A 57671-nucleotide genomic window follows, 5' to 3' on the forward strand; every position below is an offset into this window, starting at 1 on the left:
GCGTTGAAGGCCGGGAGGTCGTGCGGGTTGCGGCTCGTCACGAGACCCTGGTCCACCACGACTTCCTGGTCGCTCCAGTTCGCTCCGGCGTTCTTCAGGTCCGTCTGCAGCGTGTGGTACGAGGTCACGTTCCGGCCGCTGACCACGCCGGCATCGATCAGCAGCCACGGGCCGTGGCAGATGGAGGCCACCGGCTTGTGCTGTTCGAAGAACGCCCGGGTGAACGCCTGGGCGTCCTTGTCGACGCGGAGGTGATCCGCGTTGACCACGCCGCCGGGGATCACGAGGGCGTCGAAGTCGGCGGCATCGGCCTGCCCGGCGGCGAGGTCCACGGCAAACGTCTGGCCCTTCTCGGTGCCGTCATAGCCCTGCAGCTTTCCGGTCTTGGGCGAGACCAGGGTGGGCACTCCGCCGGCTTCCTTCACGGCATTCCACGGGCTGGTCAGCTCCACCTGCTCCACCCCGTCCGTCAGCAGGAACGCGACCTTCTTGCCCGCAATGTTGTGCTCTGACATGTGTCCTCCTCATACCGGGGCGCGGGTCCGGGCGGCCTTGGGCCGCGACCGGCACCCGCGCAGGAATCATTGGGCTTGCGGTTTCAACTCTAGGAACCGGCAAAGTAATAAGCAAGCTGATCATGCAATGCGGGGGAACCCTCCGACGGGCGGCGGCAAGCTGACAGAATGGGCCAATGGAAGTCGCTTACGGGCTGCTGGCCCTGGTCGCCATTGTCTGCGCCGGCAGCGCGCTGGGACGCAAGATCAACGTCTCCGTTCCGCTGCTGCTGGTGCTGGCCGGCGTCGTGTGCTCCTTCCTCCCGTTCGTCCCCACGATCGAGCTGAATCCGGAGCTCGTGCTGGTCGGGCTGCTGCCGCCGCTGCTCTATGCGGCAGCCCTGCAGACCTCGCTGTTCGACTTCGGGTCCAACCGCCGCGCCATCGGCCTGCTCTCGGTGGGCTACGTCATCTTCGGCACCGTCTGCATCGGTTTTGTGGTCTTCTGGCTGTTTCCCGAGATCCCGCTGGCGGCGGCGATGGCTCTGGGCGCCGTCGTCGCACCGCCGGACGCCGTGGCAGCGACGGCCATTGCCCGCAAGGTGGGCATGCCCCGCAGGATTGTGACCATCCTGGAGGGCGAATCCCTGGTCAACGACGCCACGGCGCTGGTCTGCCTGCGCGCCGCCATCGCCGCCATCGCCGGAACGGTCTCGGCCGCGGCCATCGCCGGGGGCTTCCTCCTTGCAGCCGGCGGGGGCCTGGTGGTGGGCATTGCCGCGGCCTTCGTGCTCACCGCGCTCCGCAAACGGATCCGCAACGTGGCCATCAACACCTCCACGTCCCTGGTCGCGCCGCTTGTGGCCTATCTTCCGGCCGAAGCGATCCACGCCTCCGGCGTCCTGGCCGTCGTCGTCACGGGGCTGATCATGGGGACGAAGGCCCCGTCCATGCCGAACGGGGCGGCCCGGCTGAGCCAACGCAGCAACTGGCACACGGTCCAGTTCCTGCTGGAGAATTCCGTGTTCCTCCTGATCGGGCTGCAGGTCCGGACCATTATCGAAGGCGTCCAGGATGACTCGCTGGGGCCGAACCGGATCTGGCTCGGCTGCGCCGTGGTGCTGCTGGCCGTACTGGTCCTGCGCCCGATCTGGGTTTTTCCCGCAACGTACCTGCCCCGGCTCATTCCTGCCGTCCGGCGCAATGATCCCGCGCCGCCCTGGCAATTTGCCGCGATCGTCTCCTGGGCCGGCATGCGCGGCGTGGTGACGCTTGCCGCCGTCCTGGTCCTGCCGGCACAGCTGGACCACCGGTCCGTCCTGATCCTGATGGCCCTCGTAGTGGTGGGGGGCACCCTCACCCTGCAGGGCTTCACACTCCCGGCCCTGGTCCGGGTCCTGCGCGTGAAGGGACCGGATCCGCGCGAAGACGCGCTCAACCAGGCCTCGCTCATGCAGCTGGCCACGGCGGCGGGCGTGCAGCGGCTGCAGGAACTGCGCTCGGACTCCGATCCCCCGGAAGTCGTCGCGATGCTGAAACGGCGCACGCAGGAGCGCGGACTGGCCGCGTGGGAGCGGCTGGGCCGTCCCTCCGCGGAATCCGCCACCCCCAGCCAGCGCTACGCCCAGCTGCGGCTTGCGATGCTCGATGCCGAGCGCGCCAAGGTCCTGGAACTGCGGCGCGGCGGCGCCTACGCCCACGAGGTCCTGGCCGACGTCCTTGACCGCCTGGATGTCGAGGAGTCCATGCTGGACGCCTCACTGGAGGAACCGGACAGCACCGGAGGAGGCGGCGGCGAAGGGATTGCCCGGCCCGGCGGGGTCTGTTCCCACCTGGAATCCGCCCCCGACCCGGTGGTCCCGCCGGATCCCGCCTGCGCCGCATGCGAGCGGGACGGCACCACGCCGGTGCACCTGCGGATGTGCGTGCACTGCGGCAACGTGGCCTGCTGCGATTCCTCCCCTGGAACCCATGCGTACAAGCACTTCCAGGCCACTGGCCACCCCGTGATGCGCAGCATTGAGCCGGACGAGGACTGGCGTTGGTGCTACCCCGACGAACTCCTCGGCTAAGCCACCGGCTTGGCGCGCGCACCGGACGCAGGTGCGCGGTGCCGGCGCCGGCGCCGGCGGGAGCCTCTGTTCACGGCCGCTCCGCCTCCGTAGGCTGGAAAGGGATCTGGCCAGGGACCGCGGAGGTCCCGGGCCCTGCCGCCGCCGGACGAGAAGAGGACACTGTGGACAACCAAGACATCCTGGAACGGATCAAGGCACTGGTGGAGGAAGAACACAGCCTCCGCGAAGACGCAGCACCGCCCGGGGCTCCGGACGTCCTCCGGCTGCAGCAGCTGGAGGAACAGCTTGACCAGTGCTGGGACCTGCTGCGCCAGCGGCGGGCAAAAAAGGACTACGGCGAGAACCCGGACGAGGCGGAGGTGCGGCCGGCCAGCGAGGTCGAGGGCTACCAAAGCTAGCCCTCGGGGCATGAGCTGACGGGCCGGATAGCCATGCAGATCGCGCTGCTGGGAGACGTCATGCTGGGCCGGCTGGTCAACCGCCACCTGGCCACGGCCAATCCTGCCTATCCCTGGGGTGACACGCTGGAGCTCCTCCGGGAGGCCGACGTCCGCGTCGCCAACCTCGAATGCGTCCTGGCGTCCGGCGGCGAGCCGGAGCCCGGGAAAATCTTCCACTTCCGCTCCGACCTGAAAAACGTGGACAGCCTGCTCGCCGCCGGGATCGACGTCGTCTCCCTCGCCAACAACCACGTCTTGGATTTCGGCGCGGACGCGTTCCGGGAAATGCTCCCGGCGCTTGACGGCGCCGGAATCCTGCACGCCGGGGCCGGCCCGGACCTGGACGCAGCCCGGCGCCCGGCCGTGCGGCGGGTGGGCGGCACCGCCGTCGGCTTCATCGCCTTCACGGACAACCAGCCCGATTGGGAGGCGGGTCCCTCGGTTCCCGGGGTCTACTACGTTCCCGTGGACGACGGCGGCGAGCGCGGAGCCGCGCTCCTGGACCTGGTCCAGCGGACCAAGGCCCGCGTCCAGCTCCTCATTGTGTCGGCCCACTGGGGGGGCAATTGGGGATCGGACGCCCCGGCGCGGCATCAGGAGCTCGCGCGCGACCTCATAGATGCCGGCGCCGACGTCGTGTTCGGCCACTCTCCGCATGTCTTCCGCGGCGTGGGGATCCACCGGAACCGTCCGATCATCTACAGCGCCGGGGATTTCGTTGACGATTACGCCGTGGACCCCGTCGAGCGCAATGACCAGTCCTTCCTCTTCGTACTCGTCACAGGGGACAACCAACCCCGTACGCTGCGGCTGTACCCCACCGTCATCGCCGGATTTCAGGCCCGCCTGGCCCGGGGGTCGGCGGCCGATATTGCCGCCCGGATGCAGCGGCTGAACCAGCATCTGGGCACGCGAAGCACCTGGAACGCGTCCGCCCGCTGCCTTGAAATCCCGCTCAGTCAGCAACTCCGGCCCTAACCGTCCAGGTCCCGGGGTGCAAACCCAAGAATTTTCTAACCCCCTCTTGCTACTGTCCGCTTGTTAAGGCCGTGTCACCCGGCCGGCCACGGATGCGAAAGTGAGAAAGCATCATGGGGAATCACGCCATGACGCCCCAGCAAGCCCGGACGGGACCGTTGTTCTGGCCGCGGTGGATTTTGCTGTTGATGGTGCTGGGGCTGGTTGCGGCCTTGGCCCCGATCTTCATCCTCTCGGGGTCGGCCACCGCCACGGCGCCGGCCAAGGGGCACTATGTTCCGCAAACGCGCACATACTTCATCGGCGCGGATGAGGTCGACTGGAACTACGCGCCGACCGGCAGCAACCAGATCACGGGTGAGCCGTTTGACGCGGCTGCCGCCGTCTTCACTCAGCAGGGACCGCAACGGATCGGCAGCACCTACATCAAGTCCCTGTACCGGGAGTACACCGACTCCTCCTTCAGGACGCTCAAGCCCCGGATCGCGGCCGACCAGCATTTGGGCATGCTGGGGCCTGTCATCCGCGCGGTCGTCGGGGACACGATCAAGGTGATATTCAAGAACAATCTGGACCGCCCCGCGGCTGTCCATGCCCATGGCGTCTTCTATGACAAGGGCAGCGAGGGCGCCCCGTACAACGACGGAACGAGCGCGGCAGATCACGGTGACGACGCAGTCACCCCGGGCACTGTCTACACATATAGCTACAAGGTCCCGGACCGTGCTGGCCCCGGCCCGATGGACGGCAGTTCTGTGATGTGGATGTACCACTCGCACACGGATGAAGTGGGCGATGACTACGCAGGCCTGGTCGGCCCCATGGTTATAACGAAGGCCAGCACCGCGCGCGCGGACGGCACGCCGAACGATGTGGACCGCGAGTTCTTTGTCCAATTCAAGGTCAGCGACGAGAACGCCAGCCCGTACCTGCAACGCAACATCGCCCGCTTCGCCGGTGACCCTGCGTCAGTGGACCCGGACAATGAAGAGTTCGGCGAGAGCAACCTGATGCACTCAGTCAACGGCTACGTCTTCGGCAACCTGCCCTTGGATGCCATGACCATGGCTAAGGGGGATCGGGTCCGCTGGTACCTGATGGGTATGGGCACGGAGGTGGACCTGCACACCCCGCACTGGCACGGCAACACCGCGACGGCACTGGGAATGCGCACTGATGTCGTGAGCCTGTTGCCGGCCACCATGGTGACGGCCGACATGGTCCCCGACAACCCGGGCACATGGCTGTTCCACTGCCACGTCAACGATCACATCAGCGCCGGGATGCTGGTCCGCTACCGCGTGAGAGACGCAGCAAACCCTGACAGCGGAAACGGCAACGGCACCGGCGGCCATTCCGGCCACACGCTGTAGATCAGCAGAGCCGGCAGCGGACGAAGCCGGGGTTCGGCCGTCGTCTGCCGGCCGTCAGGCCAGCGTTTCGCCGGGTCGGCTGGCCGCCAGGCTGGCGGAGACCTCCCGGTTGACGGCGGGCATGATCTCCGTCGCGAGCAGCTCAATGGACCGGGCCGTCTCGGCAAACGGCAGTCCGCCCAGCCCAATCTGGGCCAAGTACCGGGTGTTTCCCAGCGTCTGGTGGATCTCCAGGAGCTTCTCGGTGACCTGCTGAGGACTCCCGACCAGCAGTCCGCCGCCCGGCTCGGTCCACGCATCAAAAGTGGAGCGGGGGAAGTGGTCCACGGGGCGTGGCATGTTTTGTTCGAAGTAGGCCCGGTAATAGGGGTAAAACGTGTCGCGCGCCTGCTGTGACGTCGGAGCCGTATAGAAGTGGCCGCCGGCCCCCACCGGCAGGGCGCCGGCGTCGTGCCCGGCGGCGGCAGCACTCTCGCGGTACAGCTCAACAAGGTGGCGGAAGCGGGCGGGCCCGGACAGGAGGGCAATGAACAAGGGCAGCCCCAGCCGGCCAGCGCGGGAAAAGCTCGACGGGGTGCCGCCGACGCCAACCCAGACAGGCAGCTTCTGCTGCACCGGGCGCGGAGCGATGTCCATACCCGGGATGCTCTGCGTCAGTGTTCCGGACCACTGCACTGTGGTGTTGTCCCGGGCGTTGTCCCGCAGTTCCAGCAGCAGGCGCAGCTTCTCGTCGAACAGGGCGTCGTAGTCCTCGAGCTTGTGGCCGAAGAGCGGATAGGACTCCACGAACGCGCCACGGCCTGCAATGATCTCGGCCCGGCCGTCCGAGATCAGGTCCAGGGTGGCGAACTGTTCAAAGAGCCGCACCGGGTCTTGGGTCGAGAGCACGGTGACGGCCGTGCCCAGCCGGAGATTGGATGTTTCCCGGGCAATCGCGGCCAGCACGATTTCCGGGGCCGAAAGGGCGAAGTCGCGCCGGTGGTGCTCCCCCAGCCCCAGGAAGGCGAGGCCCGCCTGATCGGCCAGCTTGGCGAGTTCGATGATCTCCTTCAGCCGCTGCTGCGGGGACAGCGCGGTGCCGGTGCGGGTGTTTCGGGAAAGCTCGCCAAAAGTGAAGATACCAAAGTCCATATTCATTGAACGTTCAATCAATTCATTTCATTCCGGCTCCCCGGCTGCCTGCGGCGTTGCCGGCGCCGCCCGGCAACCATGCGGGCGCAGGCGCCGTCGAACTCTTCAGGTACGCCCCCTTATGCTCTGGCTGAAGGTCCCCATCCGGCGTATTCTGGGCAAAAATCTTGAGCCTGATAGCTGGACCAGAATGGCGCCGAAGAACCGATTACTCGTCCGTTTGGCCTCAACCATGGGCTGGCTCGCCGGCTTCCTGGCGGTGAGCGCACTCTGCGGAGTCCTGGCTGCCGGCCTGGTGATTCCCGGCGTTGCCGCAGCAGGAGCCTCCGTCAGCGGTTCGATCTCGTTCTTCAACAGCCTCCCTTCCGACTTCGCGGTTGAAACGCCGTCGCTCTCCACCAAGGTGCTGACCTCGGACGGGCGCCCCATCGCCACGTTCTACACGGAGAACCGGGTGAAGGTCCCACTCGATCAAATGTCCCCGTTCATCAGGGACGCCATCGTCTCCATCGAGGACAACCGCTTCTACGAGCACTCCGGGGTGGACCTCCGCGGGATCATGCGGGCGCTGGCACACAACCTGACCAGCAACGACGGCCGGCAGGGTGCGTCCACCCTGACCCAGCAGTACGTCTCCAACGTGCTCAATGAAGCGAAGTTGTCCCAGGACAACGGCGATGCGATGTTCCTGAGCGCACAGAAGGACCTGGGCGACAAGCTGCGGGAAATGAAGCTCGCCGTGGAGCTCGAGAAGAGATACACCAAGGACCAGATCCTGGAGGGCTATCTCAACATCGTCTTCTTCAACCGGGACGCCTACGGCATTGAAGCGGCGGCACGGCACTTTTACAGCACCTCGGCCAAGGACCTGACGCTGCCACAGGCCGCGCTGCTCGCGGGGCTGGTCAACAGCCCCAGCTACTACGATCCCGTTGCGCATCCCGAGGCCTCCCTCGGGCGGCGCAACCAGGTGCTCGACAGCATGCTGCGCCTGGGAAAGATCACCCCCGCGGAGCACGACGCCGCTGCCGCCACCGGCGTGGGACTGTCCGTCACCCCCGGGAAGCAGGGCTGTGCGGCCGCGGACATGGCCCCATACTTCTGCGACTATATTTCGCATCTGATCCTCAACAATCCGGCCTACGGCGTGGACGCCGCCAGCCGGCAGGCCAAGCTCTACCGGGGCGGCCTGACCATCACGACCACACTGGACAGCCGGCTGCAGGCGGCCGCACAGACGCAAGTGGACGCGACCGCCGGGGCCAATCCGGACAAATGGGGCGCTTCGCTGGTCTCCATCCAGCCCGGCACCGGCAAGATCCTGGCCATGGCCCAAAATACGGTGTTCCTTCCCGAGGACGGGAAGTTCGATACCCAGTTGAACTTCAACGTCGATGCAAGGGACGCCAACGGCAACGACCTCAACGGCGCCGGCGGTTTCCAGCCGGGTTCCACGATGAAGCCGTTCACCTTCGCCGAGTGGCTCAATGAGGGCAAGTCCCCCACCGCGGTCGTGGACGCGTCCCGGAGGTCATACCCGGTGGGTTTCCGGTGGAGGGACAGCTGCGGCAGGGTTCTCGGCGGCTACAGCACGCCGCAGAGGATCGCCGGGCTCGGCGCGGACGACGACCTCCAGAACAACGATCCCGGCTACTACCGCCCTATGCCCATCAACTACGGGCTATACAACTCCATCAACACAGCGACCTTCGCCGCCGCCGCCCAGTTGGACTTCTGCGGAATCCAGAAGATGGTCAACGCGGCGGGACTTCACAGCGGGCTGGACAACGCCCCGATCAACATGCACCAACTGGGCAACCTGCTCGGCGCCATCGGCGTTTCACCCCTCAACCTGATCACCGGATTCGCCACGTTCGCCAACGACGGCAGATACTGCGCGCCGATCGCCATCCTGGAGGTGAGAGATGCCGCCGGAAAGAAGCTCCCGGCCCAGACCAGCGACTGCCGGAACACCATCAAGCCCGAGGTCGCCCGGGGTGTCAACGCCGTGCTGCAGGACGTGCTGAAACGCGGCTCCGGCGTATACATCAATCCCAAGGTCCAGAGCCGGTTCCCCGTGGCGGCCAAAACCGGCACGTCCAACACCAACGGCTCAACCTGGGTTGTCGGCTACACCACCGGACTCGCCACCGCGTCCTACTTCGGCGACACGCTGGAAGGCCAGAAGCGGCCGGGCCGGAACATCACCATCAACGGCAAGTTCTACAAGGCAATCGACGGCTACATGCTGGCCGGTCCGCAGTGGGCGAACTACATGATGGACGCGGCCGGGCTCTACCCGGCTGCCGTTTTCCCTGCCCCGCCTGACTCCAAGCCCAAGCCGCCCAGCGCGTCTCCCAGGCCCTCCCGCTGAGGCCCGGCGCCGCCAAAAATCCGCCGCGGACGGCATCTCACAGCCCGCAGCCACAGGATGTCCCCACAGCCCCGCTGTTCCGCCCCGCCGGCGCCGGCGGAACAGACAGCAGCGGCCGGGGCAAGAGGCCGCGTTTACATTCCTGAAACATGGCGGTCACGCGATCTTCACGCCACCGCCATTCCTGTAACCTGCCTGCAACTTTTCGCCCCATTGCCGGAAACATGCCTCCGCGAGGATTAAATCCGGATCGGGGGGCCGGCGGCAACGTGTCCCGGTACGACAGACTTACGAGGAGGGACCCGCCGGTGGAACTCACTGCTGGAAGCGTCTGGATGATTGTGTCGGCAGCGCTCGTTCTGCTGATGACCCCGGCATTGGGCCTCTTCTACGGCGGCATGACCCGGGCCAAGGCCTCGCTCAACATGATGATGATGAGCTTCATCTCCATCGGGATCGTCGGCGTCGTCTGGGTCCTCTGGGGTTACTCGATGAGCACCGGCAAAGGCGTCCTCGGTGTGTTCGGCAACCCGTTCGCCAACTTCGGCCTGAGCAACATCATCGGTTCGCCGGACTTGATCAAGGCCGGATACAGCGCCACGTTCGCCATCATCACCGTGGCCCTCATCAGCGGCGCCATCGCGGACCGCACCAAGTTCACCTCCTGGGCGCTCTTCGTTCCCATCTGGATCACCCTCGTCTACTGCCCGCTGGCCTTCATGGTCTGGGGAGGCGGCCTCATGAGTGCCGGCGGTGCCGTCAGCGCCGTCTTCGGCCAGGTCATCGACTTCGCGGGCGGAACCGTGGTGGAAATCGCGTCCGGAACCGCGGCACTGGTGCTGGTCCTGATCCTGGGCAACCGGCACGGCTTCGGCAAGGACCCCGGCCACCGCCCCCACAACATCCCCTTCATCATGCTGGGCGCCGGCATCCTCTGGTTCGGCTGGTTCGGCTTCAACGCCGGCGCCGCCACCACCGTGCAGCAGGCCGGGCTGATCTGGGTGAACACCCTCGCGGCCCCCGCCGCGGCCATGATCAGCTGGCTGGTCACGGAAAAGATCCGGCACGGCCACCCCACCTCCCTGGGCTCCGCATCCGGCGCCGTCGCCGGCCTGGTGGCCATCACGCCGTCGTGCGCCAACATCAGCCCGCTCGCCGCGCTCGGCCTGGGCTTTGTCGCCGGTGCAGCCTGCGCGGTGTTCGTGGACCTGAAGGTCAAGTTCGGCTTCGATGACTCGCTCGACGTCGTCGGCGTGCACCTCGGCGGCGGCCTCATCGGCACCCTCGCGCTGGGCTTCATCGCCCTCCCGGTGAACGGCGCGGGCGGCGGCCTGTTCTACGGCGGCGGCCTGCACCAGGTGATCGCGCAGATCGTGGCGGTCCTCATCACAGTGGCGGTGTCCGGACTCGGGACCGCGGTAATCGGCCTCGCCATCCACAAAACGATTGGATTCCGGGTCAGCCACGAGGACGAACTCGCCGGAGTCGACCGGTCCGAGCACGCCGAGACCGCCTACGCCTTTGCCGAACTCGGTTTCAGCCGGTTCAACCCGTTCGGCCACCATGTCCGTGCCGCCCACGCTGTGCACGCGGCGACGGCCGCCCACGCCACCGCCCGCACGACGGAAGACCGGCCTGCCCCTGTAAAGGAAGACAGCCTCGTCTGAAGCGGCCGCCGCCAGTGCGCCTACGGCGGCACAAGTTTTTCCAAAGGTCCCTGTGTCTCGCAGGGTCTGAGGCCTAAGATGTTGGGCGGGGGGCACTCGAATTAGCGAACTCGCTTAATGGGAGGCCACGATGTTCAGCCAAGCCGGCCGCAAGGCATCAAAATCGAAGCTAACATCGGTGGCGCGAGTCCCGCGCAAACACCGCCGGGGCCCCCTTCCCAGACCGGACACACTCAGGTTCCGGCGCGCCCTCGCCGCTATTGCCGCCTTTGCGCTGGTCACCGCCGGCGGCCTGGTGGCGGCGGTTCCCACGGCCGCAGCCGAGACCGGGCAAAACTATATTGTGGTGCTCAAGGACGGCGTCGTGGACGCCGGAGCCGCGGCGGCCGCCCAGCAAAGCACCTACGGATTTACGGCGTCAAAGGTCTACCGTAGCGCCGTGAACGGCTACTCGGCCACCATGACGGCGGCCCAGGCGCAACGGGTCCAGGCTGATCCAAGCGTCGACTTCGTCACGATGGGCCGAACGTTCCACAAGCCGAGCGATCCGGCGTCCGCGGGCACCCAGCAGACCCCGTTTTGGCGGCAGCGGATCGCCGGGACGGACTCGGATGTCCGGAAGGCCCTCGACAAAGGGCCGGACCGGATCAATGTCAACGTCGCCGTGATCGACAGCGGCATCGACGCCACTCACCCGGACCTGAACGTCAAGGGCGGCGTTGACTGCCAGTCCGGCTCGCCCGTGGACGTGACCCCCGTTGACGTTTTGGGGCACGGGACGTTTGTCGCAGGTGTGATCGGCGCCCGGAACAACCGCTTCGGCGTCGTGGGAACCGCTCCGGGCACGCCGCTGTGGTCCGTCCGAGTGGTTGACGACGCCGGCCTGATCTCCGAGGAAAGCCTGATTTGCGCGATTGACTGGGTGACCTCGACGCACAAGGACGACGACCCGAGCAATGACATCGCCGTGGCCAACATCAGCATCGCCGGCGGCGGCGCCGACACGCCCAACTGCGGGAAGGGCACGGACCCGATGCATTACGCCATCTGCCGCTCGGTCCGGGCCGGCGTCACCTACGCCGTCGCGGCCGGGAACGCCGGGGAGGACTTCGCCAACACCGTGCCGGCCACCTACGACCAGGTGCTGACCGCCACGGCCATGGGCGACTTCGACGGAAAGGCCGGCGGCTTGGCCGCTCCTGACTGCGGCGCAGTGGACTTTGCCAAGTACGGGCAAAAAGATGACCAGCCGGCGTTCTTCTCCAACTTCGCCACCACGAGCGATGACAAGGCCCACACCGTCGCCGCCCCCGGAGTGTGCATCCTCTCCACTGCCCCGGGGGGTTACGCCGTGAACCATGGCACCAGCTTCGCCAGCCCGGCTGTGGCCGGGTCCGTGGCCCTGTGCATCAGCCAGAGGGAGTGCACCGGCTCAGGCAAGGACGTCATGGAGCAGTATCTGCACCTCACGGCGTCGTACACGAAGCGCCACCACGACTACGGCTTCGGCGGCGATCCCGTCCACCCGATCAGCGGGAAGTACTTCGGCTACCTGACCGAGACGGTGAGCTTCTGACTATCCGGCTGTGAGACTGGGCCGAGGCCGGCTGCCGCGGGGCGGCCGGCCTCAGCCCGGAAACCGGCGCCCGCAGACGACGCCTGCGGGCCGGTGCGCGTAATATGGCGGCCATGACCAAGGAAGCGGTTGAGGTCACAGCCCCTGCCGGCACGGTGCCGTACTCGCGGCTGGACACCATGTTCTTCGTGGTGGGCGGCGTCTCGGCCGTCTGGCTGACCTCCCTGCTGGTGCAACTGAGCTTCCAATGGGGCTGGGCGCAGGTCTGGTTCCTCTTCATCTTCTGGGGCCTGCTCGCCTATCTGGTGCTCCCCCGGCTCCACCGCATCCTGACCCGCCTGTATGTTCCCGATTACTTCATCGGCCGGGCGCGCACCAGCGACGGGCTGCTGGGCGACCCCGTGAATGTGGCTTTGCTGGGATCGGAACCGCAGGTGCATCGGGTGATGCAGACAGCAGGCTGGACCCTGGCCGACGACGTGACGCTGGCCAGCAGCCGTCGCATCGTCACCTCCACGCTCCTGCGCCGCAGCTACCTCGAGGCGCCGGTGAGTCCCCTGTTCCTGTTCGGCCGCCAGCAGGATTTTGCCTATCAGCAGGAAGTCGACGGCACCCCGGGCAAGCGCCACCACGTCCGCTTCTGGCGGTGTCCACCCGGCTGGATGCTCCCCGGCGGACTGGCCGTCGACTGGCTGGCCGCCGGAACGTATGACCGCAGCGTCGGGCTCTCCCTGTTTACCCTGCAGATCACCCACAAGATCGACGAGCACACCGACGTCGAACGCGACCACGTCGTCGCAGCCATCACCGGGGCCGACCCGGGGGCCGAGGTCCGAGTGATCCGCGACTTCTCGACCGGGTACCATGCCCGAAACGGCGGAGGCGACACCATCATTACCGACGGCGATCTCCCGATCGTTGATCTGCGGAACACCGCCGGGGTGCCGGCCGAATCCGACAGATCCGCCACCGACAGCCGGAACAAGCGCCCGGCGCCCACGATCGTCGGTGCCGTCTTGGTCGGGGCCCGCGCAGCCGCAGCCGTCCTGCTGGCCCTCTCCCTGGTGCTCCTCCGGGACGCGCACGTGAGCTCGCTGCTGCAGCCCGGAGCCGGGCCGGCGGTCACGGAGGCCCAGGCCGAAGCGGCAGTCACCATCGCGACGGTGATGGTCCTGCTCTTTGCCTTGGTCGAGGTCCTGCTGGCCTGGTTCGTGTTCCTCGGACGGAACTGGGCCCGGACCGTGGCCATGGCCCTTAGCACGGCGGCCATTGGCCTGCAGGCGTTCGACGTTTTCCACGGCGGTCCGGACATCACCCTGCAGTCCAATCTTCCCGGCCTGGCCCTGGACATCCTGCTGCTCCTGGCGCTGTCCAGCAAGCGGTCCCGGGACTATGCCCTGCGCCCGCGCAAGGAACCAAAACGGTACTCCAGTCGTGCCGGCGGCCGGACAGCAAACTGAACGGACCGCCGTCGAACATTGCCTAACATGCCGGCCGGGATGGATCTTGACATCCCGGAAAGCCCGGGCGCTAGATAAAAGTAGCCGGCAGCGGGCCGTTCACCACAGGATTCGCAGCAGAGGAGCGGACATGACCAAGGATGCACAAGCGGCGGAGCGCGTCCACAGCGAGAGCCCCGCCGAGGGTGACGCAACAGCCGCACCCTTTGTCGACCGTGCCCATTCCCAGGACGCGGCAGAAGGGCCGGACATCGACGAGGAACCGGGCGCCTAGCCGGATATCCGGCGAAATATCTTCGCCCGCGTTGGTGTTGGGCCGGACATGACAACTATCGGAATCATCGGTGCAGGACACATTGGCAGCCAGCTCGCCCGCAAAGCAGTTGAGCTCGGCTACGACGTCGTGATCAGCAACTCGCGCGGGCCCGAAACCCTCGCGGACCTTGCGGCGGAACTGGGACCGAAGGCCCGGGCCGCAACCCCGGCCGAGGCGGCAGCGGCCGGCGACTTCGCCATCGTCACCGTGCCGCTAAAGGCGATCCCGGACGTGCCCGTGGAACCGCTGGCGGGCAAGATAGTCCTCGACACCAATAACTACTACTGGGAACGCGACGGTCACTTCCCCGCCCTGGATGCCGGCGAGGCCACCACCTCCGGCCTGCTGCAGGAGCATCTGCCGCAGTCCAAGGTCGCCAAGGCCTTCAACCACATCCTGTTCTCCCAGATCACCACGGACGGCACCCCGGCCGGCACGCCCGACCGCCGGGCGCTGGCCACGGCAAGCGACTACCCGGACGCTGCCGAACTCGTGGCCAGGCTCTATGACGAGTTCGGCTTCGACACCGTCAACATCGGCCCGCTCGCCGAAAGCTGGCGCGTGGAACGGGACCGCCCGGCCTACGTGGCCCGGCAGAACGCCGCCGAGCTCACCGAGAACCTGGCCAGGGCGCCGCGCACCATCTGACCTCCCCGGCGCCGGCGCCGGCGCGGCGCGCGAATTCGCCGGAAGCCTGCGAGTTCGCCGGAACTTTCCGGCGAACGGGCAGCTTTCCGGCGACTTCGGCCGGGCACGGCTGGGAGAGCGGCTGGGCGGGCTCTAGGGGGCAGCCGCCAGGGCTGTCGCGGCGAGGGTGGCGAGCTGGACCGGTGCGGGGCGCGCGACCGTGCTGCCGATCCGGACCGGTGCACCTGTGTGCGCGGACGCCAGGACGGACTCCATTACCTCCAGGGCGTGGAAGGCCAAGGCACCTCCCGCCCGGGGCTCCTGGCCGGCCGGAGTGCGGATGAGGTCTGCGATGCCGAAGCCCCGCCCCGAGTCCGTGTAGCCGGCGGAGACGGGCAGGGTCTCCCAGTGGTCCGCACCGAGGGCGAAGAGCTGCACGTCGCCGTCGAAGTGGTTGGGATCCGGAACCACCAGGGAACCGCGCTCGCCGTGGACCTCAATGTTGGGGCTCTTGGTCTTCACGGCGTCGAAGCTCATCACCAGTGTGGACAGGGCCCCCGAGGCGTGGACCAGGACGCCGGTGACGTGGGTGTCGATCGCTACCGGCACCGTCTGGCCCTCGCGCGGGCCCGAGCCGATGGTCCGCTCGTCGCGGGTGTGGCTGGCTGCGCCGATCACCGAGACCACCGGCCCCAGCAAAGTCACGAGGGCTGAGACGTAGTACGGTCCCATGTCCAGGAGCGGTCCGCCGCCGGGCTGGTAGTAGAAGTCCGGGTTCGGGTGCCAGCGCTCGTGACCGGGGGTGACCATGGTGGCCGTCGCGGAGATGGGCTTGCCGATGAGCCCGTCGTCGATCGCCTTCCGGGCGGTCTGGATCCCGGTGCCGAGCACGGTGTCAGGGGCGCAGCCGACCACGACGCCGGCTGTCCGCGCGGCGTCCAGCACTTGCCGGGCCTCCGCCGTCGTTGCCGCGAGCGGCTTCTCACCGTAGACGGACTTGCCGGCGGCAATCGCGCGCAGGGCGACCTCGGCGTGGGCGGCGGGGATGGTCAGGTTCAGGACAAGTTCGACGTCGTCGTCCGCCAGGAGCGCATCGACGCTGAGCGCCCGGACGCCGTCGTACGAGTCGGCCACGGCCTGCGCCCGCGCGGGGTCCAGGTCCGCGACGGCGACGAGATTGATGTCCTCAAGTCGGCGGAAGTTCGCCAGATACTGGGCGATGATGGCTCCGCAGCCGATGATTCCAACGTTTATTGGCTGGTCTGTGTCAATTGACTGGTCTGGGTCAATTGACTGGTTTGGGTCTAACGGCTTGCCCACAGCAGGCCCCTTTCGATGATGGTGCGGACGTTGCTGTCCTGGAGGATTTCGACGCGGTGTCCCGGGGTGCAGACGAAGATCCTGCCCTGTCCCCATTGCCGCGTCCAGATGGCCGGCGACGTGACTTCCCGGTGCCACGGGTCCCATTCCCGGACTTTCTGGGTGGTGGTGGCCAGAACGTCGATGTAGTCGTCGGCGAGGACCCAGTACTGTTCGGTGACGAGGTCGAAGTCGCCGACGCCTGCCGTGATCGGATGGTCCGCGGCCGCGGGGAGCATATTGACCGTATACGGGACGTAGTTGTCGGGCTGCCCGCCGGTCCGCTCATCCGGGTGCTTGCCCGGGTGGCAGGCAAACTGGCCGCCGATCAGGTGCAGGTAGTCCGAGGTGTCACGGTAGGAATCCGCGATGCCGCCGTGCCAGCCGGCCAGACCCGTGCCGTTTTCGACGGCGGCACGCAGGCCCTCGAACTCGTCCTTCTCGATGGTGGACATGGTCACGCACTGCAGGATGAGGTCGACGCCGGCCATGTAGTCGGCGTCGGCATAGATCTTGGGCGATTCCTCCACCCGGACCTCGTAGCCGTTAGCTTTCAGGTACGGGATGAATTCCTCCGTCGCGGCAACGGGCTGGTGCCCGTCCCAGCCGCCGCGCACCACGAGAGCGGTTTTGTGGTCGTTTGTCATGGGTTCCTCTGTTGTTGGTGTGTCGTGGCCGGCTCAGCGGGCGGCGAAGGCCGCATCGAACGCGGCCGCGGGCGGTGTGATCGTGGCGAGGTCCTTGACCAGTGCGAGGGCCTGCGGCGCACCGACCAGGCGGTCCATGCCGGCGTCCTCCCACTCGATGCTGGTGGGCCCCTGATAGCCGATGGCGTTGAGGGTCCGGAATATCGGTTCCCAATTGACGTCGCCATGACCGGCGGTGACGAAATCCCATCCGCGGCGCGGGTCGGCCCACGGAAGATGGGAACCGAGCCGGCCGTTGCGGCCGTTGAGCTGTCGGACAGATTCCTTCACGTGAACGTGGAAGATCTTCTCGGCGAAGTCCTGAAGGAACATCACCGGGTCCAGGTCCTGCCACAGGAAGTGCGAGGGGTCGAAATTCAGGCCGAAGTTCTCCCGGTGCCCGATGGCCTCGAGGGTGCGCCTGGCGGTCCAGTAGTCGTAGGCGATTTCGGACGGGTGGACCTCAAGGGCGAAGCGGACCCCTTCCTCGTCGAAGACGTCGAGGATTGGATTCCAGCGGTCGGCGAAGTCCTGGTACCCGCGTTCAATCATGGCCGCCGACGCCGGGGGGAACATGGCGACGCATTTCCAGATCGAGGACCCGGTGAACCCGGTGACGGTCTTCACGCCAAGCCTGGCGGCCGCTCGAGCCGTGGTCTTCATGGCCTCGGCGGCGCGGGTGCGGACCCCTTCGGGGTCGCCGTCGCCCCACACCGGGGCGGGAAGAATGCCCTCGTGGCGTTCATCGATCGGGTCGTCGCAGACGGCCTGACCGGTGAGGTGGTTGGCGATCGCATGGACTGTGAGGCGGTGCTTGTCCAGGATGTCGAGCCGGTTCTGGAGGTAGGCGTCGTCCTCGACTACGCGCTGCGGGTCCAGGTGGTCGCCCCAGCAGGCGATCTCCAGGCCGTCGAAGCCCCACTCGCCGGCGAGCCGCGCCACTTCTTCGAAGGGCAGGTCGGCCCACTGGCCGGTGAAGAGAGTGATGGGTCGTGTCATGGTCTTTCCTCTCAGACGTTGTGCCAGTGGCTGTTGGCGCCGGCGCTGGCTTCGACGGCGGCGAGGACTTTTTGGACTTGGAGGGCGTCAGCGAAGGACGGTGCGGGGGGCCGGTTGCCGGCGATGGCGTGGATGAGGTCGACCGCCTGGTGGGTGAAGAGGTGCTCGTAGCCCAGGCCGTGGCCGGTGGGCCACCAGTTCCCGGTGTAGGGGTGTTCGGGTTCGGTGACGAGGATCTTGCGGAAGCCCGCGTCCGGGCCGTCTGCGGCGTCGTAGAAGGACAGGGCGTTCATGTCCTCGAAGTCGAAGGCCAGCGAGCCCAGGGTGCCGTTGAGTTCGATGCGCATCGCGTTTTTCCGGCCGAGGGCGAACCGGGTGGCTTCGAACACGCCGATCGGCCCGGTTCCGGTTCCGTTGTTGGAGGCGGTACCGTCGCCGTCGCCGGCGAAGCGGGCGGTGAAGATGGCGGCGTCGTCGACGGTCACGGGCCCGCGGACGGTGTCGGCACCGGTGGCGCCGTGCCCGCCCAGGCCCACGAGGTCCCCGGCGACGGGGCGTTCGGTGACAAAGGTCTGCAGCAGGGCCGAGACCCCGGTGATGCTTTGTCCGGTGATCCACTGGGCGGTGTCGATGCTGTGGGCTCCGATGTCCCCGAGGGAGCCGGAGCCGGACTTGGCCTTGTCCAGCCGCCAGGTCAGGGGAGCATCGGCGTCGGAGAGCCAGTCCTGCAGGTACTGCGCCCGGACGTGCCGGATCCGGCCCAGCCGGCCCTCCTGCACCATCCGCCGGGCCAGGGCCAGGGCCGGGGTGCGGCGGTAGCTGAAGCCGCACATCGAGTACACGCCCCGGGCGGCCGCGGCGTCGGCCGCCTTGGCCATCCGTTCGGCTTCCGCGACGGAGTTCGCCAGCGGCTTCTCGCACAGGACATGCTTGCCGGCTTCGAGCGCGGCGATCGCGATCTCGGCATGGGTGTTGCCCGGGGTGCAGATGTCGATCAGGTCGATGTCGTCCCGTTCGATCAGCGCCCGCCAGTCCGTCTCGGCGGACGCCCAGCCCATCTTGTCCGCGGCGGCACGCACCCCGGAGGGGTTCCGGCCCGCGATCGCGGTCAGTTCGGGGCGCAGGGGCAGGTCGAAGAACCGCGGCGCGCTCCGCCAGGCCTGGGAATGCGCGGCCCCCATGAACGCGTAGCCCACCATCCCCACACGCAGGGGTTTCAGTTCAGTCACAACAAGTCCTCTCTATTTGCTGAAGCCTGCGGTGAGGCCGCTGAGCAGCTGGCGCCGGGCCATGACGTAGACCACCAGCAGCGGCAGCGTGGCGAGGACGACGGCGGCCAGCACGGCCGGGATGTTGACGCTGAACTCGCCCTGGAACGTCCACAGCGACAGCGGCAGCACCCGGGTGTCCGGGCTCTGCGTCAGGATCAGCGGGAACAGGAAGCCGTTCCACACCCCGAGCGCGTTGTAGATGCCGACCGTCACCACGGCGGGCCGGGTCATCGGCAGCGCCAGGCGCCACATCATGGCCCAGTCCGAGCAGCCGTCCAGCCGCATGGATTCGAAGAGCTCGTTGGGGACGTCCCGCATGAAGTTGGACAGGATCAGCACTGAGATCGGGATGGCGAAGGCGACCGAAGGCAGGATCAGGGCCAGCAGGGTGTCGTACAGATGGGCACGGGTGATCATCCAGTAGATGGGGATGATCGTGGCGTGCAACGGGATGGCCAGGCCCAGCAGGAAGAGGTTATTTGTCCAGCCCAGGAACCTGCTTTTGCCGCGGACGATCGCGTACGCAGCCATAAAGGACACCAGGAGGGCCGGCACGACGCTGCCCACTGTGACGATGAGGCTGTTGGCAAAGTATCTGGCGAAGTCGTTCTCCAGGACCAGCTTGTAGTTGTCCAGGGTGGGTTCGGCGGGCGGCATCATCGGGTTGGACGTGAAGAAGCCTGCCTGGTTCTTCAGGCTCGTCACCACCACGTAGTAAACGGGGACGATGATGATGGCCAGCCAGAGCCAGCCGCCGAGGCCGCCAAGGACGTTCGGGCGGGACCGTCCGGATGCCTTGGTCCGCGGACGGGGGCTGGCGGCGGGGCGGACGGGTGTTGGGGACGGGACGGGAATCTGGGTCAGGGACGCCATCAGGCACCTTCCAATTGGCTTGCATTGCGGTTCTTTCCGCCCAGTCTTTGCAGCAGCAGGGCGAGTGCCACGCCGATCACCACGAGGATGACCCCGAGGGCACTCGCAGCGCCCATGTCATTGGCTTTGAACCCGGTGAGGTACATGTGCAGCGGGAGCAGCCGTGTGGCGTAGCCGGGGCCGCCGCCGGTGAGGACGAAGACGAGGTCAAAGTACGCGAGCGAGCCGACCACCATGAGCGTGGAGGACGTGATGATGGTGTACTTCAGCTGGGGCAGGGTGATGTTGAAGAACTGCTGGATCCGTCCGGCACCGTCGATTTGCGCGGCCTCGTACAGCGACCCGGGGATCTGGCGCACGCCGCCCTGGTAGATGAGCGTGTGGAACGGGACAAACTGCCAGGCGATCACGAAGACCACGACGAACAGCACCAGGTCCGAATTGCCGAGCCAGTCCTGGGCCAGGAACGGCAGGCCGAGCCCGGCGCCCAGCCCGAAGTTGGGGTCCAGGAGGGCTTTGAACGCGATGGCCACCGCGGCCGAGGACAGCAGCAGCGGCACGAAGTAGAGGACGGCCAGGGCGGCGCGGTACTTCTGGCCCCCGGCGGTGAAGACGCCCAGCAGAAGACTGATTGGCGCCTGGACGATGAACGAGAAGAACATGATCTTCGCCGTCACCAGCAGTGCGTTCCCGGTGACGGGGTCGGTCAGGACGGTGGTCCAGCTGGACAGACCGTCCAGCTTGATCTCGCCCAGGCCGTCCCAAGAGGTGAAGCTCAGGAACAGGACGCCGATCAGCGGAATGATGGCGAACAGCAGGAAGAAGGCAAGGGCCGGTGCGGCCAGCCACCCCGACGGGCCCTGCTGGAGGGCCCGCCGGGAGGAACCGGATGTGGTGGACACTGGATTACTTTCCGATCGTCGCGTTCATCGTGGCGGTGAACTGCTCCGGGGTGATCTTCTTAAGGAAGATCTGGTCGAGGTTGGCCAGCATGGCGTCCCCCTGGGCCGGGCTGAGTGCCTGGTCCCAGGAGAGGGTGAAACTCGGAGCGTTCTTGGCCATGCCATACACGTAGGTCAGGAAGTCCTTGTCCGGGGACGCGGCGAGCTTGCTTTCGATGCCCTTGACCACCGGCACGGCTCCGGAGTCGATGAGGCCCTGGATGTTGCTGTCCGAGAACATCCCGCTCTTCACGTACTCAAGGGCGGCTTTCTTCTGGCCGTCGGTGGCCTTCGAGGAGACGGACCAGAAGTTCGAGGGGTTGCCCACGACATTGGCCGGATCTCCCTTGCCGCCGGAGACCGCCGGGAAAGTGGTGTAGCCGAGCTTGCCGCTCTTGACGAAGTCGGCGGCGTCCTTCTTCATGCTCTGGTAGATCCAGCCGCCTTGCAGGATCATGGCCGACTTGCCGGTGTACAGCAGTGCTTGGTCGGCGTTGCTGTCCGCCGCGATGGATGAGAACCCGTTGACGAAGCCGCCGGCGTCGACGAGCTGCTGGATTTTGGTCAGTGCCTCGGTGACCGCGGGGTCGGACCACGCGTTGGGCTTGTTGGCAGCGATGTTGGCGAAGACCTCCGGGCCGCCGATGCGTTCCACGAGGTACTCGAGCCACATCAGGTCCGGCCACCGGGACTGGCCGCCGAGCGAAAACGGGGCAATACCCGCGGCCTTGAACTTCGGCACCAGCGCCATGAGCTCGTCCCAGGTCTTGGGAGCCTCGGCACCCACCTTGGCGAAGACGTCCTTGTTGAAGTACAGCACCACAGGCTGCACGTTGTTGTTCGGCAGGGCGTAGGTTTTGCCGTCGATGACGCCATTCTTGAGAACCGCGGGAAGGTAGCGGTCCTGAACGTCGGGGTTGTCCTTGAGGAACCCGGAGAGATCATCCACCTGCCCGGCATCCACGTAGGATTTCAGCACGCCGCCGCCCCAGCCGTAGATGAAGGTCGGGCCCTGACCGGCGCCGACGGCGGTGCGCACCTTTGTCTTGTAGGCGTCGTTCGCGAAGAAATCCAGTTTGATGGACGAATCCGGGTGGGCGGAGTTCCAGTCCGTGACGGACTTCTGCAGCACTGGCTGGTTGCCGCCTGTCAGCCCCCACATGGTGGCCGAGTCCGCTCCGGCGGCAGTGCCTGCCGGGCCGCTGGAGCCGCAGGCGGCCAGACTGATCGAGATTGCGGCGGCGGAGACGGCCATCGCGGCACTGCGAAACGTACGATTTTTCATCTGGGATTCCATTCGTCTTCCGGGGTCTGCGCTGATGGCCCGGGTGTGAGTGGCGGCAGCCCAACCCTCCGCGAAGAAGGCTGCACTGCCGCTGCTGATGGGGTAAAGCTAAATTTCGAAAAGTTTCGTAAAAGTCTGCGACTTGTGAAACTAAACTAATGGTGACTGCAATCACAGTCAAGGGCGGATTCGGAAACCTTGGTTCATCTGCACCAGATAGGCTTGACGCACCCGACAAACAAGGCGAGACTTCTTTCTGTCGAAATATTTCGAAAGTACAGGAGTCATCGTGTCAATAGTCCAGGGTTCCGGCAGACCAACGCTTGCCGCCGTCGCCCGGGAGGCCGGCGTTTCCTCCCCCACGGTCTCCAAGGTCATCAACGGGCGGGAGGACGTTGCAGAGAGCACGCGCACCAAGGTTCTGGCGGCACTTGAGCAGCTGGGCTACCAGTCCACGCATCAGCGCAAACATGCCGAGGGCCGGACCGGGATCGTGGAAGTGGTTTTCGACTCGCTGTACTCCGCGTACTCCGTCGAGGTCCTCAACGGCGTACTGGAGCAGGCCGCCTCGGTGGACGTCCAGGTACTGATCGATGTGACCGGACACCCAGCCGCCATGACGCTCAGCCCGGAGCGTCGGGCCCAGCGCATCCTGGATGACGGCCGGCTCGGTTTGATTGTGGTGACGTCCGGCTTCAGTACGGCCCAGCTGAGCGCCTTCCGCCGGCGGCACATCCCGGTGGTGGTGATCGATCCGCTGAACCCACCGCCGTCGGAGGTTGTCAGCGTGGGGGCCACCAACTGGGCGGGCGGCAAGGAAGCCACGGAGCACCTGCTCGGCCTCGGCCACCGGCGGATCGCCTATGTTGGCGGACCGGAATCGGCGGAATGCAACCAGGCCCGCCTGCACGGCTACATGGCGGCACTCATGGCCGCAGGAGTGCAGGTCCGGCCCGATTACGTCATGCTGGACAAATTCCGCCCCGAACACGGAATCCGCTCGCTCAAGGCGCTCATGGCCCTCCCAGAGCCCCCGACCGCCATCTTCGCGGGGAGTGACAGCATTGGCCTCGGCGTCCTGGCCGAAGCCCGGCGGCACGGGCTGCGGATCCCCGAAGACCTGAGCGTGGTGGGCTTCGACGGCACGTACCAGGCGGAGCAGTCCATCCCCGCCCTGACTACCGTGACGCAGCCCCTGCAGGAGATGGGCCGCGCCGCACTGCGGGCCGTCCTCCGGCTGGCCAACAACGAGGAGCTCGACTCGCGACGGGTCGAACTCGCCACCCACCTGGTGGTCCGGGAGTCGACGGCCCCTCCCGCCGCCGGGATCCCGACGCCGGACGCGCCGCGGCCGTAGCCGCCGCGGCGGCTCAGCCGCCGGGGTCAATGTGGCGGCTCGCCCTCAGGTAATTCTGCTGGATTTCCGGGTGGAAGTCCGGGGCCGGAGCAGCGTCCACCGCAACGGGCCATGCCGGGCGGTTGCCGCCGTGCGCCCAGGCTGCCTGCACGGCCGCCCCCCGGGCCACGTACTCCCCCGGGCTCGGGACCACCACCGGCAGGTCGAAGACCTGGGCCGCGATAGCCTGCACCGCGGGGTTTTGCACGGCACCGCCGATCAGGAGCAGGCGGGTTGCCGGGCTGCCCTGGGCGCGGAGGGAATCCAGGCCGCCGGACAGCCCGCAGAGCATGCCTTCGATGGCGGCCCGGGCAAGGTTGCTCCGGGTGCTGGAGGCAATGCTGAGCCCATGGAAGCTGGCCTTGGAGTGCGGCAGGTTGGGCGTGCGCTCGCCTTCGAAGTACGGCACCAGCACCACGCCGCCAGCGCCGGGCTCGGCCTCAAGGGCAAGGCGCGACAATTCATCGAAGTCCACACCCAGGATGCCGGCCACGGAGCTGAGCACCCGCGCGGCATTCAGTGTGACGGCGATGGGCAGGTATTCTCCGCTGGCATCGGCGAAGCCTGCCACCGTGCCGCTGGGGTCGGCAACGGCCTGCGACGCCACGGAGAACACCGTGCCGCTGGTGCCCACGGACACCACCACGTCCCCGGCTTTGGCACCCAGGCCCAGTGCGGCGGCCGCGTTGTCCCCGGCACCGGCACCCAACAGGATCCGGGGCCCTGACGCCAATGTGCCGGATCCAGCAGCGCCGGGCAGCTCAGCCGGGGATCCGAAGCAGACGGGGTGGATCTCCCCGGCAGCTTCGCCGGGACCCAGAACGCGGGGCAGAATCACGGTCCCGGAGTCCCCCGGCCCGGCATTCCCGGTAGCTTCCCGGGCATCCCGGCCGAAGGCCAGCTTGAACAGCTCGAGATCGTAGTCGCCGGCAGAGGGGCTCCAATAGCCCGTTCCGCTGGCATCCGAACGGTCCGTCGTGAGCTGGTCCAGGTCCGGGCCCAGCGGGCTGGATGCTGCCGGGCCGTAGCCGCGGAGCCGCCACGTCAGCCAGTCATGAGGCAGCGCAACAGCCGCCACCCGATCCGCCAGGTCCGGTTCGTGGTCCCGGACCCAGCGGATCTTCGTGATGGTGAAGGAGGCCACCGGGACCAGGCCGGTCCTGCGGGCAAAGTCGTCCGCCCCCACTTCGTCGGTGAGTGCGGCCGCTGCGGCGGCGGAACGGGTGTCATTCCACAGCAACGCCGGCCGCACCACATTGCCGGCGTGATCCAGCAGCACCATGCCGTGCTGCTGGCCCCCCACCGACAGCGCGCTGACGTCCGCCAGCCCGCCGGCGTCGTCGAACGCTTCGGACAAAGCCTGCCACCAGTGGTCCGGGTGGACTTCCGTTCCGTCCGGGTGGCCGGCCCGGCCCTCGCGGACCAGCTTTCCGGTTTCCGCGTCCAGGACCACCACCTTGCAGCTTTGGGTGGACGAGTCGACGCCGGCAACAAGGGTCATGGGAGCAGCCGTCACGGTATTAGCGGGCGCCGAGCAGGTGCTCGATGAAGAGCTGCTGCAGCTTGACGAAGCCGAAGCCCTTGCCGCCGAAGTAGGCGTCGGCGTCGAAGTCCTCGTAGGAAGCGCGGTCCGCGCGGAGCTGCTCGTAGCCTTCGCCCGGGTTGAGCGTGGGTTCGTTGATCTCGGCAACGCGGGAGGCCTGCAGTGCGGCCTGGACCTCGGGGTCGGCGCGGAAGGCCTTGGCGCGTTCCTTGAGCAGCAGGTAAGTCTGCATGTTGGCGGCGGCGGAGTCCCACACGCCGTCGATGTCCTCGGTGCGGCTGGGCTTGTAGTCGAAGTGGCGCGGGCCGTCGTAGGCGGGGCCGCCGTCGGGGCCGCCGTTTTCGAGCAGGTCCACCAGGGAGAACGCGTTCTGCAAGTCGCCGTGGCCGAACACCAGGTCCTGGTCGAACTTGATGCTGCGCTGGCCGTTGAGGTCGATGTGGAAGAGCTTGCCCTGGTAGAGCGCCTGGGCGATGCCGTGGGTGAAGTTCAGGCCGGCCATCTGCTCGTGCCCGGTTTCGGGGTTGATGCCCACGAGTTCGGGGCGCTCGAGCGTTTCGATAAAGGCCAGGGCGTGGCCCAGGGTGGGCAGGAGGATGTCGCCGCGGGGTTCATTCGGCTTGGGTTCGATGGCGAAGCGGATGTTGTAGCCCTTGTCCGTGACGTAGTCGCCGAGCAGGTTCACGGCTTCGCGGTAGCGTTCCAGAGCGCCGCGGATGTCCTTCGCGGCGTCGTATTCACTGCCTTCGCGGCCGCCCCACATGACGAAGGTTTCGGCACCGAGCTCAGCAGCGAGGTCAATGTTGTCCAGGACCTTGCGCAGGGCGAAGCGCCGGACGCCGCGGTCGTTGCTCGTGAACCCGCCGTCCTTGAAGACGGGGTGGCTGAAGAGGTTGGTGGTGACCATCGGGACGATCATCCCGGTGGCCTTCAGCGCGCCGGTCAGCCGGTCGATTTCGCGCTGGCGGTCGGCGGCCGAGCAGCCGAAGGGAAAGAGGTCGTTGTCGTGGAAGGTGATGCCGTAGGCGCCGAGGTCGCTGAGCCTGTTGACGGCTTCGACCGTGTCCAGCGGCGGGCGGGTGGCGGAGCCGAACTGGTCCTGGGCCTCCCAGCCGACCGTCCAGAGGCCGAAGGAAAACTTGTCTTCACGGGTGGGCTGAATCGCCATTGAATGCTCCAGAGGTGTGTGCGGTTACTGAGAAGGGGTGGTTCAAACGAAATTGTTCTAGAGACAAACATATTATGGATTTTAGTGATGTCAACCACTTGACCGAGGCATGGCCGCCGTATTTGTGCCGCACTCTGGCGAATTGCCCGCTCGGCTGTTATGTTGTGAAAAACAGCAAATAAGTGCCAGGCGAGACAGGAACCAGGGCAGCGAGGCTCCCGAATGAAGGATTCAACCGTGATTGATCAGATGGTGACCGAACGCAACTGGGCGGGGAACTACGGCTACCAGGCACCGCGGATCGCCCATCCGGCGAGCATGGCGGAACTGCAGGACTTGGTGGCCGGCACCGGGAAGGTCCGCGCGCTGGGGTCCCGCCATTCCTTCAACGACATTGCGGACACGGCCGGGACCCTGGTGGTGCTGGACCGGCTCGACGCCGGCATCAGCGTCGATCCGCAGAACATGACCGTCACCGTCAGCGGCGGCACGCGCTACGGGACGCTCGCGGCTGAGCTCCATCGCCAGGGCTTTGCCCTTCACAACCTCGCCTCGCTGCCGCACATCTCGGTGGCGGGCGCCGTCGCCACCGCCACGCATGGCTCCGGTGACGGCAACGGCAACCTTGCCACGGCCGTTGCGGAGCTTGAGCTGGTCACCGCCGACGGCACAGTCGTCACGGCCCGGCGCGGCGACGCCGACTTTGACGGCATGGTGGTGGGCCTGGGGGCACTGGGCATCGTCAGCCGCCTGACCCTGGATATCGAACCGAGCTTCGAGATTGCCCAGAGTGTCTTTGAGGGCCTTGACTGGGAACAAGTCCTGGAGAGCTTCGACGACGTGACGTCAGCGGCCTACAGCGTGAGCCTGTTCACCGACTGGAGCGGGCCCACGGTGGGCCAGGCCTGGCTCAAGGACCGCACGGACCACACGGCGTTGCCCGCCGGATTGCAGGAATTCTTCGCCGGCACGCCGGCCACGCAGGCCCGGCACCCGCTGCCCGGCGTGTCCGGCAGCAACTGCACGCAGCAGCTCGGCGTTCCCGGGCCGTGGTCCGACAGGCTCGCGCACTTCCGGATGGAATTCACCCCCAGCCAGGGCGACGAGCTCCAAAGCGAGTACCTGATCCCGCGGGAGCACGCCGTCGACGCCCTCCGCACGATGCGGAACCTCTCGGACATCGTCACTCCCTTGCTCCTGGTCGGGGAAATCCGCACGATCGCGGCCGACCAGCTGTGGCTCAGCCCCAACTACGGCCGAGACGGGATCGGCCTGCACTTCACCTGGCGCCAGGACGAGCCCGCGGTCACGGCAATCCTGCCCCTTCTTGAAGCGGAGCTGGCCCCGTTCGGCGCCCGCCCCCACTGGGGCAAACTGTTCCATGGCGACGCCGCCGCCATCGCCCCGCTGTATCCCCGCTTTGCCGACTTCACCGCGCTGGCCGGACGGCTGGATCCGGCCGGAAAATTCCGCAACGCCTTCCTGGACCGCACGGTGTTCGGGCGCTGATAGTGTCACGATGATGCCTCCACGTACCCATCCCTCGGCCCCGGCAGGCGAGCCGGATCCGTCGCGCCGCAACAACTTGTCGTTGTTGACCTCCCTCGTCCATCACCACGGCGTCCTCAGCCGCGCCCAGCTGACCCGGCACACGGGGCTGAACCGTTCCACGGTCGGCACATTGATCGGACAGCTCACCTCGCTGGGGCTCGTCTTTGAAACGGCGCCCGCCGGCGAGGGTCAGGTGGGCAGGCCCAGTCCCGAGGTCCATCCCAGTCCGTCGATTGCTGCGTTGGCCGTCAATCCGGAAGTCGACGCCGTCACCATCGGCCTGGTCAGCCTCGGCGGGAAGGTCCAAAAGAAGATCCGCTTCGAAACGGAACGGATTCCAAGCGCCCGGGAAGCGGTGAATATCGCAGCGGCCGTCATCGCCGGGATGCGGTCCGAGCTGGATGCCTCCTACCGGATTACCGGCATTGGCATGGCCGTGCCCGGCCTGGTTAACCGCGACGACGGCATCGTGCGGCACGCGCCGCACCTGGGCTGGCGCAATGAGCCGGTCGCCCGGATGCTGAGCGAGGCCACCGGCTACCCGTGTCAGGCCGCCAACGACGCCTCCCTGGGCGCGGAAGCCGAGCTGATTTTCGGCGCCGGCGCCGGTGTTGGAGTTGGTGTTGGTGCCCGGCCGGGCAATCTGATCTACCTCAACGGTGGTGCCAGCGGCGTCGGCGGCGGGATCATCGCGGACGGACAACTGCTCCGGGGGGCCTCCGGCTATGCCGGGGAACTCGGCCACACCTTTGTCCGCTCGGGCGGCACCAGCTGCCACTGCGGTGCCACGGGCTGCCTGGAAACCGAGGTCTCCCAAGGCCGCCTCCTCGAACTGGCCGGCTTGAGCAGCGGCGACACCGCCGACCTCGAAGAAGCCCTCGGGAACAGCAACAGCGCCGAGCTCAGCGACGAAGTCGCACGCCAGCTGACCTATCTGGGCGTAGCCCTGCGCAACGCCGTGAACATTTTCAACCCCGACGCAATCGTCCTTGACGGCTTCCTGGGAACCCTGCACGCGCTGGCCCCGGGGTCGCTGCAGGCAATGCTGCTGTCCCAGGCAATGGACGGCCCCGCTGGACAGGCAAAAATCTACCGCGCAGCCCTCGGCTCCGATCTGATGATGATCGGAGCCGCGGAACTGGCTTTCACCCCATTCCTGGCAGATCCCGCCGGCCTCGGCACACCCGCCGGCACCGTGCCCTCACCCACGTCACAGACAGGCTGACCGTGCAGAATCAGGCAGTGCAGAATCAGGCAGTGCAACACCAGTGCGCGCAGAACCAGCCGGGGCCGCACCACACACGTTCACCGATGGGCGCGCACTTCGAGCTGCAGGCCACGCTGGGAGGCCGCAGCCAAAAAGCCGTCGTGACGGAAATCGCCGCCAGCCTGCGTGCCCTGGAAATCGACGGCGTCGCCCTTGTGCAGGACTATCCCGCCCAGTCCGCTCCGCCGTCGTGCGCCGGCTGGGTCCTGGTGCCGTGGCCCAACCGGGTAGCCGACGGCAAGTGGACCTACGACGGCGTCCCGCAGCAACTGGAGATCACGGAACCGGGCAACGGCAACGCCCTGCACGGCCTGCTATCCGCCGCCGCGTACAGGGTCGCGCACCGGACGCCGGACAGCATCACCCTGACCGTCGACGTCGCGGCCGAACAGGGCTACCCCTTTGAACTCTCGACGGCGGTCTGCTACCGCCTCACCGAGGACGGACTCCTTGTCACCCACAGCCTGACCAATACCGGCAGCCGGGCCGCCCCGGTCGCCGTCGGGGCACATCCCTTCCTCCGGCTGGGTGCCGTGCCGACCGAGGACCTGACGCTCGTCATCAATGCCGACACCCACATCGAAGTCGACCACCGGCTAAATCCGACCGGCGCCACCACGGCTGTCCACGGAACCCGCCACGACTTCCGGGCGGGGCAACTAGTGGGCGCCGTCGCCCTCGACGATGCGTGGGGCAACGTCCGCAGGGAACCCGACGGCAGCTCGCTGCACTATCTGGAGACCCCCGACGGCAGCCAGGTGCAATTGTTCATGGATGCGTCCTTCGGCTACATCCAGGCATTCACCACCGGCGTCTTCCCCGGCGAAGACGGCCCGGTCACTGCGGTGGCCGTGGAACCGATGACGGCTCCGGCCGACGCCTTCAACAGCGGCGAGGGGTTGCGCTGGCTGGCCCCCGGCGAGACCTGGGACCTCAGCTGGGGTATCCGCTACCGGCAGCCCTGATCCAGGGAGCCGATGTCGGCTGCGCTTCCGGCTCCCACGCGCGAATTCGCCGGAAACTTGCGAATTCGCCGGAACTTTCCGGCGAACGGGCAGCTTTCCGGCGACTTCGGCCGTGAGTGGCCCGTTACCCGCGTCATATGTCCCCCGACGGCACATCGTTGCCAAACCACGCGCTGAGCAGCAACCACACGGTCCACACCAGCATCAGGACAATGCCTGCCAGCGTGGGAATGGTGTTGGCCGGGGAGAAGCCTTCGGCCCCGATGATCCAGCCCTGGGCGAGGTACGCGATGCCGGAGAGCGCCATGAGGTAGCCGATCAGCCGGGAGACGCGGCGTGCTCTGACAACCACGGCGCCGGTCAGGAACAGGGCCGTGCCCAGCATGAAGCTCTGGTAGCTGCGCATGCCCCACTCCAGCCACCGGATACCCTCGGCGGTCGCGAACCGGGCAGCCTTCTCCGGTTCCGCCGCGGCAGCCCACGCGTCCACGGCATGCTTGAGGGCGACCCCGTCGACGGCTTGGAGCGCGGCATACAGTGCCAGTGCCGCGACCGCCGCCACCGCGCCGAACCGGGCCGTCCAGGCCATGGCCCCGTCCGGCGTTTTCAGGACCACCAGCAGGACCAGCAGCCCCGAGATGAGAAGCGCCATGCCGACGAACTGGCCGAGATGGACGGCCGTCCAGATGCCGCTGCGGGCGTACTCCGCGAACGTCGCAGGGTGGTCGTTCGCGCTGGCCGAATCGGCGTGGAACAGCCCGGCAACCACGGATACCACGAAACCGGCAAACGCCAAGGTGGCGGCGAGGCGCAATGAGCCACGGTGCGGTGACAGGCGCCCCGGTTCGGCCGGAGCCGCCGGAGGGCTGTGGCTGTCTTCTGTTCCGAACTTCTTCATGGGCACCGCCCGCTTCGTGCCGACGCGCAGGTGCGCGCTGTATTCGCCTAAGCGCAGGCTACGCCGGTCACGCCCGCGATGCCACGGCTCGTTGCTGCCGCGCACTTTGCCAGCGCAGGCCCGGAACTTCTCACCGTCGTTACTCTGGCACTCGCAAACTCGATAAGCCCGGCCTGTTAACGGCTGGGGGTGTCCTTCAGCGGGATTTCCTGAATCACCCAGCGGTTGCCGTCGGGGTCACTGAAATACGCGAAGGCAAACCCGCCCATGTCTTGGGCCTCACTGACGGGCGCGCCTCGTTGGAGCAGCTCGCTCCGCGTGGCAGCCATGTCCGTCACGACCAGTTGGAGACCTTCCAAGCTACCGGGAACCATGCTGGTCATCCCGGTTCCGATGACAATGGAGGCTGCCGAGCCGGGCGGGGTGAGCTGGACGACGCGCATTCCGGGTATGTGTTCGACGTCGTGATCCAGCACGAAGCCGAGCTTCTCAGTGTAAAAGGCCTTGGCCCGGTCCACGTCTGAGACGGGTATCTGGACGACCTCGAGGCGGAGTTCCATGACCGCTACCCTACGGCACAACCGGGCACCGGTGTCCAGGGCTCTTCATCGATCTTGCGGTCCCCGTTGCAGGAGTCGAAGGCTCCCACGTCCATTCCGTGCGGATCGAATCCGGCGACGGCGGGGCGGCCCGCCGCCGTCCTCCGCGGGGCGCGGCTAGCCAACGTTCTGCGCGGCAAGCCGTACTTTGATCCGCTCCGAGGCATCGAGAAGTGATGCCTCGTTGATGGAAGCGGCCGCGCCGGCGTCGTTGCCTCGCGCAGCCGTGATCAAGCCCTGTTTATACCGCCACAGGGAGTCATCGCCTGCAGTATCCAAGGAACCCCGAGGCGTGATCTCTCGATCTACGCCCTCGATGACTACTCCCGCACCAAACACGTGATGCACAACCGCGGGCGCTGACTCCGGGAAGCACGGTCTCACGGGAAGGACCAAGTCGTTGAAGACCTGCCCGGTTTCCTGCCGAGCAGGTCTTCAACGGGAAATTTCTTCCCAAAAAGATAAAGGGGTGGAAAATTCCTGCTATGATGATGAGTAGCACCACACCGACATCACGCTCGGCGGTCAGGAAGTCTCAGGGCTGAAGGCGTCAGGATGATGCGGCCCGGGCAAAGCCTACCCGCTCGAACACCATGGAAGGGAACGACGACATGACTCGCGAAGAAGCCTTCGCACATTGCCCCTCTGACTCCTATGTGGAGTTCTACGGGAACCAATGGCTCATCATTCCGTTTGCGCGCGTCGTACAGCCAGCCTTCTTCGACTGCACTCCAGGACTTCGACTCACCCGCGCCTGAGATGCTCCCGGGAATGAAGCAAACTACTGCGTGACCTACTGCCCCTACGGCCCGATGCTCGGCACAGACGGAACAAACCCGGTGGAATTCGAGAGGCGGGCAACGACAGGGCCTATCTGGATTCCGTCCCGTCGTGATTGAGTGAAGCATGGCCGCACCGATAGAAGATTATGCGCTGCTATCCGATCTTCACACCGGACCTCTTGTTTCCCTGCAAGGCAGCGTGGATTGGCTGTGTTTCCCTCGTTTCGACTCGCCGTCGGTGTTTGCCGCCCTACTCGGGAGCGAGGAACACGGCCGATGGCTGTTGGCGCCGAGCCCGCCAGAGGCCGTCGTGATTGATCGTCACTATGTGGACTCGACGTTCGTACTCCAGACAACGTGGCAGACCGACACCGGACGGGTGTTGGTGACGGAATTCATGCCCGTTGGTGACCGACGTTCGCGTCTTGTCCGTCGCGTGACAGGACTGAGCGGGACCGTCCTCATGCGCCAGGAGATAAGAATCCGACCCCAATACGCCACCGTGTTGCCCTGGGTAAGCCGGGTCCTTGATAGCGCGGCGGTTCGGGGTGCGGAGATACTGCTGGCCATGTCGGGTCCGGACGCGCTCGCCTTACGGGGAGACTACCTTCCGATGGCCGAAGGTCACCGGCATGCCGGGGAGTTTACGGTTGCACAGGGGCAGACCGTGGACTTCGAACTGACATGGTTCCCCTCACACGAGGATGTGCCGGCGGCCATCGATGTCGATGCTGCCCTCGAACTCGCAGTGGACTACTGGACCACCTGGGCCGGCAATTGCCGCGATGACGGCAAATACGGCGGGGCAGTGAAGCGGTCACTGCTGGTGCTGCGTGCGCTCACCCACTATGAGACCGGCGGCATTGTCGCGGCGCCCACCACTTCCCTGCCTGAAGATTTTGGGGGTACGCGCAATTGGGACTACCGCTACTGTTGGCTGCGCGACGCGTCCTTGACGTTGGAGGCCATGTTGACGCATGGCTATGAGACCGAGGCCCTCAAGTGGCGTAACTGGCTTTTGCGGGCCCTCGCCGGCGATCCCGAGGACCTGCAAATAATGTACGGTGTGGGGGGCGAACGGGACCTGACGGAAAAGGAGCTGCCCCACCTTCCCGGATACCGGAATGCCAGACCGGTGCGAATCGGTAACGCTGCCGTATCCCAGTACCAGGCCGATGTGGTCGGCGAAGTGATGGTGGCTCTTGAAAGACTTCGTCTCGCCGGGGGCAAAGAGGATCATTTCTCCTGGGCACTTCAGCGGGCGCTGCTTGGATCCGTGGAAAATCACCTCGCGGATAAAGACTTCGGCCTGTGGGAAGTGCGTGGCGATGCCCAATATTTCACCCACTCCAGAGTCATGATGTGGGCTGCCTTTGACAGCGGGGTGAGGGCCGTTCGGGACCACGGACTGCCGGGTCCTGTGGAGCAGTGGGAGAGACTCCGTGAGAACTTGGCCGCGGAAGTCGTCGATCTCGGATTCAACCGGGACCTCAACTCGTTCACGCAAACCTACGGCGGCCAGCAGACCGACGCCGCCCTGCTGGCCTTGCCGCAGGTTGGCTTCCTGGCCTATGACGATGAGCGCATGCTCAGCACCGTCGCCCAGCTCGAAAGGGAGCTGCTCACCGCGGAGGGACTGCTGCTGCGCTACCGCACTGAGACGGGCGTTGACGGATTGGAACCGGGTGAGCATCCATTCCTCGCGTGTTCCTTCTGGCTGGTGGAACAGTACGCTCGCTCGGGCCGCCGGACCGACGCCGGGAACCTGATGGACATGCTGGTGGGACTCTCCAACGACCTCGGCCTGCTCAGCGAAGAATACTCAATGAAGGACAATCGGATGGCGGGAAACTTTCCCCAAGCCTTCTCCCACCTGACCCTGGTGCGGGCCGCAGACGCCATGCACGGCGTCGACCGTCTAAGCCTCCAACCGAAGCATTGAACCATTGGGCAGGCCGACTCAATGCGGGTTCGTTACTGCAGGTACCTGAAGACGCCGTAACTATACGAGACGACGGGACAGGCCCACCCGTGAGGTTTCGCGCCGAAAAATGCCCGGCTCCCGTGCCTGGAGGTGTCTCGAAAGAAGGCGCGCGAGCCGCAGCCAAGGCATACGAGGTGGCTTCTGTGGCGCATCCTCCAGTCCTTAGGTTTGGCCGCGAAATCCTGGGCGTCCCATTCCTTCCCGTCCAGCAAACACAATGCCCGCTTCACGGTCTTGCCTGCACGCGATTAGTTGGTGAAATGGCCCTCTTGGAACATAGATCATACGGCCCGCAAGTCACGCCAGGACCGGGCGTGGAGAGGGCCGGCGCTGTGCCATGGGTTCCCTCTCCACGCCTCTGTACCTGTCGCCCTCCACAGTTGCGTTGGGCGTTCACTGCGGCTTAGAAGATCGCGCGCCGGGTGCCGCCATCAACGGACACAGCGGCACCCACAGTCGCGGAGGCCTGGGGTGAGCTGAGATAAACGACCAAGTTGGCGACTTCGTCTGTCGTGGCCGCGCGTCGCAGCAACGATGTGGGCCTGTGTTCCCGTACGAAATCATCTGTCTGCGCCTGGGCGGAGAGCTGGGAATCTCCCCCCATCTTCACGACAAAATCGGAGACGCCTTCTGAGAATGTCGGTCCGGGCAGGACAGAGTTGACGGTGACGCCGGTCCCGGCAGTCAGTTCCGCCAGCCCGCGGGAAATGCCCAGCTGCATCGTTTTTGTTGCGCCGTAGTGCATCATCTCGGGCGGAATCTGCAACGCTGATTCGCTCGAGATGAATACAACGCGGCCCCAGCCGTCCTTCATCATCCCGGGGAGATACTGACGGGCCGTCCGAATTCCGGTGAGGACGTTGACTTCGAAATACCGGATCCATTCGTCGTCATCGATGTCGAAGAACGACTTCGGCTCAAAGATGCCCAGATTGTTGATCAGGATGTCCACGGCAGGGAGCGCACTGAAGAGTTTGGCAGTTCCCTCCTTTGTGCAGAGGTCAACCGCAAGCGGTGTGAGTCGTCCCGGCAGGTTGAGGTTGTTTACGGCCTGGGCAGCCTTCTCCACCCGCTCCTGATTGCGACCCGTGATTGTCACGGTGGCTCCCGCTGCAGCGAGACCCTTGGCGATGGCCAGGCCTATCCCCTGGCTGGACCCTGTTACCAGGGCTTTCTTGCCCGCAAGATTGATGTTCATGTGATTCGCCTTCTCGTTGATGTGGTGGTTTCTTGGGCTTTCATGCCCGGCTTAGGTGGCCTCGCCGCGCAGGAGCCGGGTGGCGGCGACGGCGGCGATGAGGGCAGTACCGGTGAACAACGGTTCAATCCAGAACGGCGCGCCAATGAGGGCCAGTCCCGTGGTGCCCACCTGGAGAGTGATAACGGCAACAATGGTCCCCCAGACATTAAACGTTCCGGGGATGAATGCGGTGGCGCCGAGGAAGACTGCGGCATAGGCCGGCAGCAACATCGGTGGCCCCACTGTAGGGCTGCCGCTCCCGAGGATTCCTGCCTGGATGACGCCGGCGATGCCGGCCAGGGCGCCTGCGCCGGCGAAGGCGCCGATTGTGAGCCGGGGTACCGCGATCCCCGAGAGCCGTGCGGCGTCCCGTGACCCCCCAATGGCGTAAAGAAACCGCCCTGCAGGTGTCTGCGACAGTATGTACCAGAGGATCAGTCCAATGGCCGCCGCGGCGAGCACGGGCAACGGAATGCCAAGAAGGTTGCCTTGTCCCAGCTCTGTGAGCTCCTTGGGGATGTTCTCATAGAAGACGTTGCCGAGCGTGTAGGCGCCAATCAGCCCCGTGAGGATTGTACTCATGCCAATGGTCACGATGAATGAATTGATCCCGGCCTTGCTGACCAGCAGTCCATTGATGAGGCCGACGGCGGTGCAAGCCGCAACGGCGATGATGATGGCAGGGACCGCCGGCACGCCCTGCTGGGATGTCAGGCCGGTGACGAGAATCAGTCCAAGGCCCAGGTTGGCGGCGACGGAGAGATCAAGTTCACCGACGATGAGCGGCAGGAGGAGTCCAATTGCCAGAATCGTCAGAACCGCCTGAAGATTCAGCACCGTCTTGAGATTGTCAACAGTCGCAAATGTCTCGGGGGCCGCAACGGAGAAAACGACAATCAACAGCACCAGGAGCAGCGGCAGTGCTATCCGGGCAAAGAACAACGACAGAGGTTCGTTGGGCCGTCTGTTCATCAAACGCTTCCCGGTTTTCCGGGGGTCGCTGGTCGGCGGTGTTGCGGACGTCGGGTCTAGGGTCGAAGTCATTGTGTTGTTTCCTTAGTTCTTTCACCGTCGAAGTACATCGACTGTGTGACCTTGCCGGCGGTCAGGCCTGTGGTTGATTCGTCGGCGACGATCCGTCCGCGCCGGAGAGTGAGGATCCGATGACTGAGGGCAATCATCTGCTCGATCTCGGAGGAGATCAACAGGACCGCGGCCCCCCGTTCCGCCGCACTGCTAATGAGGTCGAATATTTCCGCCCGCGCACCAATGTCCACTCCTTGGACAGGTTCGTCAAAGATGACAATGTCGGGATTGGTCTCTAACCATTTGGCGATGACGACTTTTTGCTGGTTTCCCCCGGAGAGCACCCGGAACAGCCTGCCGGACGAAGCCGGCCTGACGTCGTAGTCGCGGATCTGTTGCGATACCCATTGCCGTTCCGCGGCTTTGGACAGCCTGACGCCGTGCCAGAACCGGCCGATTGATGGCATTGTGAGGTTCTCTCCGACGCTCATGTCGAGCACCCCGCCGTCCCGACGCCGGTTCTCCGGGATTAGGGCAATCTTCCGCGCCACCGCATCCCGGGGCGTCCTGAACCGACACTCTTTGCCCTGGACACTGATAGTGCCGCTCACGGGTTCCTGCGCACCAAAGAGAATCCGGGCCAGTTCGCTCCGGCCTGATCCCAGCATTCCTGCGATCCCGATGATTTCTCCCGCCCCGACTTTGAACGAGACGTCCCGGAGCCGTTTTCCGGATATGCCGCGGACGTCCATGAGCTCTCGTCCGGTGGACTGTGGCCCATGTGCGCGGGTGACGGCCTCCACCTCTCGTCCAACGATCAGCCGAACGAGGCTGTCCCGGTCGGTATCGGCTATGTCGACCGTTTCCACGTTCCGGCCATCGCGCAGGATGGTCGCCCTGTCGGCAAATGCGGACAACTCTTCGAGTTTGTGGGTGACGTATAGGACGGCCACGCCCCTGTCCATGACTCGTCGGACTGCTTTGAACAGCAGCTCGGCTTCCGAGTCGGGCAGAGCAGCCGTAGGTTCGTCTAGGACGAGGATCTTGGCCCCTTCGCCGGCCGAGCTCAGCGCGCGCGCTATGGCGACAATGGTCTGTTGGGCGATCGGGAGACGGCCGACCGGCGTGTCGGGGTCAAGATCCGGGTGCCCGAGAAGCACCAGCTCTGCGATGGTGTTTTCTCGCATCCGGGACCACGGGATCCTTGAGAAGAGCCCAGTCCCGTATCGTCTTGAGGCTTCGAAATTCTCGGTGATGGAAAGATTCGGAATAAGACCCAGGTCCTGGTGAACGAACACCAAACCCATGGCCGCGGCCTGGGCGGGTTCGAACGGAAGGGTGACAGGCACACCGTCCAGAGTCATTTCGGCGCCTTCGTCCGGGTGATGGAAACCGGCAAGGCACTTGATGAGCGTGGACTTTCCGCAGCCGTTCTGGCCGAGGAGTGCGTGTACTTCACCCGAGCGCAGCTCGAGGTTCACGGCGTCGAGGGCCTTTTGCCCCACGAACGTCTTGGACAGCCCCCGCACCGTGAGCACAGTGCGGGGCGAATCGGAAGTCGTCATGTCAGCTGACCTTCCACAGTCCCTTGTAAAGGCCCACCGCGTCGAAGTCTCCATCCCAGCCGCCGGAGGCCGGGGCATTCTCGGCGGTGACGAGTTTGCCAGTGACGCCCTGGTCCTGGGGCTTCTGGCCGCTGAAGATCCTGTTCAGATTGTCCACCTGGCCATAGCCGGCACGGCCGAAGGCAAATCCGATGGAGGCCGCCTGGAACCCGCCCTTGCGGATCATCTCTGTGTTGGCGACGTCCGCGTCCACGGAAATCCCGAAAGCCTTCTTGGAGTCAGCCAGTCCGGCCTGCTGCAGACCCTGGGAGAAGAACAGCATGGCCGCGTCGAATCCTGCAAACAGCACGTTGTATCGGGGGTTGCTGCGCGCGAGCTGGGCCACCCGTCCGGGGGCCACGGTGCTGATTTCACCTGCCAGGAAGGAACTTTCCGCGACCTGCTCGCAGCCGGCTCCGGCGGCTTTGCAGTCATCGATGAACTGCTTAAGCCCACTCACCCGGGCCTTGACGGTGTCGAACTCCGGATCCGTCAGGACGATGAATTTGGGGGCCGAGTTGAAGCGCTTACGGGCTTCGAGGAAAGCGAACTCACCGAGCAGATAGCCCGCCTTGTTGTTAGCGTCCAGGGCGGGAATCAATGACTCGTACAGATCATCCTTGTTACCGCACATGTTGCAGGTGACTGCGATGCCTGCGTCTCGCGCGGACTTGATATCTCCTTGGACTGCAGCGGCGTCGATGGACGTCAGTGCGATGGCATCGACTTTCCGCGAAACTGCCCGCTGAATAGCGGCAGAGATCTTGGTGCTGTCGCTTGCGGGGTCGTCAATGGTCGCATCCCAGCCAAGGAGCCGTGAGGCTTCCTGCGTTGAACGGGCCGGTCGGGCGCACCCTTCCACGGCCATGGAACAGGGGATGATCACGATCTTCTTGGCCCCGGTGGAGAGCGATGCGCTGGCCGGGACGGGGTTGGTCGTTGGGGTCTGCGGCGCGGTTGCTGCCGCGACATCAGCGGTGACCTTGGTTGTAAACGCTGCCGAAGCGGCGGAATTCGTCTGTGATGTCTGACTGGATTGCGCGGACCCGCAGGCGGTGGTCAGCAGCATGAGACAGGCAAGCAAGGCCACGGCCGCGCTCCCCCGTTTGTGGTTTCTCCGTTGAAACATGTTGGGCCTCTCTGAATGCCATTGCAGTGGCTGGCGGCAGTATTTCGGTGGCCGGGACCAGTTGGGGACGCAATGGGTCTTGCCCTCATTGGCAATAGCATCAAGGTAGCAGGAATTTCCCACCATAACTAGATATTTGGTAGGAATTTCTACACCTTGGCCGAGCGTGTCATTCCACAGTGACGGACTTCGCGAGATTTCGGGGCTGATCAATGTCCAGCCCCTTGGCGCCGGCCAGGCTTGCTGCAAAGAGCTGCAGCGGGATGGCGGTCAGCAGGGGCGCCAGCAGGGGGCTGGACGCCGGCACGGTCAGCAACGCATCCGCCGTGGTCGCGGCATCACCCTCCTCCCCGACGGCGATGACCCGCCCCCCGCGCGCCTTGATTTCTTGGATTGTGGACATCATCTTCGCGTGCAGGACCGGGCTCGCGGCCGGCGAAGGCATGATGACCACGACAGCCTGGCCCGGCTCGATGAGGGCAATCGGGCCATGCTTGAGCTCGCCGGCGGCGAAGCCTTCGGCGTGGATGTAGGCGAGCTCCTTGAGCTTTAGGGCCCCTTCCATGGCAACCGGGTGCCCGACATGCCTACCAATGAAGAGCACTGATGTCACGTCGGCCATTGATGCGGCGAGAGCTTCGATTTGGCCTGCGCCCGCCAGCACACTCTGTACCCTTCCTGGTATGCCGGCCAGTTCCCGTGCTGCGGCTGAGATTTCCGTCGGATCGCCGGAGCCCCGCATCTGGGCGAGATATAAAGCGAGCAGCAGTGTGGCTGTCACTTGGGTCAGGAACGCCTTTGTCGAGGCTACAGCCACCTCGGGTCCTGCGTGCGTGTAGAGCACCCCGTCGGCTTCACGGGGAATAGTGGCGCCGACGGTGTTGCAGATCGCGAGGACCGTCGCACCCTGTTCCCGCGCGTATCGAACGGCCATCAGGGTGTCCATCGTTTCGCCGGATTGCGAGATGGCAATCACGAGCGTGCGGTCGTCAACCAGTGGGCTCCGGTAGCGGAACTCGTGCGCTAGATCGACTTCAACGGGTATGCGGCACCAGCGTTCGAGCGCGTATTTGGCAATTTGGCCCCCGTAGGAGGCCGTGCCGCAGGCCACGATGACGATCTTTTGAATCCTCGCCAGTGCTTTGTCGCTGATTCCAAGCTCCCCCAGCGAAACTGCTCCGTCAGAGCCAAGCCGGCCACTGAGGGTGCGGCGGACGGCTTCGGGTTGCTCGTGGATCTCCTTGGCCATGAACGAAGAGTGGCCATCTTTGGTGGCTGCCGCGGCCTCCCATTCGACGGTGAATTCGTTCCCCACAGCGGGTCGGCCGCTGAAGTCGGTGATGACTACCGCATCCGCCGTGAGGGTGACAACCTGGTCCTGTCCGAGTTCGACGGCGCGGCGCGTGAAATCGATGAATCCAGAGACGTCCGATCCCAGGAAATTCTCACCGTCACCAAGGCCCACCACGAGAGGGGAATCCCTGCGGGCAGCCACGATAAGGCCTGGGTGGTCGGCATGCACCGCAAGGATAGTGAAGGACCCCTCCAGCTCCTGGCATGTCCGGCGCATCGCAGCGGCAAGAGGGCCGTCGCCGGCCCGATCCCCATCCAGGCTGCGGTAGTTATCCGCCAGAAGGGCCGCCGCAACCTCGGAATCGGTCTCCGAACGGAACACGTGGCCCCGGGCTGCCAGCCGGCTCCGCAAAAGTGAATCGTTCTCGATGATCCCGTTATGTATGACGGCGAGCCGGCCATCGTCAGCCTGATGCGGGTGGGCGTTTACATCGGTCGGCGCCCCGTGCGTCGCCCACCGGGTGTGCCCAATGCCTACCGCTGCTGCCGGCAGGGGCTCCGCTTTCACGAGTGCCGCGAGGTTCGCCAGCTTTCCGGCCTTCTTGCGCACATGAACGCTCCCCCCGGCCAGGACCGCGACTCCTGCGGAGTCGTACCCCCTGTATTCCAGGCGTCGAAGGCCCTCGAGGACCACACTTACCGCCAAGCTCGTCACCCCGGCCTCAGCCGATCCCACCCTGCCTGCATATCCCACAATTCCACACATAAGAACGACCCTACGTGAGGTTGGAACTTTCTTCCAAAAGTTATTGCACGGTTGAAAATTTCTGCTACTGTAGTGACCAACAGCACCCCGAAGTTCAGAGTGGCGACGCTCGTGGACGCGAGAAAGGCTCTTGAAGAATGTTGTCCCGTACACAAAGGCGTGCACCGAAGATCAAAACCGCGGTGGCCATCCTGATCGCGGCCGGACTCGCCATCGGAGCTTCAGGATGTTCCGGAGCCTCAGGCAGTTCCAAACCTCTCGTCGGGCTCATCACCAAAACCGACGACAACCCGTATTACGTCAAGATGCGCGAAGGTGCCCAGCAGAAGGCAGCGGAACTCGGCTTCGAGCTGCAGGCGCTGTCCGGCCAGGGCCAGAGTGACAATGACTCCCAGGTCAAAGCGATAGAAAATCTGATCGCCCGGGGAGCGAAGGGCATCATGATCGCCCCTTCCGACTCCGAAGCCATCCTTCCCGCCATCAAGAAGGCACGCGATGCCGGAGTCTTTGTCGCCGTGCTGGATTCCCCCACCAATCCGGCCTCGGCCGCAGACGCAACCTACGCCACGGACAATTTCCAGGCCGGAGTACTCATCGGGAAGTGGGCCGCCACCCAGTTCAGCGGCAAGCAGGCCCGCATCGCCATGCTGGATCTGAGCCCCGCCCAGGTCGCCGTCGACGTCCAAAGAGACCAAGGATTCCTCCAGGGGTTCGGCATCGACGTCGCCGACAAGTCCAAGATCGGCGACGAGTCAGACTCCCGCATCGTCGGCCACGAAGTCACCAACGCCAACGAAGCTGGCGGCCGGACCGCCATGGAGAAGCTCCTCCAGCGTGACCGGAGCATCAACCTCGTGTACACCATCAACGAGCCGGCCGCTGCTGGCGCGTTCGAATCCATCAAGGCCGCGGGCCTTGAGAACAAAGTGACAGTGGTCTCCATCGACGGCGGCTGCCCCGGAGTCAAGGACGTCAAAGCCGGAGCCATCGGAGCCACGTCAATGCAGTTTCCCCTGAAGATGGCCGGTGACGCGCTTCAGGCCATCAGCGCCTACATCAAGGATGGCACCAGGCCTGCAACCAGCCAGGGCTTGGACTTCACCAACACGGGCGTGACGCTCATCAGCGACAAGCCCGCCGCCGGAGTCGACTCCAAGGACACGGCCTGGGGTCTGGCGAACTGCTGGGGATGAGCCCCATTCCCCCAGGACACCACCTCTTTGAACAGCGAAGGTACACACAATGAAGTCCGTATCACCACCGCCAACTGCGCCGGCACCCCCGCGCCGGGTCGGGGAACGCCTCGTCGACCAGCCGCAAGTCCCGCTCTTGGGCCGCATCCAGCGGGCCATGCACGCCCACCCATTGCTGGGGCCGACTGCCGTGCTGATCCTCGCCTGCATCTTCTTCACCATCGCGGTCGGACCCCGTTTCATCGAGCCCCTGAACATCTCCCTGATCCTGCAACAGGTCCAGATCATCGGCATGGTCGGCATCGCACAGACCCTGATCATCCTGACCGGAGGCATTGACCTGTCCGTGGCGGCAGCCATGGTCTTCAGCACCGTGATCGCTGGCAAGCTGGCCGCCGAAGCAGGCACTCCCCCGCTGCTGGCGCTGCTCCTGGCTCTGTTGACCGGTGCAGTGTGCGGATCCCTCAACGGCGCCCTGGTCACCCGGTTCCGGGTACCGCCCTTCATTGCGACCCTCGGCACCCTCAGCATCTTTACCGCCCTTAACCTCTATGTCTCCGGCAGCCAGACGATCAAGGCAAATGCACTGCCTGACCTGCTCCTGTGGCCCGGCCAGACGTTTCATGTTCTGGGGGCGCCGGTAACGTTTGGCTCGGTCCTCGTCCTGGCAGCCTTCATCGTCGTCAGCTACATCCTCCGGCGCACCGCCTGGGGCGAACACATCTACGCCGTCGGAGACAACGCCGAAGGCGCACGCCTGAGCGGTATCCGCACCAGCAGGGTGCTCATAAGCGTCTACATCGTCGCCGGCGTCGTCTGCGCCATTGCCGGATGGCTTCTCATCGGGCGCGTCGGCTCCGTCAGCCCGTTCTCCGGAGAAGGCGTAAACCTTGCCAGCATCACAGCCGTCGTCATCGGAGGCACCAGTCTCTTCGGCGGCCGCGGACACGTGCTCGGCACACTGCTAGGCGCCCTGATCATCGGGGTGTTCAGCAACGGTCTGACACTCACAGGCGTGGACGTGCTCTGGCAGGTCTTCACCACAGGCGTCCTGGTCATCGTGGCCGTCGGCCTTGACCAGTGGACACGAAAGGTCGCAGGATGACAACGACAAGCAACCCCGCACGGACCCGGCAGATCACGCCAATCCTCTCCGCCCGGAACCTGGTCAAACGCTACGGGCACGTCACCGCACTTGCCGGAGCGGACCTGACCCTGTACCCCGGAGAAGTCCTCGCCGTGATCGGAGACAACGGCGCCGGGAAATCATCCCTCATCAAATGCCTGTCCGGCGCAGTGGTGCCCGACGAAGGAGAAATCAGGGTCAAAGGAAAACCCGAACGGTTCCGCACCCCGCTTGATGCCAGGTCAGCAGGAATCGAAACCGTCTACCAGCACCTTGCTTTGGCCCCAGCCCGGGACATAGCGGCCAATGTCTTCCTGGGCCGGGAGCTCCGCAAGCCGGGACCCCTTGGATGGGGACTGCGGATGCTGGACCGCAAGACCATGCGCCAGGAAACGGCGAAGATCCTCGGCGACCTCGGTCTGTTGACGCTCCAGAACATCGGCCAGGCCGTGGAAACACTATCGGGCGGTCAACGCCAGGGCGTCGCCGTCGCTCGCGCAGCAGCGTTCGGAAGCCGCGTCATCATCATGGATGAACCCACAGCCGCGCTGGGCGTGAAGGAATCAGCCAAAGTCCTCAACCTCATCGCCGAGATCAGAGACCGGGGAATTCCAGTCATCCTCATCAGCCACGACATGCCGCACGTCTTCGAAGTAGCCGACAGAATCCACATTCAGAGGCTCGGCCGGCGGATCGCTTGCGTGCAGAAGACCGAGATCACGATGAACGACGCCGTCTCCCTCATGACCGGAGCCCAGACACCCCCGGAAGACCATGATCCCGAAACCATCCCCGAGCGGCTGGTGAGGCAATGAATTCCCAGCCCATCATTCGCACCCTGGCAGACGGACCCGGTCTGGGCTACCTTACCAAGGCAGCCACACCATCCGAGGACATCAAATTCTGGTGGCTGGGCCAGGCGGGATTTGCACTCGAACATGTCGGACGCAGGGTACTTCTGGACCCCTACCTCTCGGACAGCCTCGCCACCAAGTACGCCGGCACCATATTCCCCCACACCCGTCTCCACCCAGTGCCCGTGGACCCCTCAGAAATCCAAGGGGTCAGCGCAGTACTTCACAGCCACGCCCACACCGACCACCTGGACCCGGCTACCGTTCAGGCGCTCCAGACGCGGAACAGCCCCCGGTTCATTGCCCCGAGGGCGCGTGCCCAGATCGCCCTGGACCGCCACGTCCCGGCCAGCTCATTCACACCGGTCACGGCCGGTGACCGGGTCGAACTGGCCCCGGACATCACGGTCACCGCAGTTCCCGCCGCACACGAAACACTCGAAACCGACGAGCACGGGGATTCGGTGTTCCTGGGCTACGTCATCGACATCGCCGGATTCCGGATCTACCACTCAGGCGACTGCGTCCCCTACGAAGGCCAGTCCCAACTGCTCCGTCAGCACGGCGTGGATCTGGCATTGCTGCCCATCAACGGCCGCGACAGCCACCGGCTGACAAACGGCGTACCCGGAAACTTCACGGTTGAAGAAGCCATCGGGCTGTGTTTGGCAGCGCGCATACCCGCCATGGTGGGGCACCACTTCGGACTCTTCGACTTCAACACCATCAACCCCGACGATGCCGCCGCCGAATTTGCCCGCACTGCGGGAGATCTTCAGTGGACGGTCCCGACCGTCGGACGACCCTACAGCGTCACCGTACCCAGGACAGACGCTGTCCTGCAGGAAGAGAGCATCAGTCATGAACGCTGAGGATCTGGAAGATACGCTTCGCCGGCTCGCCATTGTTCCCGTCATTGAGATCGAATATGCCGACGACGCTATCCCGCTCGGCCGGACGCTGGTCGAAGCCGGTCTTCCCATCGCGGAAGTCACCTTCAGAACGGATGCGGCCGCCGAAGCAATTGCCCGCATGGTCGAGAACGTCCCCGGGCTTCTGGTGGGAGCCGGCACCGTACTGTCCGAAGAGGACGTGGACGCCGCCGCAGACGCCGGCGCGCACTTCATCGTCTCTCCCGGCCTCAACGCCGCCGTCGTCCGGCGCGCCCGGGAACGTTTCGTGCCGATCATTCCCGGCGTCACATCGCCGACGGAAATTGAGGCAGCCAGGTCCCTTGGGCTGCGACTGCTGAAACTCTTCCCGGCCGAGGCCATAGGAGGCATCCGGCTGGTCCGGGCGCTCAGCGCACCGTACCCGGACGTGTCCTTCATGCCGACCGGAGGAATCACGCCCGAGACGGTCACAGCCTGGCTGGGACAGCCTTCCGTCGTCGCGTGTGGCGGCTCCTGGATCGCGACCCGCGACGCCGTCGCGGGCCGTCGCTGGGAAGAAATACGCACCAACGCCGCGCAGGCTGCCGAACTCGCCGCCGACGCGATCCGATCCCACGCGGCATCATCGTAACGGCCGCCGCGTCCCGCCGGGTCACGGCCCTACCCCAACACTTTTCTGCAAGTTCCATCATCCAAGAGGAGAAAACAAAATGAGCGAAACATACATCCCCCAGCCCGGAGTTGCCTTGGCCGGCAAAGTCGCCGTCATCAGCGGAGCAGCGTCCGGAATCGGCGAGGCCGTTGCCCGGATCTTCGCCGCCAACGAAAGCAAGGTCCTGCTCGTGGACATCGACGAAGAACGACTGGAAAAGGTTACCGCCAGCATCCGCGGCTACGGCCGGGGAGAAGTGCACTCCATCCTCGCCGACGTCACCGACGAACAGTCCGTCATCGACCTCTTTGCCTGGGCCAAGAACACGTGGGGCAGCGTTGACCTCATCGTCAACAGCGCCGGACGCGACTCCCTGGCCCCACCGGTAGTGGACGTCACCCTTGACGAGTGGAACAAGACGATGACCCCGAACCTGACGGCCGTGTTCCTGATGTGCCGGGAGGCCTTCAGGATCATGGAAAAGCAGGAAAACGGCGGACGCATCATCAACATGGGTTCGTCCTCTGCGCGCGTCGCGTCGGGACCCGGGCACAGCCCGTACCGCGCCTCCAAGCACGGCCTGATGGGCTTTAGCAAGAACATCTTGCTCGAAGGCAAGGACAAGAAGATCGGCGTCACCGTCATCAACCCGTCCCACGTCAAGACCCCGATGACCGAAATCATCGACAAGGGCCTCTACGACGGCGACGTCCCCGCCTACATCGACGGCTGGCTTGACGAGAAGGAACTCAACGAAGGCATCCACGCCAGCTGCATCGAGGTGGACAACGTCGCCGAAATCACCCTGTTCGTGGCAACGCGGACCCCCGACGTCACCATCCCGCAGATCGCGCTCTACCCGACGCATAAGGCCCACCGCTACGGCATGGAGGTCTAAGACACCATGAAAGCTGCCATCCTTAACGGACTCAACGATCTGGAATACGCGGACATCCCGGATCCAGACCCGGTCGGGGACAACCCCGTGCTGGTGCGTGTCGGCGCCGTCGGAGTCTGCGGATCCGATGTGCTCCGTTACGGGCACGGCAAGGCGTATCACTACCCCCTGGTGCTCGGACATGAGTTTTCGGCCATCGTCGAGGAAGCCCCGCACAGCCCCGGCCTTACGCCGGGGGACCGCGCGGCGGTCTTTCCGCTGCTGCACAGGCACGATGACCCGATGTCCGAGATCGGCGAATATGCGCTGGGCACCGGATACGACTACTTCGGCTCCCGCAGGCACGGTGCCATGTCCGAGAGGATGTGGGTGCCAGAGCGCAGCATCTTCCGCGTTCCAAACGACATGCCCCTCACCCACGCGGCCATGGTGGAACCTGCCGGAGTTGCCCTGCACGCCATGCTGAAGGTGGAGATCCCCACCCATGCCACGGCCCTGGTGATTGGAGCCGGCCCCATCGGCGCCCTCGCCGCGCAGTGGCTGCGGATTCTGGGCTGTTCCCGTGTCCTGGTGGCCGATATCGACGACCGTAAGCTGGAGATCATGACCGGCCTCGGCTTCGAGACTCTCGATGCCAAAACGGGTGACACGGCCGAACTTGCCAAGACAGCCACCGGCGGGTGGGGTCCGCAGATCGCCGTCGAGGCGACTGGAAATCCGAACGCGCTGGTCCAGGCGATCGACGCAGCGTCAGTCCAGGGGCAGGTGGTCCTTCTCGGGGACCTGAGCGGGGACCTGCATCTGGCCAAGGCCGCCGTCTCCTCGCTCCTGCGGCGGGAATTGCGGCTCTACGGGACGTGGAACGCCAAAGTTGTGCCCAAGGGCCGCAGCGAATGGGACATGGTCATCGCCCATCTGGGCCGCGATCTCCACGTGGACGAACTGATCAGCCATGTCCTGCCCCTCGAGGCGGCGCCCGCAACATTCAGGAAGCTCACCGACCGGGCAATCTGGTACAACAAAGTGCTCTTCGCTGTTTCGGACGAGGCGCAGGCGGAGGTGCGGACCCAGTGAAAGCAGCACGCCTCCATTCCCCGGGCAAGATCACAGTCGACGAAATTCCGACCCCAATTGCGGGAGTTAGCGACATCGTCATCAAAGTCCAGGCAGCGTCAATTTGCGGAACTGACCGGCGGATCGCCGCCAACGGGCACTTCAAACTGCAGGACGGCACCCCACGCGTGCTCGGCCACGAATTTGCCGGGGAAATCACCGAGGCAGGCAGTGAAGTCGTGGGCTACGCCGTGGGTGACCGGGTCAGCGTCACGCCGAACGTCGGCTGCGGGCGATGCGCGAACTGCCTCGTGGGCTTGAATAACATGTGTCCCTCCTACGAAGCCTTCGGCATCACCATGGACGGCGGCTTCCAGGAATACGTGCGCATACCCGGCTTCGCCATCAACCGGGGCAACGTGTTCCACTTGCCCGGGAGCGTGACGTACGCAGAAGCGGCCCTAGTGGAACCACTTTCGTGCTGCTACAACGCTGTCAGCAAGCTAGGCGTGGGGCCCAGCACCACGGTGTTGATCATGGGCGCCGGACCCATCGGCGCCTGCCACGTCATGCTGAGCAAACTCTACGGTGCCGGGAAAATCATCGTCTCAAACAACAGGCAGCCGCGTCTGGACTTCGCTGCATCCGTCGGGGCCGACGTACTGGTCAACCTCACCGAACGCGACCTTGCCACCGTGGTGGATGAAGAGACCGGAGGCCGTGGCATAGACGTTGCCCTGACGTGCGTGTCCAAACCCGAAGTGCAGGCGCAGGCGGTCCAGCTGCTGGCCACCCACGGACGCGTGAACTTCTTTGCAGGACTCGGTAAGGCACAGACCGTGCCGCTGGACACCAACAGGGTCCACTACCAGGGCCTGACACTCACGGGGACGACAGGGTCAAGCAACTCCGATTATGCCGAATCCCTTCGGCTCGTCGGAGAGCGCCGCCTGGACCTCTCGCCACTGGTCAGCCAGACATTCACACTGGATGACATCGAGAAGGCCATGGCCTACGCAGGATCGGGCCAAGGGATGAAAGCCATGATCCTTTTCGAATCGAATTAACGCGTTGCACCAACCCGCAACGCGCACAGAAATGGATCGGCGATGACGACGAAGTACATCATGGCGCTGGATGCCGGGACAACCGGCATCCGGGCAATAATTTACAACTCAGACGTGGAGATCGTAGGCGAAGCCAGCCAGGAATTCACCCAGATATACCCCAAGCCGGGGTGGGTGGAACACGACCCCATGGAAATCTGGAACACCCAACTCGCCGTGGCCCGCCGCGCGCTACTGGGGGCCAACATCGACCCGCACGACATCGGTGCCATCGGCGTGACTAACCAACGCGAAACAACAGTCATCTGGGACCGGGGCACCGGCAAACCCATCATGAACGCCATCGTCTGGCAGGACCGGCGAACAGCAGGCGCGTGTGACGGTCTAAAGGAGAAGGGCCTGGAGGATCATGTCCGCTCCACAACGGGCCTGGTCATAGACGCCTACTTCTCCGGTACCAAGATTGCGTGGATGCTGGACCATGTACCTGGTGCACGAGTCCGGGCAGAGGCCGGCGAACTGTGCTTCGGCACCATCGATAGCTGGCTCATCTGGAACCTGACCGCCGGGGCAGCGCACGTCACGGACTACTCCAACGCTGCCCGGACGATGCTGTTCAACATCAACACGCTGGACTGGGACGACAAACTGCTCACCGAGATCGGCGTACCCCGGCTCATCCTTCCCGAAGTGCGTCCCAGCAGCGAGATCTACGGATACACCTGCGACGGAATCTTCGCCGGTGCCCACATCCCGGTCGCCGCGGCCATCGGCGACCAACAGGCAGCGTTGTTCGGCCAGGCGTGTTTCGACCGCGGAATGGTCAAGGCCACCTACGGCACGGGTGCCAGCCTGGTCATGAACACCGGAGACAAGCCCGTCAGCTCGGCAAATGGCATGCTGACCACGATTGCCTGGGGTATCGGCGGCAAGGTCGAGTATGCGCTCGAAGGACTGATCTTCGTGGCAGCGGCGTCAATCCAATGGCTGCGGGATGAGTTGCGGGTCATCTACGACGCGGCCGACAGCGAATACGCTGCGATGCGGGTCGAGGATTCCGGCGGGGTGTATGTTGTACCCGCGTTCACCGGCCTGGCTGCACCCTACTGGGATCCGTATGCCCGCGGGGCGATCCTCGGACTGACGAGGGGATCGAGCCGGAACCACATTATCCGGGCCACCCTGGAATCCATCGCGTTCCAGATCAAGGACGTGATTAATTGCATGGAAGCCGACGCCGGTCTCCCCGTCTCGGAAATCCGGGTCGACGGTGGGGCTGTGCGCAACAACTTCCTCATGCAGTTCCAGGCCGACATGGTGAACGTCCCGGTCCTTCGTCCACGCCAGGTGGAATCGACCGCGCGAGGTGCTGCGCTTCTCGCGGGCCTGGCCTGCGGATTCTGGAACAGCCAGGACGAACTGCGGGACACGTTTGCGCTCGACCGGGCCTTTGTTCCGGACATGTCAGAAGAAAAGCGCTCGGCCCTGTACGCCGGCTGGCAGAAGGCCGTCGCCCGCGCCTGCGACTGGGAAGAACACGAATCCACCACCCCACCGACCACCACACTCTAGGAGCGCCCTGTGACGCTACTGCCCGCCGTCGAACCGACGATGTACTTCATCGGTGTCACGACGAACAAATCCTCCATCATGAAAGTCTTCCCGGCCTGGGCCAAAGAGCTCGGCCTGAATGCGACCCTCAAAGGCATTGATCTGCCGTTGGGCGCGCCACGGGAGGCCTACCGGGACGTCGTCGGTTTCCTGAAATCCGACCCGATGTCGCTCGGGGCACTGGTAACGACCCACAAATTGGACATTGTCAGCGCTGCCCGCGACCTCTTCGACGACTTTGGCCCCGATGCGCAGCTCTTGCACGAGATCAGCAGCATCAGCAAACGGTCCCCGCACCTCTGGGGCAACGCCATGGACGCCGTCACCAGCGGCCTGTCTCTGGAAGCCATCCTTCCCGAAAACTACTGGAAAGACTCGCCGGCAGACCTGGTATTGCTCGGCGCCGGCGGGTCCTCCCTGGCACTCACCCTGTACCTGCACCAGCGCGCCGCCGCTGGCCTCCCCGGTCCCAAGAAAATCATTGTCACCAACCGCCGGAGTCTGCGGCTCGAGGAAATGCGGGAAATGCACGTCAGGATCAGCAGCACGCTGCCGATCACGTACGTCCAGGCAACGGACGAATCGACCAACGACGACGTCGTTGCCAACGCGTCTCCCGGATCCCTGATCATCAACGCCACCGGACTGGGCAAAGACCGTCCTGGTTCGCCGCTGACCGACAGCGTCACCTTCCCCCAGGGAGCCATCGCCTGGGATTTCAACTACCGCGGCGATCTGGTCTTCCTGGACCAGGCCCGGGCGCAACAACCGGAGCAACAGGTCCGGGTGGAGGACGGCTGGGTCTACTTCATCCACGGCTGGACCCGCGTGATCGCCGACGTATTCAACATCGACATTCCCACCCGGGGAGCGGACTTTGACCGCCTCTCCGATATTGCCCACACCGTATCCCAGAAGGAGAACCTCTCATGAACACCACCCCCGCAACGACTGTCGAAGCAGTCGTCACCGACTTCAACGTGGTCACCGGACTGTCAAAAAGCAAAGCCCCCCTGCAGCGCCGCCTCTCCGCCATGGCCGAGATGTACGCCGACCAGGAGGCCGCCACCGCTCAGCTCACCAAGGAGGACGTGCTCGTGTACGAGTTCTTCGACATGGGGGTCCCATCCACCAGCGGCGACGTGGCATACGGAACAAGCATCACGTATCCGGGAAAGGTGGGCGATGAGTACCACATGACCAAGGGACACTTCCATGAAGTCCTGGACACGGCGGAAATCTACTACTGCCTGAGCGGACGCGGTTACATGCTTATGGAAAACCCTGAAGGCGACTGGCAGGCGGCCGAATTCACCCCGGGCCAGGCGGTCTACGTCCCGCGCCGCTACGCCCACCGCAGCATCAATGTGTCCGATACCGAGCCGCTCGTAACTTTCTTCGCCTTCCCCGGACACGCCGGCCACGACTACGGGACCATCGAAACCAAGGGATTCCGCAAGCTGTGCGTCGAAAGCGACGGCAAGCCGGAGTTCATTGACAATCCCCGTTGGCAGGCCTGAGCTCCATGCCGCCAACTGGAACGACAACCACCGGCCGTAAGGGCCGCATCGCAGTGACCCCCCGCTCACTTTCGGGCGGGGGACACCCGGCCCTCAGGCTGCTGGAAGACGCCGGATACGATCTCGTGTTTCCGGCCCCCGGCGCCGTACCCAGTGAGGAACAAATCCGGTCCTCCCTAAGTGACTGTGTCGGCTATCTAGCCGGGACCGAAGTCCTTTCCGGCGCGTTGCTGGAAGAACTTCCGAACCTTCGGGCCATCTCCCGGAACGGCGTGGGCGTTGACTCCATCGACCAGGAGGCAGCTGCTCGTCTTGGCATAAGTGTCGTCACGGCGCCGGGAACAAATTCCCAGGGAGTCGCGGAACTAACGATCGCGCTCATGCTGGCCAGCTGCCGCAGTATCCCTTGGCATGACACGCAACTGAAATCAGGGGATTGGAAGCGCCGGCAGGGCCGCGAAATCTCCGGCCAGGTTCTGGGTGTCATCGGGTGCGGACAGATAGGCCGCCGGGTGGCCTCCCTGGCTTTGGGGCTGGGGATGAAAGTGCTGGCGTTCGATGAATACCCCTTGGCATCCTTCAATCCGTCTCCCGATTTCTCCTGGGCGCCATTGGAGACTGTCCTGTCAGCAAGCCAGATCATATCGCTTCATATGCCGCCGGCAGGCCTCCCTGTCCTTGGCGCCGAGGCGATAGGGCTGCTCCGGGACGGCGCCATCGTTATCAATACTGCCAGGGCGTCGCTCATAGACGACGCAGCAATGCTGCAAGGTCTGGACTCCGGACGGGTGGACACTCTCGCCACCGACGTATTTAGCGCGGAACCGCCTGCACCGAGCAAATTGATTTCGCATCCGAGGGTCATCACCACCCCGCACATCGGTGGATACACTAGGGAAAGCGTGGATCGAGCCACCGAAGCCGCGGTGGAAAACCTGCTGAACGCGCTGGCCACATCGCCCTAGACCGGAGATTGCACAATGACGGAGACCTCTACAGGAGGCGGACTGCTGCACCGAATATCGGGGCGGTTGCCGTACCTGCCACCCTCGCTTCGTCTGGTAGCCGAGGCAGTGCTGAAGTCCCCCGAGCAGGCCCAGTCCATGACCATCACCGAACTCGCCCTCGCTGCCGGCGTCGGAGAATCGACTGTGTCCAGGTTCGTGAAAGAACTGGGCATCGATGGTTACAAATCCATGATGCTCGGCCTGGCCGAAGCTACCTTCATCTCCAAAGCTGCAAGCGGCGCACAGTCAACGAATTCGGAGGTCGTTTACGAAGGCGTCAACCGCGGAGACTCAACAGAAGATATCGCCGGGAAGGTCGAACGAAGCAGCATACAGTCCCTCAGACGGACCGCGAACCGACAAGATATTAAGTCCATCGAGCGCGCGGTCGACATCATCGACGCCTCCAACACCGTGATCTTCTGCTGCATGGGATCATCCAGCATCGCGGCTGAGGAAGCTGTCATGCGCTTCACCCGGGCCGGCAAGAAGTGTATGTTGTACCGGGACACGACGATCCAGGTCATGTTGGCGGCCATCATCGAGCCCGGAGATTTGCTGATCGGAATCAGCGACTCCGGCCAAAGTACCCCCATCATCGACGCGATGCACTTGGCCCAAAAACGCGGGGCGGCGACTATTGCCATCACCGGCACCGAGGGTTCCCCGCTGCACGAATACGCGGATGTTCTCTTATACACCGCCACTGTTCCCAGCGGCGGGGAACTCTACGGAGAATCCGTAACGAGCAAATGGGGCCAGCTGCTGGTAATCGATATTCTGTACGCCGCCTACGCGAGCCGGCATTATGATGCCACCGTCGAACACCTCAGGCAGACGTACCAAGGCGCAATTCGCCAATCACGAAGCAGCCCCCCGATATCTCCACATTAGTTCCTTTGGACGCCTCGGACGACGGAAATGGATCGCAGACGGGAATCTGCACTCATGCAGTGCCGGCGTCTCGCGACTCGGGAGCGGTGCCGGCACCAGGCCGGATCTTGAAGAGCCGGCAGGACCTTCTCTCAGGCCCAGCCCTCCACCCAGTTCAGAAGGTCGGTTGCTTCCAGAGATTCGCGCGTCAGGTCAGCCATTGGTTTCTGGTCCGGCGAAGCGGGTATTGCGATGACTTTCATCCCCGCGGAGCGCGCGGCGGAGGCCCCGGCCTCGGAGTCTTCGAAAGCCAGGCAATCCTCCGGACATAAGTTCAGGGCGTCCACGGCGGCCAGATACACGTCCGGTTCCGGTTTCGGATTGGCGACTTCGTCTGCGGAAATCGTGACGCTGAACCCCCCGTCGAACGCGCCACGAAGCAGCGTCTGATCCAAGATGCGCCGGGCGGAATTACTGGCCACTGCCACCGGGACTCGCGAGGAGACCGCCGCGACGAAGGATCGCGCACCCGGCATCGGCACGGCAGATTGAGCCACCATGGCCATATTGACCTGGAGTAATTGTTCAACAAGTAATCCCGGGTCCTGTCCCGCACGAGAGGCAATCAACGGCCCTATTCGGCTGGCGGGGAGGCCAACGAGACGGTGCTGCAAGTCGGCGTCGAAGAGGACGCCATGGCTTTCGCTGACAAGACGCTGGGTTTGAATCCACAGGGATTCGGTATCCATCAGTAGCCCATCGCAGTCGAAAACCACTGCGCGGGGCTGCCAGTCGCCAAAAGTCCGTGGAAAATCTGAACGGGCTGCCCGTCCGTACAGTGCGCGACGCGCGGCACTGACCGCCCCGTCGGGACGACGGCCGCACGCATCATCTAGCACCTAGAGATACTAACAAAATGCACCGCCATGGGCCCATGAAGGCTTCACAATTGCTCCACTTCCTCCGGCGTTTCGCCTCGCCGGAATGTCTCTTAACGTGTTCCATCCGTGCCTGAACCCTGCGAATCGCGTCCGGATCGAATTTCGAAGGCCGACCATAAATTGCATGGCCCATATGGCATATGCTCGGACCACATCGAATGACGGCATCGTTCTCCGCGAGGTCAGCGTACGGACGGGCACCCGCCTGGGAAAGTTGCGCTTGAGCCCCCGCGGGGGCGGCGGCAGATTACACACAGATCGTGCAACGCTAGGTGCATGGATCTGGAGGTGTCGCCCGCGCTCACGATTCCCGCGTCGGAACTCGGCTGGAGATTCTCGCGTTCGTCCGGGCCTGGCGGTCAACACGTCAATACCTCGGACAGCCGCGTCGAACTCTCATGGAACGTCGCCGCCTCGGCGGCGCTGTCGGAGGGCCAACGGCTGCGGCTGGTCACGCGTCTCGGACCGCGGCGCATCGCCGGGGTGATCACCGTGACCGCCTCCGAGCGGCGCTCCCAGCTGCGCAATCGCGAGATTGCATCGGCCAAGCTCGCAGCACTCGTGGCAGAGGGCCTTGCCCCCGATGCTGCTCGACGCCGGGCGACCAAACCCACGCGGGGCTCGAACCGCCGGCGTCTGGCCGCCAAGGAACAGCGGGCCGCGACGAAACAGCAGCGCAGGCGCCCGTCCGCCGAATAGCGCCGGCAACGCCCAGCTGTCCAACGCCCGACGACGGCCGGCAGCCCCGGCGGGACGGCCCCAGCATGGCACCCTGCGAGGCACGAATGTCAGTCACGGCGCACCGTCGCGGGGCTTTCGCCGGGGAACACGATTCCGAGCTGGTTCCTGATGGCGTCGGCGACGGCCATGGTCCGGATGGATTCGGCGAGCGGCCGCTGCGGAACCTCGAGTTTCCCCGCCGCAATGGCACGGGCGACGGCGGCAGCCTCGTAGTGCAGGCCCTCAAAGTGTGCTCCGGCCGGCTCCTCATAGGCCAGCCGGGTGCCGTCCGGGAAGCGGATGGCGAAGCCGCCGGGCATGTTGAAGGGCCCATCGATCGTCAGTGACGCCTCCGTACCCACGATAGTGGCCGACGTCGGCGTGAAATTGTGCAATTGGGTGTTCATCATGGCCTGGCGTCCGCCGGCGAAGGATATGACGGCGGAAAGCTGGGCGTTGACTCCGGATTCGTGCGGTTCACCGAGCGCCAGGAGACGGTCCGGTTCGCCCAGGACGGACGTGATGAGCGAGAGCGGATAGGTCCCGAGGTCCAGCAACGGGCCGCCTGCCAGGGCCGGGTCGAAGATCCGGTGGCTGCGATCAAAGTGCTCGCCGTATTCGGCGAGGACTGTCGTAAGGTCCCCGAGCATTCCGGAGTCGAGCACCTGCCGGATGACGTCGAACTTGGGCAGGAAGAATGTCCACATGGCTTCGGCGGCAAACAGGCCAGCCCCGGCGGCCCGGTCGGCGATGCCGGCCGCCTGTTCGCGGTTGATGCCGATCGGCTTCTCGATCAGGACGTGCTTGCCGGCGTCGAGCGCCAGCAGAGCGGCCTCGTAGTGGAAGTTGTGCGGCGTGGCCACGTAGATGATGTCGACGTCGGAGGCCGCCAGCTCTTCATAGCTGCCGAAGGAATGGGAGATGCCGTGGCGTCCGGCAAACGCTTCGGAACGGTCCAGCGAGCGGGATCCGATCGCTGCAATCAGCTGCGAGGTGTGCGCCTGGACGGATTCCGTGAAGCGTTCCGCAATCCAGCCGGGCCCCATGATCCCCCACCGGAGCGGAGGTGCGTCGCGGGAGTCCGGGACCCTGGACACGGGGAGCGAGCGGTTCCCCGTCACGAACGGACCGCTGTGGTGTTGACGTTGATACGCAAGAGGGGCACCAGCTTCTTCTAGGTGATTGTCCTGACATGCTAACAAGCCGAACAGCGCTGGACAAGGGTCCTCGGTCACTGCCGCGATTGCCAAGATTTCCCTTGCACCTCAAGCCTGCCTCCCCGCGCTACGCCAGACTGGCGCGCCCATACGGGCTCGCATGGGGCTGCCAAACTGTGGCACCGATCAGAACTTTGACCGAATGTCAGTACAAATTCTTGACGATTGCGTTAGAGCGCTCTAACGTTGCATCCACGTGATCCAGCACACTCCCGGGAACTCTCCCAATTCAAGGCCCGCCATTCCGGCCGGCCGGATCAAGGAAGTCAACAATGCCGTTGTCCATAGCAAGCTCGCCCGCATCGGGCTCAAAACATCGCGGATATCTCGCCCGCCTCACTGTCATCTCCACACTTGGCGGACTCCTGTTCGGCTACGACACGGGTGTCATCTCCGGTGCGCTGCTCTACATGCAAGACTCCCTGAGCATGAGCCCCGTCGAAGAGGCCACTGTCGTCAGCGCGCTACTGTTTCCCGGTGCCGCGGTCGGTGCGCTGAGCGGCGGACGGCTCGCCGATAAGCTCGGGCGGCGCGGCACACTGCTTGTCTGTGCACTTCTGTTCCTCCTCGGAGCGATAGGCTGCGCCATCGCGCCAACTGTTGGTTTCATGGTCGTGGCCCGCGTCATCCTTGGCCTTGGCGTCGGCGCCGCCGCCGTGACGTGCCCCCTCTACCTTGCAGAGATGGCGCCGGCCCACCTGCGCGGACGCATGGTCACGATCAACGAACTGATGATCGTTACCGGCCAGATGCTCGCTTTTGCCATCAACGCACTCCTCGACGCCGTCATCCACGACTCGGAAGTCTGGCGCATCATGCTTGGCGTTGCGTCCATCCCCGCCATCGCACTCTTGATCGGAATGTACGTCCTGCCCGAATCGCCGCGCTGGTTCGCCATCCGTGACAGGTT

50 protein-coding genes (1 of these 50 only partly in view) are annotated in these 57671 nt (G+C 65.0%); 30 read left to right on the plus strand and 20 right to left on the minus strand.

Annotated elements, in window-relative coordinates; translation table 11 throughout:
- Positions 1–515: type 1 glutamine amidotransferase domain-containing protein (locus ABD243_RS13685; protein ID WP_344366726.1), on the minus strand; the 515-nt coding region annotated here is incomplete at its 3' end.
- A gap of 176 nt (positions 516–691) precedes the next feature.
- On the opposite strand from ABD243_RS13685, the gene ABD243_RS13690 reads away from it, so the two are divergent.
- The 4 genes from ABD243_RS13690 (at position 692) to ABD243_RS13705 (ending at position 5360) form a co-directional block, all read left to right on the plus strand.
- Positions 692–2566: a Na+/H+ antiporter gene (locus tag ABD243_RS13690; protein WP_344366728.1), complete on the plus strand. Its 1875-nt coding sequence runs from the start codon at positions 692–694 to the stop codon at positions 2564–2566.
- Positions 2567–2730: 164 nt separating this feature from the next.
- A complete protein-coding gene (locus ABD243_RS13695) occupies positions 2731–2967 on the plus strand; it encodes a DUF2630 family protein (protein WP_116766186.1) in 237 nt (78 codons plus the stop codon).
- Positions 2968–3000: 33 nt separating this feature from the next.
- Positions 3001–3987 (plus strand): CapA family protein, encoded by a 987-nt coding sequence (locus ABD243_RS13700; RefSeq protein ID WP_344366730.1) that lies wholly within the window; start codon positions 3001–3003, stop codon positions 3985–3987.
- A 128-nt stretch (positions 3988–4115) separates the two neighbouring features.
- Complete coding sequence (locus tag ABD243_RS13705) at positions 4116–5360, plus strand: multicopper oxidase domain-containing protein (RefSeq protein WP_344366733.1); 1245 nt, start codon at positions 4116–4118, stop codon at positions 5358–5360.
- A 54-nt stretch (positions 5361–5414) separates the two neighbouring features.
- On the opposite strand, the gene ABD243_RS13710 is transcribed toward ABD243_RS13705, so the two are convergent.
- Positions 5415–6497, minus strand: a complete 1083-nt coding sequence (locus tag ABD243_RS13710; protein ID WP_344366735.1) for an LLM class flavin-dependent oxidoreductase — start codon at positions 6495–6497, stop codon at positions 5415–5417.
- A 184-nt stretch (positions 6498–6681) separates the two neighbouring features.
- On the opposite strand from ABD243_RS13710, the gene ABD243_RS13715 reads away from it, so the two are divergent.
- From ABD243_RS13715 to ABD243_RS13740, 6 genes are all read left to right on the plus strand, one after another.
- Positions 6682–8865: a transglycosylase domain-containing protein gene (locus ABD243_RS13715; protein ID WP_344366738.1), complete on the plus strand. Its 2184-nt coding sequence runs from the start codon at positions 6682–6684 to the stop codon at positions 8863–8865.
- A gap of 335 nt (positions 8866–9200) precedes the next feature.
- Complete coding sequence (locus ABD243_RS13720; RefSeq protein ID WP_425547208.1) at positions 9201–10532, plus strand: ammonium transporter; 1332 nt, start codon at positions 9201–9203, stop codon at positions 10530–10532.
- A gap of 130 nt (positions 10533–10662) precedes the next feature.
- Complete coding sequence (locus ABD243_RS13725) at positions 10663–12108, plus strand: S8 family serine peptidase (protein WP_344366742.1); 1446 nt, start codon at positions 10663–10665, stop codon at positions 12106–12108.
- Between the two features lie 104 nt (positions 12109–12212).
- The gene (locus tag ABD243_RS13730) at positions 12213–13568 is read left to right on the plus strand and encodes an LssY C-terminal domain-containing protein (protein ID WP_425547203.1); all 1356 of its coding nucleotides are present in this window, start codon (positions 12213–12215) and stop codon (positions 13566–13568) included.
- Positions 13569–13698: 130 nt separating this feature from the next.
- A complete protein-coding gene (locus ABD243_RS13735) occupies positions 13699–13842 on the plus strand; it encodes a hypothetical protein (RefSeq protein WP_344366747.1) in 144 nt (47 codons plus the stop codon).
- Positions 13843–13890: 48 nt separating this feature from the next.
- A complete protein-coding gene (locus ABD243_RS13740) occupies positions 13891–14532 on the plus strand; it encodes an NADPH-dependent F420 reductase (RefSeq protein ID WP_344366749.1) in 642 nt (213 codons plus the stop codon).
- 132 nt (positions 14533–14664) lie between these two features.
- Here the strand turns inward: ABD243_RS13740 and ABD243_RS13745 are convergent, their stop codons facing one another.
- From ABD243_RS13745 to ABD243_RS13775, 7 genes are read right to left on the minus strand one after another with little or no spacing between them, the layout of a single operon-like run.
- Positions 14665–15783 carry a Gfo/Idh/MocA family protein gene (locus ABD243_RS13745; protein WP_425547210.1) on the minus strand — a complete coding sequence of 373 codons (1119 nt, stop codon included), beginning with the start codon at positions 15781–15783 and terminating at the stop codon, positions 14665–14667.
- Positions 15784–15815: 32 nt separating this feature from the next.
- Positions 15816–16517, minus strand: coding sequence for a ThuA domain-containing protein (locus tag ABD243_RS13750; protein WP_091253076.1), 702 nt, complete (start codon positions 16515–16517; stop codon positions 15816–15818).
- Positions 16518–16550: 33 nt separating this feature from the next.
- Positions 16551–17555, minus strand: coding sequence for a sugar phosphate isomerase/epimerase family protein (locus tag ABD243_RS13755; RefSeq protein WP_344366756.1), 1005 nt, complete (start codon positions 17553–17555; stop codon positions 16551–16553).
- A gap of 11 nt (positions 17556–17566) precedes the next feature.
- Positions 17567–18784 (minus strand): Gfo/Idh/MocA family protein, encoded by a 1218-nt coding sequence (locus tag ABD243_RS13760; RefSeq protein ID WP_344366758.1) that lies wholly within the window; start codon positions 18782–18784, stop codon positions 17567–17569.
- A gap of 12 nt (positions 18785–18796) precedes the next feature.
- The gene (locus ABD243_RS13765; protein ID WP_344366760.1) at positions 18797–19699 is read right to left on the minus strand and encodes a carbohydrate ABC transporter permease; all 903 of its coding nucleotides are present in this window, start codon (positions 19697–19699) and stop codon (positions 18797–18799) included.
- A complete protein-coding gene (locus ABD243_RS13770; protein WP_344366763.1) occupies positions 19699–20601 on the minus strand; it encodes a carbohydrate ABC transporter permease in 903 nt (300 codons plus the stop codon). The genes ABD243_RS13765 and ABD243_RS13770 overlap by 1 nt, the downstream gene beginning before the upstream one ends.
- Positions 20602–20605: 4 nt before the next feature.
- Positions 20606–21925 (minus strand): extracellular solute-binding protein, encoded by a 1320-nt coding sequence (locus ABD243_RS13775; protein WP_344366765.1) that lies wholly within the window; start codon positions 21923–21925, stop codon positions 20606–20608.
- A gap of 286 nt (positions 21926–22211) precedes the next feature.
- On the opposite strand from ABD243_RS13775, the gene ABD243_RS13780 reads away from it, so the two are divergent.
- Complete coding sequence (locus ABD243_RS13780; RefSeq protein ID WP_425547212.1) at positions 22212–23282, plus strand: LacI family DNA-binding transcriptional regulator; 1071 nt, start codon at positions 22212–22214, stop codon at positions 23280–23282.
- A gap of 13 nt (positions 23283–23295) precedes the next feature.
- Here the strand turns inward: ABD243_RS13780 and ABD243_RS13785 are convergent, their stop codons facing one another.
- Together ABD243_RS13785 and xylA are read right to left on the minus strand one after the other, a co-directional pair.
- The gene (locus ABD243_RS13785; RefSeq protein ID WP_344366769.1) at positions 23296–24822 is read right to left on the minus strand and encodes a xylulokinase; all 1527 of its coding nucleotides are present in this window, start codon (positions 24820–24822) and stop codon (positions 23296–23298) included.
- 19 nt (positions 24823–24841) lie between these two features.
- Positions 24842–26032, minus strand: coding sequence for a xylose isomerase (xylA, locus tag ABD243_RS13790; RefSeq protein WP_116766199.1), 1191 nt, complete (start codon positions 26030–26032; stop codon positions 24842–24844).
- 249 nt (positions 26033–26281) lie between these two features.
- Here xylA and ABD243_RS13795 point away from each other — a divergent pair, with 249 nt between their 5' ends.
- From ABD243_RS13795 to ABD243_RS13805, 3 genes are read left to right on the plus strand one after another with little or no spacing between them, the layout of a single operon-like run.
- Complete coding sequence (locus ABD243_RS13795; RefSeq protein WP_425547213.1) at positions 26282–27541, plus strand: FAD-binding protein; 1260 nt, start codon at positions 26282–26284, stop codon at positions 27539–27541.
- 10 nt (positions 27542–27551) lie between these two features.
- On the plus strand, positions 27552–28808 hold the full coding sequence (locus ABD243_RS13800; protein ID WP_344366776.1) for an ROK family protein: 1257 nt from the start codon (positions 27552–27554) through the stop codon (positions 28806–28808).
- 17 nt (positions 28809–28825) lie between these two features.
- A complete protein-coding gene (locus ABD243_RS13805) occupies positions 28826–29815 on the plus strand; it encodes an aldose 1-epimerase family protein (protein WP_344366778.1) in 990 nt (329 codons plus the stop codon).
- Positions 29816–29948: 133 nt separating this feature from the next.
- Here ABD243_RS13805 and ABD243_RS13810 read toward each other — a convergent pair whose 3' ends face one another.
- Entirely contained in the window at positions 29949–30713 is a 765-nt protein-coding gene (locus ABD243_RS13810; protein WP_344366780.1) for a DUF4386 family protein, read from the minus strand.
- A 176-nt stretch (positions 30714–30889) separates the two neighbouring features.
- Complete coding sequence (locus ABD243_RS13815; protein ID WP_344366782.1) at positions 30890–31273, minus strand: VOC family protein; 384 nt, start codon at positions 31271–31273, stop codon at positions 30890–30892.
- A gap of 945 nt (positions 31274–32218) precedes the next feature.
- Here ABD243_RS13815 and ABD243_RS13820 point away from each other — a divergent pair.
- On the plus strand, positions 32219–34036 hold the full coding sequence (locus tag ABD243_RS13820; RefSeq protein ID WP_344366784.1) for a glycoside hydrolase family 15 protein: 1818 nt from the start codon (positions 32219–32221) through the stop codon (positions 34034–34036).
- 445 nt (positions 34037–34481) lie between these two features.
- Here the strand turns inward: ABD243_RS13820 and ABD243_RS13825 are convergent, their stop codons facing one another.
- The 5 genes from ABD243_RS13825 to glmS are packed head-to-tail and all read right to left on the minus strand — an operon-like array spanning position 34482 to position 41136.
- Positions 34482–35276: an SDR family NAD(P)-dependent oxidoreductase gene (locus tag ABD243_RS13825; RefSeq protein WP_344366786.1), complete on the minus strand. Its 795-nt coding sequence runs from the start codon at positions 35274–35276 to the stop codon at positions 34482–34484.
- A gap of 51 nt (positions 35277–35327) precedes the next feature.
- On the minus strand, positions 35328–36362 hold the full coding sequence (locus tag ABD243_RS13830; RefSeq protein WP_344366788.1) for an ABC transporter permease: 1035 nt from the start codon (positions 36360–36362) through the stop codon (positions 35328–35330).
- A complete protein-coding gene (locus ABD243_RS13835; protein WP_344366791.1) occupies positions 36359–37909 on the minus strand; it encodes a sugar ABC transporter ATP-binding protein in 1551 nt (516 codons plus the stop codon). Before ABD243_RS13835 ends, ABD243_RS13830 begins: the two co-directional genes overlap by 4 nt.
- 1 nt (position 37910) lies before the next feature.
- Positions 37911–39290: a sugar ABC transporter substrate-binding protein gene (locus ABD243_RS13840; protein WP_344366793.1), complete on the minus strand. Its 1380-nt coding sequence runs from the start codon at positions 39288–39290 to the stop codon at positions 37911–37913.
- On the minus strand, positions 39247–41136 hold the full coding sequence (glmS, locus tag ABD243_RS13845; protein WP_344366795.1) for a glutamine--fructose-6-phosphate transaminase (isomerizing): 1890 nt from the start codon (positions 41134–41136) through the stop codon (positions 39247–39249). The genes ABD243_RS13840 and glmS overlap by 44 nt, the downstream gene beginning before the upstream one ends.
- 137 nt (positions 41137–41273) lie before the next feature.
- On the opposite strand from glmS, the gene ABD243_RS13850 reads away from it, so the two are divergent.
- From ABD243_RS13850 to ABD243_RS13910, 13 genes are all read left to right on the plus strand, one after another.
- Positions 41274–42329: a substrate-binding domain-containing protein gene (locus ABD243_RS13850; RefSeq protein ID WP_344366797.1), complete on the plus strand. Its 1056-nt coding sequence runs from the start codon at positions 41274–41276 to the stop codon at positions 42327–42329.
- Positions 42330–42378: 49 nt separating this feature from the next.
- A complete protein-coding gene (locus ABD243_RS13855) occupies positions 42379–43434 on the plus strand; it encodes an ABC transporter permease (RefSeq protein WP_344366800.1) in 1056 nt (351 codons plus the stop codon).
- Positions 43431–44270 carry an ATP-binding cassette domain-containing protein gene (locus ABD243_RS13860; RefSeq protein ID WP_344366802.1) on the plus strand — a complete coding sequence of 280 codons (840 nt, stop codon included), beginning with the start codon at positions 43431–43433 and terminating at the stop codon, positions 44268–44270. Before ABD243_RS13855 ends, ABD243_RS13860 begins: the two co-directional genes overlap by 4 nt.
- Positions 44267–45181 carry an MBL fold metallo-hydrolase gene (locus tag ABD243_RS13865; RefSeq protein WP_344366804.1) on the plus strand — a complete coding sequence of 305 codons (915 nt, stop codon included), beginning with the start codon at positions 44267–44269 and terminating at the stop codon, positions 45179–45181. Before ABD243_RS13860 ends, ABD243_RS13865 begins: the two co-directional genes overlap by 4 nt.
- Positions 45171–45833 carry a bifunctional 4-hydroxy-2-oxoglutarate aldolase/2-dehydro-3-deoxy-phosphogluconate aldolase gene (gene eda, locus ABD243_RS13870; RefSeq protein ID WP_116766213.1) on the plus strand — a complete coding sequence of 221 codons (663 nt, stop codon included), beginning with the start codon at positions 45171–45173 and terminating at the stop codon, positions 45831–45833. The genes ABD243_RS13865 and eda overlap by 11 nt, the downstream gene beginning before the upstream one ends.
- Before the next feature lie 79 nt (positions 45834–45912).
- Positions 45913–46752, plus strand: a complete 840-nt coding sequence (locus ABD243_RS13875; RefSeq protein ID WP_344366806.1) for an SDR family oxidoreductase — start codon at positions 45913–45915, stop codon at positions 46750–46752.
- A gap of 6 nt (positions 46753–46758) precedes the next feature.
- Entirely contained in the window at positions 46759–47826 is a 1068-nt protein-coding gene (locus tag ABD243_RS13880) for a galactitol-1-phosphate 5-dehydrogenase (protein ID WP_344366808.1), read from the plus strand.
- A complete protein-coding gene (locus ABD243_RS13885; protein WP_344366810.1) occupies positions 47823–48872 on the plus strand; it encodes a zinc-dependent dehydrogenase in 1050 nt (349 codons plus the stop codon). The genes ABD243_RS13880 and ABD243_RS13885 overlap by 4 nt, the downstream gene beginning before the upstream one ends.
- Positions 48873–48914: 42 nt before the next feature.
- Positions 48915–50444 carry a glycerol kinase GlpK gene (gene glpK / locus ABD243_RS13890; RefSeq protein WP_344366811.1) on the plus strand — a complete coding sequence of 510 codons (1530 nt, stop codon included), beginning with the start codon at positions 48915–48917 and terminating at the stop codon, positions 50442–50444.
- Between the two features lie 9 nt (positions 50445–50453).
- Positions 50454–51416 carry a shikimate dehydrogenase family protein gene (locus ABD243_RS13895; protein WP_344366814.1) on the plus strand — a complete coding sequence of 321 codons (963 nt, stop codon included), beginning with the start codon at positions 50454–50456 and terminating at the stop codon, positions 51414–51416.
- Positions 51413–52003: a glucose-6-phosphate isomerase gene (locus tag ABD243_RS13900; RefSeq protein ID WP_344366816.1), complete on the plus strand. Its 591-nt coding sequence runs from the start codon at positions 51413–51415 to the stop codon at positions 52001–52003. The genes ABD243_RS13895 and ABD243_RS13900 overlap by 4 nt, the downstream gene beginning before the upstream one ends.
- Before the next feature lie 5 nt (positions 52004–52008).
- Positions 52009–52968, plus strand: a complete 960-nt coding sequence (locus tag ABD243_RS13905) for a phosphoglycerate dehydrogenase (protein WP_344366818.1) — start codon at positions 52009–52011, stop codon at positions 52966–52968.
- A gap of 15 nt (positions 52969–52983) precedes the next feature.
- Complete coding sequence (locus tag ABD243_RS13910; RefSeq protein WP_344366820.1) at positions 52984–53904, plus strand: MurR/RpiR family transcriptional regulator; 921 nt, start codon at positions 52984–52986, stop codon at positions 53902–53904.
- Between the two features lie 131 nt (positions 53905–54035).
- Here ABD243_RS13910 and ABD243_RS13915 read toward each other — a convergent pair whose 3' ends face one another.
- Positions 54036–54722, minus strand: coding sequence for an HAD family hydrolase (locus tag ABD243_RS13915; RefSeq protein ID WP_344367150.1), 687 nt, complete (start codon positions 54720–54722; stop codon positions 54036–54038).
- Between the two features lie 378 nt (positions 54723–55100).
- Between ABD243_RS13915 and arfB the strand changes: the two genes are divergently transcribed.
- The gene (arfB, locus tag ABD243_RS13920; protein WP_344366822.1) at positions 55101–55523 is read left to right on the plus strand and encodes an alternative ribosome rescue aminoacyl-tRNA hydrolase ArfB; all 423 of its coding nucleotides are present in this window, start codon (positions 55101–55103) and stop codon (positions 55521–55523) included.
- Positions 55524–55612: 89 nt separating this feature from the next.
- On the opposite strand, the gene ABD243_RS13925 is transcribed toward arfB, so the two are convergent.
- Positions 55613–56665 carry a Gfo/Idh/MocA family protein gene (locus ABD243_RS13925; protein ID WP_344366824.1) on the minus strand — a complete coding sequence of 351 codons (1053 nt, stop codon included), beginning with the start codon at positions 56663–56665 and terminating at the stop codon, positions 55613–55615.
- A gap of 368 nt (positions 56666–57033) precedes the next feature.
- Here ABD243_RS13925 and ABD243_RS13930 point away from each other — a divergent pair, with 368 nt between their 5' ends.
- On the plus strand, positions 57034–57671 hold the 5' end (the start) of the coding sequence (locus ABD243_RS13930) for a sugar porter family MFS transporter (RefSeq protein WP_344366826.1). It continues 811 nt past the right edge of the window; only the first 638 of its 1449 coding nucleotides appear in the window; the start codon lies at positions 57034–57036; its stop codon lies beyond the right edge, outside the window.

The organism is Arthrobacter humicola (assembly GCF_039531445.1).
Lineage (GTDB): Bacteria > Actinomycetota > Actinomycetes > Actinomycetales > Micrococcaceae > Arthrobacter > Arthrobacter humicola.

Bases quoted from the DNA above. Each gene is read 5' to 3' on its own strand.
- ABD243_RS13690 (WP_344366728.1), top strand. From the start codon at position 692: ATGGAAGTCGCTTACGGGCTGCTGGCCCTGGTCGCCATTGTCTGCGCC.
- ABD243_RS13700 (WP_344366730.1), top strand. From the start codon at position 3,001: ATGCAGATCGCGCTGCTGGGAGACGTCATGCTGGGCCGGCTGGTCAAC.
- ABD243_RS13705 (WP_344366733.1), top strand. From the start codon at position 4,116: ATGACGCCCCAGCAAGCCCGGACGGGACCGTTGTTCTGGCCGCGGTGG.
- ABD243_RS13710 (WP_344366735.1), bottom strand. From the start codon at position 6,497: ATGAATATGGACTTTGGTATCTTCACTTTTGGCGAGCTTTCCCGAAAC.
- ABD243_RS13715 (WP_344366738.1), top strand. From the start codon at position 6,682: ATGGCGCCGAAGAACCGATTACTCGTCCGTTTGGCCTCAACCATGGGC.
- ABD243_RS13720 (WP_425547208.1), top strand. From the start codon at position 9,201: ATGATTGTGTCGGCAGCGCTCGTTCTGCTGATGACCCCGGCATTGGGC.
- ABD243_RS13725 (WP_344366742.1), top strand. From the start codon at position 10,663: ATGTTCAGCCAAGCCGGCCGCAAGGCATCAAAATCGAAGCTAACATCG.
- ABD243_RS13730 (WP_425547203.1), top strand. From the start codon at position 12,213: ATGGCGGCCATGACCAAGGAAGCGGTTGAGGTCACAGCCCCTGCCGGC.
- ABD243_RS13735 (WP_344366747.1), top strand. From the start codon at position 13,699: ATGACCAAGGATGCACAAGCGGCGGAGCGCGTCCACAGCGAGAGCCCC.
- ABD243_RS13740 (WP_344366749.1), top strand. From the start codon at position 13,891: ATGACAACTATCGGAATCATCGGTGCAGGACACATTGGCAGCCAGCTC.
- ABD243_RS13750 (WP_091253076.1), bottom strand. From the start codon at position 16,517: ATGACAAACGACCACAAAACCGCTCTCGTGGTGCGCGGCGGCTGGGAC.
- ABD243_RS13755 (WP_344366756.1), bottom strand. From the start codon at position 17,555: ATGACACGACCCATCACTCTCTTCACCGGCCAGTGGGCCGACCTGCCC.
- ABD243_RS13765 (WP_344366760.1), bottom strand. From the start codon at position 19,699: ATGGCGTCCCTGACCCAGATTCCCGTCCCGTCCCCAACACCCGTCCGC.
- ABD243_RS13775 (WP_344366765.1), bottom strand. From the start codon at position 21,925: ATGAAAAATCGTACGTTTCGCAGTGCCGCGATGGCCGTCTCCGCCGCC.
- ABD243_RS13785 (WP_344366769.1), bottom strand. From the start codon at position 24,822: ATGACCCTTGTTGCCGGCGTCGACTCGTCCACCCAAAGCTGCAAGGTG.
- xylA (WP_116766199.1), bottom strand. From the start codon at position 26,032: ATGGCGATTCAGCCCACCCGTGAAGACAAGTTTTCCTTCGGCCTCTGG.
- ABD243_RS13795 (WP_425547213.1), top strand. From the start codon at position 26,282: ATGGTGACCGAACGCAACTGGGCGGGGAACTACGGCTACCAGGCACCG.
- ABD243_RS13800 (WP_344366776.1), top strand. From the start codon at position 27,552: ATGATGCCTCCACGTACCCATCCCTCGGCCCCGGCAGGCGAGCCGGAT.
- ABD243_RS13810 (WP_344366780.1), bottom strand. From the start codon at position 30,713: ATGAAGAAGTTCGGAACAGAAGACAGCCACAGCCCTCCGGCGGCTCCG.
- ABD243_RS13815 (WP_344366782.1), bottom strand. From the start codon at position 31,273: ATGGAACTCCGCCTCGAGGTCGTCCAGATACCCGTCTCAGACGTGGAC.
- ABD243_RS13820 (WP_344366784.1), top strand. From the start codon at position 32,219: ATGGCCGCACCGATAGAAGATTATGCGCTGCTATCCGATCTTCACACC.
- ABD243_RS13825 (WP_344366786.1), bottom strand. From the start codon at position 35,276: ATGAACATCAATCTTGCGGGCAAGAAAGCCCTGGTAACAGGGTCCAGC.
- ABD243_RS13830 (WP_344366788.1), bottom strand. From the start codon at position 36,362: ATGACTTCGACCCTAGACCCGACGTCCGCAACACCGCCGACCAGCGAC.
- ABD243_RS13835 (WP_344366791.1), bottom strand. From the start codon at position 37,909: ATGACGACTTCCGATTCGCCCCGCACTGTGCTCACGGTGCGGGGGCTG.
- glmS (WP_344366795.1), bottom strand. From the start codon at position 41,136: ATGTGTGGAATTGTGGGATATGCAGGCAGGGTGGGATCGGCTGAGGCC.
- ABD243_RS13850 (WP_344366797.1), top strand. From the start codon at position 41,274: ATGTTGTCCCGTACACAAAGGCGTGCACCGAAGATCAAAACCGCGGTG.
- ABD243_RS13855 (WP_344366800.1), top strand. From the start codon at position 42,379: ATGAAGTCCGTATCACCACCGCCAACTGCGCCGGCACCCCCGCGCCGG.
- ABD243_RS13860 (WP_344366802.1), top strand. From the start codon at position 43,431: ATGACAACGACAAGCAACCCCGCACGGACCCGGCAGATCACGCCAATC.
- ABD243_RS13865 (WP_344366804.1), top strand. From the start codon at position 44,267: ATGAATTCCCAGCCCATCATTCGCACCCTGGCAGACGGACCCGGTCTG.
- eda (WP_116766213.1), top strand. From the start codon at position 45,171: ATGAACGCTGAGGATCTGGAAGATACGCTTCGCCGGCTCGCCATTGTT.
- ABD243_RS13875 (WP_344366806.1), top strand. From the start codon at position 45,913: ATGAGCGAAACATACATCCCCCAGCCCGGAGTTGCCTTGGCCGGCAAA.
- ABD243_RS13880 (WP_344366808.1), top strand. From the start codon at position 46,759: ATGAAAGCTGCCATCCTTAACGGACTCAACGATCTGGAATACGCGGAC.
- glpK (WP_344366811.1), top strand. From the start codon at position 48,915: ATGACGACGAAGTACATCATGGCGCTGGATGCCGGGACAACCGGCATC.
- ABD243_RS13900 (WP_344366816.1), top strand. From the start codon at position 51,413: ATGAACACCACCCCCGCAACGACTGTCGAAGCAGTCGTCACCGACTTC.
- ABD243_RS13905 (WP_344366818.1), top strand. From the start codon at position 52,009: ATGCCGCCAACTGGAACGACAACCACCGGCCGTAAGGGCCGCATCGCA.
- ABD243_RS13910 (WP_344366820.1), top strand. From the start codon at position 52,984: ATGACGGAGACCTCTACAGGAGGCGGACTGCTGCACCGAATATCGGGG.
- arfB (WP_344366822.1), top strand. From the start codon at position 55,101: ATGGATCTGGAGGTGTCGCCCGCGCTCACGATTCCCGCGTCGGAACTC.